The 56,590-nt window shown below is 64.1% G+C and carries 52 protein-coding genes, 1 tRNA gene and 1 other RNA gene (1 of these 54 cut by a window edge); 39 read left to right on the top strand and 15 right to left on the bottom strand.

The window, feature by feature from the left end; translation table 11 throughout:
• The 4 genes from B4F07_RS06460 to B4F07_RS06445 all read left to right on the top strand — a co-directional run.
• Nucleotides 1-465, top strand: partial view of a hypothetical protein gene (locus B4F07_RS06460; RefSeq protein WP_293704654.1) — the 3' end only. The gene continues 504 nt to the left of window position 1, outside the view; only the last 465 of its 969 coding nucleotides appear in the window; its start codon lies off the left edge, out of view; it ends in the stop codon at nucleotides 463-465.
• Nucleotides 466-538: 73 nt separating this feature from the next.
• A complete protein-coding gene (locus tag B4F07_RS06455; protein WP_293703294.1) occupies nucleotides 539-1,324 on the top strand; it encodes a polyphosphate kinase 2 family protein in 786 nt (261 codons plus the stop codon).
• A gap of 54 nt (nucleotides 1,325-1,378) precedes the next feature.
• Nucleotides 1,379-1,915 (top strand): J domain-containing protein, encoded by a 537-nt coding sequence (locus B4F07_RS06450; protein WP_293703296.1) that lies wholly within the window; start codon nucleotides 1,379-1,381, stop codon nucleotides 1,913-1,915.
• A gap of 109 nt (nucleotides 1,916-2,024) precedes the next feature.
• Nucleotides 2,025-2,441, top strand: a complete 417-nt coding sequence (locus B4F07_RS06445; RefSeq protein ID WP_293703298.1) for a hypothetical protein — start codon at nucleotides 2,025-2,027, stop codon at nucleotides 2,439-2,441.
• 6 nt (nucleotides 2,442-2,447) lie between these two features.
• Here the strand turns inward: B4F07_RS06445 and mtgA are convergent, their stop codons facing one another.
• The 3 genes from mtgA to B4F07_RS06430 all read right to left on the bottom strand — a co-directional run bounded on the left by mtgA (nucleotide 2,448) and on the right by B4F07_RS06430 (nucleotide 5,189).
• Nucleotides 2,448-3,161, bottom strand: a complete 714-nt coding sequence (gene mtgA, locus B4F07_RS06440) for a monofunctional biosynthetic peptidoglycan transglycosylase (protein ID WP_293703300.1) — start codon at nucleotides 3,159-3,161, stop codon at nucleotides 2,448-2,450.
• 88 nt (nucleotides 3,162-3,249) lie between these two features.
• Complete coding sequence (gene rpoH / locus B4F07_RS06435; protein WP_293703302.1) at nucleotides 3,250-4,149, bottom strand: RNA polymerase sigma factor RpoH; 900 nt, start codon at nucleotides 4,147-4,149, stop codon at nucleotides 3,250-3,252.
• An 83-nt stretch (nucleotides 4,150-4,232) separates the two neighbouring features.
• Nucleotides 4,233-5,189: an RluA family pseudouridine synthase gene (locus B4F07_RS06430; RefSeq protein WP_293703304.1), complete on the bottom strand. Its 957-nt coding sequence runs from the start codon at nucleotides 5,187-5,189 to the stop codon at nucleotides 4,233-4,235.
• Between the two features lie 226 nt (nucleotides 5,190-5,415).
• Between B4F07_RS06430 and B4F07_RS06425 the strand changes: the two genes are divergently transcribed.
• From B4F07_RS06425 to B4F07_RS06395, 7 genes are all read left to right on the top strand, one after another.
• Nucleotides 5,416-6,060, top strand: a complete 645-nt coding sequence (locus tag B4F07_RS06425; RefSeq protein WP_293703306.1) for a histidine phosphotransferase family protein — start codon at nucleotides 5,416-5,418, stop codon at nucleotides 6,058-6,060.
• A 24-nt stretch (nucleotides 6,061-6,084) separates the two neighbouring features.
• On the top strand, nucleotides 6,085-8,517 hold the full coding sequence (locus B4F07_RS06420; RefSeq protein ID WP_293703308.1) for a chemotaxis protein CheA: 2,433 nt from the start codon (nucleotides 6,085-6,087) through the stop codon (nucleotides 8,515-8,517).
• Nucleotides 8,514-8,951, top strand: coding sequence for a chemotaxis protein CheW (locus tag B4F07_RS06415; RefSeq protein WP_293703310.1), 438 nt, complete (start codon nucleotides 8,514-8,516; stop codon nucleotides 8,949-8,951). Before B4F07_RS06420 ends, B4F07_RS06415 begins: the two co-directional genes overlap by 4 nt.
• 64 nt (nucleotides 8,952-9,015) lie before the next feature.
• The gene (locus B4F07_RS06410; protein WP_120215862.1) at nucleotides 9,016-9,390 is read left to right on the top strand and encodes a response regulator; all 375 of its coding nucleotides are present in this window, start codon (nucleotides 9,016-9,018) and stop codon (nucleotides 9,388-9,390) included.
• Nucleotides 9,391-9,400: 10 nt separating this feature from the next.
• A complete protein-coding gene (gene cheB / locus B4F07_RS06405) occupies nucleotides 9,401-10,501 on the top strand; it encodes a chemotaxis-specific protein-glutamate methyltransferase CheB (protein WP_293703313.1) in 1,101 nt (366 codons plus the stop codon).
• On the top strand, nucleotides 10,498-11,355 hold the full coding sequence (locus tag B4F07_RS06400; RefSeq protein WP_293703315.1) for a CheR family methyltransferase: 858 nt from the start codon (nucleotides 10,498-10,500) through the stop codon (nucleotides 11,353-11,355). The genes cheB and B4F07_RS06400 overlap by 4 nt, the downstream gene beginning before the upstream one ends.
• 77 nt (nucleotides 11,356-11,432) lie before the next feature.
• Nucleotides 11,433-12,122 (top strand): N-acetylmuramoyl-L-alanine amidase, encoded by a 690-nt coding sequence (locus B4F07_RS06395; RefSeq protein WP_293703317.1) that lies wholly within the window; start codon nucleotides 11,433-11,435, stop codon nucleotides 12,120-12,122.
• A 60-nt stretch (nucleotides 12,123-12,182) separates the two neighbouring features.
• Here the strand turns inward: B4F07_RS06395 and B4F07_RS06390 are convergent, their stop codons facing one another.
• Complete coding sequence (locus B4F07_RS06390; protein WP_293703319.1) at nucleotides 12,183-12,602, bottom strand: DUF3703 domain-containing protein; 420 nt, start codon at nucleotides 12,600-12,602, stop codon at nucleotides 12,183-12,185.
• Nucleotides 12,603-12,968: 366 nt separating this feature from the next.
• Here B4F07_RS06390 and rnpB point away from each other — a divergent pair.
• Nucleotides 12,969-13,362, top strand: an RNA gene (rnpB, locus tag B4F07_RS06385) — RNase P RNA component class A.
• A gap of 80 nt (nucleotides 13,363-13,442) precedes the next feature.
• Nucleotides 13,443-13,598: a hypothetical protein gene (locus B4F07_RS06380; RefSeq protein WP_293703321.1), complete on the top strand. Its 156-nt coding sequence runs from the start codon at nucleotides 13,443-13,445 to the stop codon at nucleotides 13,596-13,598.
• 6 nt (nucleotides 13,599-13,604) lie between these two features.
• On the opposite strand, the gene B4F07_RS06375 is transcribed toward B4F07_RS06380, so the two are convergent.
• The 3 genes from B4F07_RS06375 to B4F07_RS06365 form a co-directional block, all read right to left on the bottom strand.
• Nucleotides 13,605-14,261 (bottom strand): hypothetical protein, encoded by a 657-nt coding sequence (locus B4F07_RS06375; RefSeq protein ID WP_293703323.1) that lies wholly within the window; start codon nucleotides 14,259-14,261, stop codon nucleotides 13,605-13,607.
• 87 nt (nucleotides 14,262-14,348) lie between these two features.
• Entirely contained in the window at nucleotides 14,349-14,831 is a 483-nt protein-coding gene (greB, locus tag B4F07_RS06370; protein WP_293703325.1) for a transcription elongation factor GreB, read from the bottom strand.
• 113 nt (nucleotides 14,832-14,944) lie between these two features.
• Nucleotides 14,945-16,972, bottom strand: coding sequence for a lytic transglycosylase domain-containing protein (locus tag B4F07_RS06365; protein WP_293703327.1), 2,028 nt, complete (start codon nucleotides 16,970-16,972; stop codon nucleotides 14,945-14,947).
• Between the two features lie 100 nt (nucleotides 16,973-17,072).
• Here B4F07_RS06365 and dapA point away from each other — a divergent pair, with 100 nt between their 5' ends.
• The 12 genes from dapA (at nucleotide 17,073) to B4F07_RS06305 (ending at nucleotide 31,134) form a co-directional block, all read left to right on the top strand.
• A complete protein-coding gene (dapA, locus tag B4F07_RS06360; RefSeq protein ID WP_293703329.1) occupies nucleotides 17,073-17,948 on the top strand; it encodes a 4-hydroxy-tetrahydrodipicolinate synthase in 876 nt (291 codons plus the stop codon).
• Between the two features lie 8 nt (nucleotides 17,949-17,956).
• Entirely contained in the window at nucleotides 17,957-18,442 is a 486-nt protein-coding gene (gene smpB / locus B4F07_RS06355; RefSeq protein WP_088442006.1) for an SsrA-binding protein SmpB, read from the top strand.
• A gap of 32 nt (nucleotides 18,443-18,474) precedes the next feature.
• On the top strand, nucleotides 18,475-19,053 hold the full coding sequence (locus tag B4F07_RS06350; RefSeq protein ID WP_414711731.1) for a DUF2062 domain-containing protein: 579 nt from the start codon (nucleotides 18,475-18,477) through the stop codon (nucleotides 19,051-19,053).
• Between the two features lie 96 nt (nucleotides 19,054-19,149).
• Nucleotides 19,150-21,210 (top strand): M13 family metallopeptidase, encoded by a 2,061-nt coding sequence (locus B4F07_RS06345; RefSeq protein WP_414711728.1) that lies wholly within the window; start codon nucleotides 19,150-19,152, stop codon nucleotides 21,208-21,210.
• 122 nt (nucleotides 21,211-21,332) lie between these two features.
• The gene (locus B4F07_RS06340) at nucleotides 21,333-23,681 is read left to right on the top strand and encodes a hybrid sensor histidine kinase/response regulator (RefSeq protein ID WP_293703408.1); all 2,349 of its coding nucleotides are present in this window, start codon (nucleotides 21,333-21,335) and stop codon (nucleotides 23,679-23,681) included.
• On the top strand, nucleotides 23,674-24,024 hold the full coding sequence (locus B4F07_RS06335; RefSeq protein WP_293703334.1) for a response regulator: 351 nt from the start codon (nucleotides 23,674-23,676) through the stop codon (nucleotides 24,022-24,024). The genes B4F07_RS06340 and B4F07_RS06335 overlap by 8 nt, the downstream gene beginning before the upstream one ends.
• Nucleotides 24,025-24,160: 136 nt before the next feature.
• Nucleotides 24,161-25,240 carry a recombinase RecA gene (gene recA / locus B4F07_RS06330; protein ID WP_293703335.1) on the top strand — a complete coding sequence of 360 codons (1,080 nt, stop codon included), beginning with the start codon at nucleotides 24,161-24,163 and terminating at the stop codon, nucleotides 25,238-25,240.
• 674 nt (nucleotides 25,241-25,914) lie between these two features.
• On the top strand, nucleotides 25,915-26,730 hold the full coding sequence (gene speB / locus B4F07_RS06325; protein WP_293703337.1) for an agmatinase: 816 nt from the start codon (nucleotides 25,915-25,917) through the stop codon (nucleotides 26,728-26,730).
• An 18-nt stretch (nucleotides 26,731-26,748) separates the two neighbouring features.
• Nucleotides 26,749-27,375 carry a glutathione S-transferase family protein gene (locus B4F07_RS06320; RefSeq protein WP_293703339.1) on the top strand — a complete coding sequence of 209 codons (627 nt, stop codon included), beginning with the start codon at nucleotides 26,749-26,751 and terminating at the stop codon, nucleotides 27,373-27,375.
• Nucleotides 27,365-27,952 (top strand): hypothetical protein, encoded by a 588-nt coding sequence (locus B4F07_RS06315; RefSeq protein ID WP_293703341.1) that lies wholly within the window; start codon nucleotides 27,365-27,367, stop codon nucleotides 27,950-27,952. Before B4F07_RS06320 ends, B4F07_RS06315 begins: the two co-directional genes overlap by 11 nt.
• 72 nt (nucleotides 27,953-28,024) lie before the next feature.
• Nucleotides 28,025-30,661: an alanine--tRNA ligase gene (alaS, locus tag B4F07_RS06310; protein WP_293703344.1), complete on the top strand. Its 2,637-nt coding sequence runs from the start codon at nucleotides 28,025-28,027 to the stop codon at nucleotides 30,659-30,661.
• Nucleotides 30,658-31,134 carry an SRPBCC family protein gene (locus B4F07_RS06305; protein ID WP_293703347.1) on the top strand — a complete coding sequence of 159 codons (477 nt, stop codon included), beginning with the start codon at nucleotides 30,658-30,660 and terminating at the stop codon, nucleotides 31,132-31,134. The genes alaS and B4F07_RS06305 overlap by 4 nt, the downstream gene beginning before the upstream one ends.
• Nucleotides 31,135-31,260: 126 nt before the next feature.
• Here the strand turns inward: B4F07_RS06305 and B4F07_RS06300 are convergent, their stop codons facing one another.
• Together B4F07_RS06300 and B4F07_RS06295 are read right to left on the bottom strand one after the other, a co-directional pair.
• Entirely contained in the window at nucleotides 31,261-31,674 is a 414-nt protein-coding gene (locus B4F07_RS06300) for a holin family protein (protein WP_215351542.1), read from the bottom strand.
• A gap of 61 nt (nucleotides 31,675-31,735) precedes the next feature.
• On the bottom strand, nucleotides 31,736-32,305 hold the full coding sequence (locus B4F07_RS06295) for a glycoside hydrolase family 108 protein (RefSeq protein WP_293703354.1): 570 nt from the start codon (nucleotides 32,303-32,305) through the stop codon (nucleotides 31,736-31,738).
• 71 nt (nucleotides 32,306-32,376) lie between these two features.
• Between B4F07_RS06295 and B4F07_RS06290 the strand changes: the two genes are divergently transcribed.
• Together B4F07_RS06290 and B4F07_RS06285 are read left to right on the top strand one after the other, a co-directional pair.
• Nucleotides 32,377-33,354 (top strand): NADPH:quinone oxidoreductase family protein, encoded by a 978-nt coding sequence (locus tag B4F07_RS06290; protein ID WP_293703356.1) that lies wholly within the window; start codon nucleotides 32,377-32,379, stop codon nucleotides 33,352-33,354.
• Nucleotides 33,355-33,469: 115 nt separating this feature from the next.
• Nucleotides 33,470-33,784: an EF-hand domain-containing protein gene (locus B4F07_RS06285; RefSeq protein WP_293703358.1), complete on the top strand. Its 315-nt coding sequence runs from the start codon at nucleotides 33,470-33,472 to the stop codon at nucleotides 33,782-33,784.
• A 301-nt stretch (nucleotides 33,785-34,085) separates the two neighbouring features.
• On the opposite strand, the gene B4F07_RS06280 is transcribed toward B4F07_RS06285, so the two are convergent.
• Entirely contained in the window at nucleotides 34,086-34,844 is a 759-nt protein-coding gene (locus B4F07_RS06280) for an AraC family transcriptional regulator (protein WP_293703361.1), read from the bottom strand.
• Nucleotides 34,845-35,020: 176 nt separating this feature from the next.
• Here B4F07_RS06280 and B4F07_RS06275 point away from each other — a divergent pair, with 176 nt between their 5' ends.
• From B4F07_RS06275 to B4F07_RS06265, 3 genes are read left to right on the top strand one after another with little or no spacing between them, the layout of a single operon-like run.
• A complete protein-coding gene (locus B4F07_RS06275) occupies nucleotides 35,021-35,989 on the top strand; it encodes an alpha/beta hydrolase (protein ID WP_293703364.1) in 969 nt (322 codons plus the stop codon).
• Complete coding sequence (locus tag B4F07_RS06270; RefSeq protein WP_293703367.1) at nucleotides 35,973-36,551, top strand: FMN-binding negative transcriptional regulator; 579 nt, start codon at nucleotides 35,973-35,975, stop codon at nucleotides 36,549-36,551. Before B4F07_RS06275 ends, B4F07_RS06270 begins: the two co-directional genes overlap by 17 nt.
• Nucleotides 36,548-37,552 carry a histone deacetylase family protein gene (locus B4F07_RS06265; RefSeq protein WP_293703370.1) on the top strand — a complete coding sequence of 335 codons (1,005 nt, stop codon included), beginning with the start codon at nucleotides 36,548-36,550 and terminating at the stop codon, nucleotides 37,550-37,552. The genes B4F07_RS06270 and B4F07_RS06265 overlap by 4 nt, the downstream gene beginning before the upstream one ends.
• 112 nt (nucleotides 37,553-37,664) lie before the next feature.
• Here the strand turns inward: B4F07_RS06265 and B4F07_RS06260 are convergent, their stop codons facing one another.
• Nucleotides 37,665-39,872 carry a TonB-dependent receptor gene (locus B4F07_RS06260; RefSeq protein WP_293704650.1) on the bottom strand — a complete coding sequence of 736 codons (2,208 nt, stop codon included), beginning with the start codon at nucleotides 39,870-39,872 and terminating at the stop codon, nucleotides 37,665-37,667.
• 235 nt (nucleotides 39,873-40,107) lie between these two features.
• On the opposite strand from B4F07_RS06260, the gene B4F07_RS06255 reads away from it, so the two are divergent.
• From B4F07_RS06255 to B4F07_RS06235, 5 genes are all read left to right on the top strand, one after another.
• Entirely contained in the window at nucleotides 40,108-42,279 is a 2,172-nt protein-coding gene (locus B4F07_RS06255; protein WP_293703376.1) for a S9 family peptidase, read from the top strand.
• Nucleotides 42,280-42,569: 290 nt separating this feature from the next.
• Entirely contained in the window at nucleotides 42,570-44,756 is a 2,187-nt protein-coding gene (locus B4F07_RS06250) for a TonB-dependent receptor (RefSeq protein WP_293703411.1), read from the top strand.
• A 209-nt stretch (nucleotides 44,757-44,965) separates the two neighbouring features.
• A complete protein-coding gene (locus tag B4F07_RS06245) occupies nucleotides 44,966-46,132 on the top strand; it encodes a PepSY-associated TM helix domain-containing protein (protein WP_293703379.1) in 1,167 nt (388 codons plus the stop codon).
• Nucleotides 46,129-46,308 carry a hypothetical protein gene (locus B4F07_RS06240; protein WP_293704649.1) on the top strand — a complete coding sequence of 60 codons (180 nt, stop codon included), beginning with the start codon at nucleotides 46,129-46,131 and terminating at the stop codon, nucleotides 46,306-46,308. Before B4F07_RS06245 ends, B4F07_RS06240 begins: the two co-directional genes overlap by 4 nt.
• Before the next feature lie 34 nt (nucleotides 46,309-46,342).
• A complete protein-coding gene (locus tag B4F07_RS06235) occupies nucleotides 46,343-48,517 on the top strand; it encodes a TonB-dependent receptor (RefSeq protein ID WP_293704647.1) in 2,175 nt (724 codons plus the stop codon).
• 235 nt (nucleotides 48,518-48,752) lie between these two features.
• Here the strand turns inward: B4F07_RS06235 and B4F07_RS06230 are convergent.
• Nucleotides 48,753-48,829, bottom strand: a tRNA-Pro gene (locus tag B4F07_RS06230).
• A gap of 275 nt (nucleotides 48,830-49,104) precedes the next feature.
• Between B4F07_RS06230 and yajC the strand changes: the two genes are divergently transcribed.
• From yajC to secF, 3 genes are read left to right on the top strand one after another with little or no spacing between them, the layout of a single operon-like run.
• Nucleotides 49,105-49,434, top strand: coding sequence for a preprotein translocase subunit YajC (gene yajC, locus B4F07_RS06225; RefSeq protein ID WP_293704645.1), 330 nt, complete (start codon nucleotides 49,105-49,107; stop codon nucleotides 49,432-49,434).
• Nucleotides 49,435-49,486: 52 nt separating this feature from the next.
• Complete coding sequence (gene secD / locus B4F07_RS06220) at nucleotides 49,487-51,100, top strand: protein translocase subunit SecD (RefSeq protein WP_293704644.1); 1,614 nt, start codon at nucleotides 49,487-49,489, stop codon at nucleotides 51,098-51,100.
• Nucleotides 51,101-51,112: 12 nt separating this feature from the next.
• A complete protein-coding gene (secF, locus tag B4F07_RS06215) occupies nucleotides 51,113-52,093 on the top strand; it encodes a protein translocase subunit SecF (protein WP_293703391.1) in 981 nt (326 codons plus the stop codon).
• On the opposite strand, the gene B4F07_RS06210 is transcribed toward secF, so the two are convergent.
• A complete protein-coding gene (locus B4F07_RS06210) occupies nucleotides 52,090-53,256 on the bottom strand; it encodes a glycosyltransferase (protein WP_293703394.1) in 1,167 nt (388 codons plus the stop codon). The genes secF and B4F07_RS06210 overlap by 4 nt on opposite strands.
• 106 nt (nucleotides 53,257-53,362) lie before the next feature.
• The gene (locus tag B4F07_RS06205; RefSeq protein ID WP_293704642.1) at nucleotides 53,363-53,923 is read right to left on the bottom strand and encodes a helix-turn-helix domain-containing protein; all 561 of its coding nucleotides are present in this window, start codon (nucleotides 53,921-53,923) and stop codon (nucleotides 53,363-53,365) included.
• Nucleotides 53,924-54,011: 88 nt separating this feature from the next.
• On the opposite strand from B4F07_RS06205, the gene B4F07_RS06200 reads away from it, so the two are divergent.
• Nucleotides 54,012-54,494, top strand: a complete 483-nt coding sequence (locus B4F07_RS06200) for a DUF6456 domain-containing protein (protein ID WP_293704640.1) — start codon at nucleotides 54,012-54,014, stop codon at nucleotides 54,492-54,494.
• A 739-nt stretch (nucleotides 54,495-55,233) separates the two neighbouring features.
• Here B4F07_RS06200 and B4F07_RS06195 read toward each other — a convergent pair.
• On the bottom strand, nucleotides 55,234-56,590 hold a 1,357-nt coding region (locus tag B4F07_RS06195; RefSeq protein WP_293704638.1), incomplete at its 5' end, for an ATP-binding cassette domain-containing protein.

The following is a 56,590-nucleotide window of genomic DNA, read 5'->3' as shown; positions in this document are numbered from 1 at the left end:
GATCAGCTTACCTATTGCCCTGACCGCAGCGCACCGCAATCGGTGGAGGATTATTTCCTCTCCACGATCCGCAGCCAAGCGCGCGCGGTTCGTCGCGACCTTGCCCCACGCGATTATGCGATTGACGTCCGGGTCGATGAAAGCACCAAAGGGCTGACGAAACCCGCGCAGGCCGCATTCAAGACCGCGGTTCGGCTGACCAAGACCGATCCAAATGGCGCTTGCCGCGCGTGGACCGCGCTGACCCGCGACGTCGAACCGACCGCGGCGCTGGCGTTCAATCTTGGCCTTTGCGATGAAATGGAGGGAGATCTCGACGCGGCCGCGGGATGGTATGGTGCAGCGCAGCGCCTTGGTTCGCGCGGCAGCGCTGTCCCCGAGGCGCTCGCCCGTGTCGATCGCAATCGCAGCGCCCTAGGCGCCTGGATCGCCCGAAAGGCTATCATGGGGGACGACCAGCGATGATCGCGGCTTGTGTCCCAGAAACTGACAACCTCGGCGCTTGGTAGGACGGCGCAGATTGCGCTAGAGAATGCGCATGAGCATCTCCCTTACCGATCACGAAGCCGGCGCCAAATATGACGGCAACTATGACGATGCCATGGAAGCGCTGCAGGAGCGGCTCGAACGTGTGCAGGCGGCGCACATCACCCATGGCCAGCGCAGCGTCATCATGTTCGAGGGCTGGGACGCGGCGGGCAAGGGCGGGATCATCAAACGGATGACCGCACTGCTCGACCCGCGTTATTTCGATGTCTGGCCGATCAGCGCCCCGACCGACGAGGAAAAGGCGCGTCATTTCCTCTGGCGCTTCTGGAAGCGGCTGCCCGGCAACCGCGAAATCGCGATCTTTGACCGCAGCTGGTACGGCCGCGTCCTGGTCGAACGCGTCGAGGGATTTGCGAGCGAGGCCGAATGGCGCAAGGGTTATGACGAGATCAACGAATTCGAGGCCCAGCTAACGGGAAACCGCACGAATCTGGTCAAGATCTTTGTCCATCTGACGCAGGAAGAACAGGACAAACGCTTCGCCGACCGCCTCGACGATCCGTGGAAACGCTGGAAAACCGGGGCCGAAGATTATCGCAACCGCGCCAAGCGCAAGGATTATCTGGCTGCGATGGACGAAATGTTCGCGCAAACGAACACGCGCTGGGCGCCGTGGAAGGTGATCGACGGCAACAACAAGAAAGCGGCGCGCATCGCGGCGCTGACCCATATTGCGGAGGCGCTGGAGGCGGTCGTGCCGATGACGCCACCCGATCTGGACCCCGCGGTAGTGAAGCTGGCGGGCAAGGCGTTCGGCTACAAGCCCAAAGCCTAGGTTTTTCCCGGCCTACGGGTAGCCATTGCGGCCCCCGCTCGCTACATGGGGGCGATGAGCCGCGTAAAAAGATCCGATGATTGGGGTTTTCCCCGCTGGCGCCCCTATGGCTCAGGAAACGAGGCGCAAAAGGTTCGGCTGTGCGATCGACATGGCTGTGCCAACCCGGGCAATTGCCCCGCGCCCAAGTCGCCGAACAGTCCCGAACGCTGGTATTTCTGCGAAACCCATGCGGCCGAATACAATCGCGGCTGGGACTATTTCGAAGGCTTGAGCGCCGAGGATGCGGCGGCGCGCGCCGCCGACGAAACGCGCGATGCCGGGGCTTATGCGAAGGCGCAGCATTATGCCTGGGGCGGGTCGGGCGACGGCAGTCGGAGCGCCGATGAAATGCGCGCGCTGGAGATCCTCGATCTGGAGCCCGACGCCGATTTCGAGGCGACGAAAAAGGCTTGGCGTGCGCTCGCGAAAGAAACGCATCCCGACGTCAAGCCCGGCGATGCCGCAGCCGCCAAGCGCTTTGCCGCGGGGCAGGCAGCGTTTGAGGTGCTGAAACAAGCCGAAGATCGGAAGAGCTGGAAACCGGCTTAAGCGGCTGCGAGATACTGCCGAGGTACCGGTTCGCGGGCGCCGTTGACGCGCCGCCGTCTCGCGCGCTTAGCACACGTCGGATCAATTGCGATCGGGCGAAGGGGCGGACATGCGGATACTCGGCGGAATACTTGGCAGTGCGGCGTTGACGACGGCGGCGGTCGCCGAGCCCATGGCCTATCAAAGCGGGATGATCCGCGTTGATGGCGTCGTCGGGGTCGGCCTCACGATTCCGATCGGCGGACAGCAAAAAAAGGCGCCGCCGCGCATCGAATTGCGCCTGACGCGCGATGTCGTCAATTTCGATGGCACCCGCCAATCGTCCAGCAGCAGCATCCGCCCGCACGAAACGCGTATCGGCTTTTCGCTGGAGCGCGAAAGACGGTTGTTGGTCAACGGCCAGCCGATCGACAGAGCGCAGCGGAACAATGTCTCGACCGTCGGCTGGATCGCGATCGGGGTTGGGGTGGTTGTTATCGGCGGCCTGGTACTGGCGGCCGATGCACTGCGCGATGCTAGCGAATAGCGCCGTCTAGTTATAGACGCACCCATCCAGCCCATCGCGCCGCACCTGGCCGATGCGCGCGCGGATCGAGTTGCCATAGCGGCGGGTAAAGCCCGACGGGCTCACCGCCTCGCGCTTCTTGGGCAGCGGCAGGATCGCGGCGATGCGTGCGGCCTCCGCCGGGGTCAGCTTGCCTGCACCATGCTTGAAATAGCGCTGTGCTCCCGCTTCCACGCCATAGGTGCCGATGCCGGTCTCGGCGACGTTCAGATAGACCTCCATGATCCGCCGCTTGCCCCAGATCGTCTCGATCAGGAAGGTGAACCACACTTCGGGTACCTTGCGGACATAGCGGGTCCAGCCCGAGCCTTGCCACAGAAAGACGTTCTTTGCGGTCTGTTGGCTGACCGTCGATCCGCCGCGCATCCGTTTGCCCTTGGCGTTGCGCTCGATCGCCTGTTCGATCGCTTCGGTGTCGAAGCCGTTATGGGTACAGAATTTGCCGTCCTCCGCCGCAATCACCGCGCGCACCATATTGCGGTCGATGGCGGACAGGCTCGTCCAATCCTTGGTGATCCCGTTGCTGTCGGCCAGCATTGTGAACGTCACCGGCGGCGGGAGGACCGCATAGATCAGCACCCACAGCACCGAAATCAGAGCAAACCATAGCAACCATTTGAACGGCCGCAGATACCAGGGTAGCTTGCGGCGCTTCACGCGTTTTTTGGCAGCAGTCGTCATGCCGTTTTATTAGCCGCTTGCCGTTCATCGGCAAGCGGCTGATTGACGTTACGCCGTTTCAAGGCCGCCGGCTGTCTGGAAAAAATCCTCAGGCGTTGATCAGGCGCCGATCACCGGCCAGTTTCAGCATCGCCTTTTGCAGCTTTTCAAACGCGCGCACCTCAATCTGGCGCACGCGTTCGCGGCTGACGTCATACACCTGGCTCAGGTCTTCCAGCGTCTTGGGATCGTCGGTCAGGCGGCGCTCGGTCAGGATGTGGCGTTCGCGCTCGTTGAGCGTTTCCAGCGCTTCGCTGAGCAGCGAATGGCGCACGTCACGTTCCTGCGCCTCGGCCACGCGCTCGTCCTGCAGTGGACCTTCGTCACCGAGCAGATCCTGCCACTGGCTGTCGCCATCCTCGCCCATCGGGACGTTCAGCGAGGTATCGCCGCCCATCGCCATGCGGCGGTTCATGCTGATCACTTCTTCCTCGGTGACACCCAGGTCGGTCGCGATCTTGGTCAGATGTTCGGGCGACAGGTCGCCATCCTCGAACGCCTCCAGATTATTCTTCATCCGGCGCAGGTTGAAGAACAGCTTCTTCTGTGCCGCGGTGGTGCCCATTTTGACCAGGCTCCACGAACGCAGGATGAATTCCTGGATCGAGGCGCGGATCCACCACATCGCGTAGGTCGCGAGGCGGAAGCCGCGTTCGGGATCGAATTTCTTCACCCCCTGCATCAGGCCGATATTGCCCTCGCTGATCAGCTCGCTGACCGGCAGGCCATAGCCGCGATAGCCCATCGCGATCTTCGCCACGAGGCGCAGGTGCGAGGTGACGAGTTGCGCCGCGGCTTCATTGTCGCCATGCTCCTGAAACCGCTTTGCGAGCATATATTCCTGCTCGGGGGTCAGCAGGGGGAATTTGCGGATTTCCGACAAATAGCGGTTCAGGCTGGCTTCGCCGCCCAGCGCTGGCACGGTGGCCGGAACATTGCTTTTAGCCATTGGAGAGCGTATTCCCTTTGGTATCTGGAGTCAGAATATGCCGCCGTTGCTCCGGGCGGTCGAGATAGATTTTCATTCGAAACCTAAACGCGCAGTTCCTCGATCAGTTCCCGCATGTCCGGGGGGATTTCGCTGTCGAGCGCGATGTTGTTACCGGTCACCGGATGAATAAAGCCCAAATGGGCTGCATGCAATGCCTGCCGCACGAAATTGCGAGCCTTCAGCACCTCGGACAGCGGCTTTCGGGCGCGTCCATAGACCGGGTCGCCGGCCAGAGGATGGCCGATATGGGCCATATGGACTCGCACCTGGTGCGTGCGTCCGGTCTCCAGCCGGCATTCGATCAGGCTGGCGTGGCGCAACGGTTCGATGGTGCGATAATGGGTGATCGCGTGTTTGCCGCGGTCGGCGGCGACCACCGCCATCTTCTTGCGATTGGTGTTCGACCGACCGAGCGCCGCGTCGACGGTGCCGCTGGCGGGCATCGGGCGCCCGGTGGCGAGGGCCAGATAGCGGCGATCGATGCTGTGCGCGGCGAACTGCCTGGCCAGCCCTTCGTGGGCGCGGTCATGCTTCGCGGCGACGATCAGCCCGCTGGTGTCCTTGTCGATGCGGTGGACGATGCCCGGGCGGGCAACGCCGCCAATGCCGGAGAGTTGGCCCGCACAGTGGTGGAGCAGCGCGTTGACCATGGTGCCGTCAAAATTACCCGCGGCGGGGTGGACCACCATGCCCGCTGGCTTATCGACGACGATCAGATGCTCGTCCTCATAAGCAATGATCAGACCCAGATCCTGAGCGATATTGTCGGTCGGCGTAGCGGCAGGAACGCGAACCTCCAGCGTCGCGGGGAGCGCGGCCTTTGCCGAAGGATCGCGCAAGATCGTACCGCGAACATCGCTGACCCGGCCACCCTTGATCAGGCTCTTGACCCGCTCACGCGACAAGTCGGGCAGCGCTTCGGCCAATGCGCGGTCCAGCCGCAGTCCGGCCGCGCTTTCATCCAGCGCCACGGTCAAAATATCGTCATCCCCCTGCATCGATAGCGATGTGGAAATTGACGGCGGAATTTCAAGGTGCGCTCCCTCGGTTCCGTTCGTGTCGAGCGAAGTCGAGACACCCCCCGACGGCGCGCGCGAACGATGGGCATCTCGACTTCGCTCGATGCGAACGAGGTTAGGGATGCTACTTGCCTCTGGGTTGGTGCCTGTCCTAGGAGGCATCCGCGAACCGGAAATGTCTGGCTTGCGGGGAGTTAACCAATCCATGTCCGACGACCGCGTCGATTTCGCCTCCATGCTGGCCTCGCGCCTGTGCCACGATCTGCTCAGCCCGGTGGGCGCGTTCGCCAATGGGCTCGAACTGCTTGCCGACGAAAAAGACCCGGCGATGCGCGAACGCTGTTTCGAACTGCTCGAACAAAGCGCGCGGACGTCGGCGAACAAGTTGAAATTCTTTCGTTTAGCGTTCGGGTCGGCCGGTGGCTTTGGCGAGCTGGTCCCGGCGGATGAGGCAAAATCAGCGATCCAAGGGATCATCGGTGATCGTGCAATCGACCTCAATTGGATGATCGGCAGCGATCCATTGCCCAAGCCGGCGGTGAAGATCATCCTCAACCTGTCGCTGCTGCTCGTCGATGCGCTGGTGCGCGGCGGACGGCTCGACATAGGTTGCGAAAAGCAGGGCGACGCCACTGAAATCGCGCTGCATGTCGAGGCCGAACGCATCTTTCTCGACGCCGATGTTGAAACCATCCTCCGCGATGGCGAAGGCGCCACCGCGATGACCTCGCGAACTGCGCCCGCGGTGCTGGTGCAGGCGGTCGCGGCGCAGAACGGCGGTACGGTGATGCTCGCGCGCGAAACGCCAACGTCGCTGCTGGTCGGCGCTGTCCTGCGCGGGCGCGGGTAAAGCCTCCCTTAACCATTCTCGGCCATGGTGCAGCCTCAGTTTCTGGGGCGCACCGGTACCGTGATAGACGATCTGCTGAACGACTTTTTGGCCGAAACGGCGGAAATCCTCGCCGATGCGGGTGGGGCGCTGGTGGCGTGGGAGGCCGATCCTGCCGATCGTGCCCAGCTCGATGCGATTTTTCGCCTTGTCCATACGATCAAGGGTAGCTCGGGCTTCCTCGCTCTGCCGCGCGTCACCGCGCTATCGCATGCGGCGGAGGACGCACTGGACCAGGTGCGTCGTGGCAACCGCCCTGCCAATGCTTCGCTCGTCACGGGGGTGCTTGGCATCATCGACCGGCTGAACATTGTCTGCGCCGCATTGGGTAAAAATGGCGTCGAACCGGCGGGTGACGACAGTGACGTGATCGCGGTGCTGGCCGAACAGGATTTGCAGTCCGAGAGCGGATATGAGGTCGCCGGGGTGCCGCTCCGCCGCGACGATGATTTTCAGTCCGAACTGCAGAGCTGGCGCTCGATCCGCGTTCCGCTGCCCCTGCTCGACAGCGTGATGACCGGGGTCACCGACATCGTCCTCGCGCGCAATGAATTTGCCCGGATGCTCCGCGATTCGGGCGCCAGCCCGACGGTAATCGCATCGTTCGATCGTCTGTCGGACTCGATTGCCGGGATGCGCCAGTCGGTCAGCCAGATGCGGATGCAGCGGATCGACAAGCTGTTCGCCCCGCTGCCGCGCATCGTCCGCGATCTGGCGCAGGACATGGGCAAGAAGATCGCGTTCCAGACTAGCGGTGGTGAGGTCGAGCTCGACCGCGAAATGATGGAAAATATCCGTGACCCGCTGATCCACATTGTCCGCAACGCGATCGACCATGGCATCGAAGCGCTCGAAGAGCGGGTTGCGGCGGGCAAGGATATCACCGCGACCATTTCGGTGTCGGCGCGCCAGTCGGGCAACCAGATCGAAATCGAAGTACGCGACGACGGCCGCGGCCTGTCGCCCGATATGCTGGTTGCCAAGGCGATTGCTTCGCGCGCGATCACCGCCGCCGAAGCGCGCACATTGTCGCCCAAGGAAAAACTTGCGCTTGTCTTCCGCCCCGGTTTTTCGACCGCGGCGAAGGTTACCGAGGTGTCGGGGCGCGGCGTCGGCATGGACATCGTCAAAGCCAATGTCGAAAAGATCGGCGGCGTGGTCGAACTGCGTAATGATGAGGGCCGCGGGCTGACAATCCTGCTCCGGGTGCCGATGACGCTGACGATCATTTCGGGGCTGATGGTGCGTGCGGCGGGGCAGTATTTCGCCGTCCCGCGCGGCGCGGTGCGCGAAATCCTGCTGGAAAATGGCGATGCGGTGCGGATCGATCGCGTCGGTGGCGGCGAACTGGCGACGGTTCGCGGCGAACAATATCCGTTGCTGCGTCTCGAATCGGTGCTCGGACGCGAAGCGAGCGACGACGACGATGTTGATGACCGTGCGCTGGTGATCGTGCGGCCGGGGCAGGGACAAAGCTATGCGCTGAGCGTCGCGGCGATCCACGATCATGAGGAGCTGGTGATCAAGCCGGCGGCGCCGATGATCATGGCGACGGGGCTTTATGCCGGCACGACGCTACCCGACAATGGCCGCCCGGTCCTGCTGCTCGACGTGCAGGGGCTGGTGTCCGCCGCGGCGATCGACGCGACCGAAACGGGCCGCAACCATGATCAGATGGCCGCCGCCGAAGCGCAGGCAAACGCCGCGCGCAACGCCGCGCAGCTGCTGCTGTTCCGCGATACCAATGGCCGGGTCCGCGGGGTGCGGCTGTCGGTCATCGAGCGGGTCGAAGAAGTCCCCGCATCGGCGCTGTTCGAAAGCGCAGGCCGCATTCAGGCGCAGATCGGCGACGAGATTTTCCCCGTCCATACCGCGAACCTGCCCGAAGCCGAGGGGTCGCTGAAACTGCTGCGGCTGTTCGACGGTCAATCAGTGCTCTGCTATCCGATCGCCGAAGTCATCGACATCGTCCGCTTGCCCGATGCGGTACAGCCGTCGGCCGCGCCGGGGCTGATCGCGGGCGTCGTGCTGGTCAGCGGTGAACCCGTCGAACTGATCGATCCCTTTTGGCTGATGGCGCAATATGCGATACGGGATGGCGAGGCCGCGCCGAACCAGCCGCTTTGCCGTCTCGCCGACGACCATGATGGCTGGGGCGGCAATTTTCTCGCACCGATCCTGCGCAGCGCCGGTTACCGCGTGGTGTCGGACGAGGATGCGGTAGATGAGTCGCCCGATGTCTTGCTCTGCCTGACCGAAGATGGCGCGTCCTGCGCGCATATCGGCGACGAAATTCCGGTCATCCGCCTGCGCAGCGCGATTGCCGCGGCGGGGCCGGACGACGAAACTGTCTATCGTTACGATCGTCAGGCGCTGCTCGATGCGTTGGCGCGCCGCGTCGGAGGAGGCCGCGCATGATGGAAAAACTCTATCTGATCGCGCGCATCGCCGACACCCGCGTCGCGCTGCGCAGCCGTGCGATCAATTCGGTCGTGACCGTCGGCATTCCGGTCGAAGTCCCCGGCGCGCCGCCGCATGTCGCGGGGCTGTTCGCGCTGCGCAGCCGGGTGTTCACGCTGATCGATCCGCATGTTGTCATCGGCCTGCCGCCGGTGCCGGTGGCGGCGGGGCAGCGGGTGATCGTCGTTGATGTCGCCGACCATGGCTATTCGCTGCTCGCCGACGCGATTGAGGATGTCTGTTTTATCGAAGCGCCCGAAACGCGGGTTGCCGGAAAATTGCTGCCCGGCTGGGCGCGGGTTGCCGATGGCATGATCGAACATCAGGGCGCGTCGCTGCTGGTGGTCGATCCGTCGCATTTCGTCACCTTGCCGGTGATGAAAGCCGCCTGAGTTAACGGGCTAGACACTCCTTGAAACTAGCATGACGTGAAATCTGGGTGTTGCGGAGGAATGAATGTCGAAATCTTGTCTGGTCGTCGATGACAGCAAAGTCATTCGTAAGGTCGCGCGCCATATTCTTGAAAGCATGGCCTTTGCCGTCGAAGAGGCGGCTGACGGGCAGGAGGCGCTGACCTTTTGCCGCGCCAATCGCCCCGACGTCATCCTGCTCGACTGGAACATGCCGGTGATGAGCGGGATGGAGTTTCTGGGCGCCTTCAATGACCTGGATTATGGGCATGAGGAACGGCCGCGCGTTGTATTCTGCACCACCGAAAACAGCATCGACCATATCCGTGCCGCGATTGAGGCCGGCGCCGACGAATATGTCATGAAGCCGTTCGACCGTGAAACGCTGGAAGGAAAATTGCAGCTCGTCGGCGTCGCATAAGGCGATGGCGATGGCGCGTCCATTACCCTTGACTTCCGATCCCGAACCGTCGGCGCGGACGGTGCGGGTCATGCTGGTCGACGACAGTCTGGTCGTCCGCAGCATCCTGGAGCGCATCGTCGATCAACGCCCCGGACTTGAAATCTGCGCTTCCGTCGCTTCGGCGCATGACGCGCTGGCCTTTCTGGCCCGCGAACCGGTCGATGTCGTGGTGCTCGACATTGAAATGCCGGGGATGAGCGGCATCGATGCACTGCCGCATATCCTGACGCGCGCCGCCAAGGCGCGGGTGCTGATCCTCTCGTCCAACTGCGTCGAGGGCGGTCCGGCGGCGATCGAAGCGCTCGCGCTCGGCGCCAGCGATACGCTCGCCAAGCCCGGCCGCGGCAGTTTTTCGGGCCGCTTTGCCGAGGTGCTCACCGACCGCATCCTGACGCTGGGCAACCAGCAGGATTTCCCGGCCCCGGTCCCCGTCGCCGAACGCCGCGTTGCTGCGCCGGTCGCGCTGGTTATCGACAGCAATCAGCCGATCGAATGTATTGCCGTTGCCGCATCGACCGGCGGGATACCGGCGTTCACCAATTTCCTCGCCAATCTTGATCCGCGCATCACCGCGCCGATCCTGCTGACCCAGCATCTGCCGGATGCCTTCATGGAATTTTACGCCAAGCAGATCGCAACGATGACCGACCGCCGTGTCAGCGTTGCACAGGCGGGAATGACGATCGAACGCGGCCATATCTATCTCGCGCCAGGCGACGCCCATCTGATCGTCGTCAAGAACGGGCGCCGCCATGAAATCGCGCTCGACCGCCGCATGGTAGACAATGGCTGCTGCCCCTCGGCCGATCCGATGCTCGATTCGGTCGCCGACGTTTACGGCAAAAGCGGCGTCGCAGTGATCCTGAGCGGTATGGGCCGCGACGGCGTCATCGGCGCCGCGCGCCTGAAAGAGGCGGGCGGGACGATTTTTGCGCAGGCGCCCGAAAGCTGCGTCATTTGGGGGATGCCTGGCGCCGTCGCCAAAGCAGGGATTGCTGCCGCGACGCTCAATCCCGACGCGATCGCGCTGATGCTCGGCAGCTTCCTGCCGGGCCGCCACAAGCCATGATGGGCGGCAGCGCCAGCGAATCGGCCTATCGTGTCCTGATGGGGGTGCTCGAATCGCGAACCGGGCAGACGCTATCGCCCAGCCGCATCTGGCGCATCGAAATGTCTCTGAAACCGGTGATGCAGCGCCACAATATCGCGGATCTTGACGCGCTGGTCGCGGCGCTCGTCACCTCGAACAGCCGTCAATTGCTTGACGATACCGTCGACGCGATGCTCAACAATGAAACTTATTTCTATCGCGAATACAGCCTGTTCGATGACATAGCTGCAACGGTGCTTGATAAGCTTCGCGAGATCAACAAGCTGCGACGCCGACTGACGATCTGGCATTGCGGCGTCTCGACCGGGCAAGAGGCTTACTCGCTGGCGATGCTGATCGCCGAACAGGGCGAAAAATGGGCGGGGTGGCAGGTTGATATCGTTGGCACCGATGTCAGCTATCATGCGATCAGCCGCGCCCGGGTTGGTCTCTACAGCCAGTTCGAGATTCAGCGCGGGCTGCCGGTCCAGCGGATGGTGCGCTGGTTCGATCAGACCGAGGGCGGCTGGCTGGTCAAGGCCGATATCCGCCGCCGGATCGATTTTTCGGTGCAGAACATGCTCACCGACCGGCCACCGCTCGCCAGCCCAGCGGACCTGATCTTCTGCCGCAACCTGCTGCTCTATTTCTCGGCGCCGATGCGGCAAAAGGCGTTCGCAAAACTGCGGACAATGGCGGCGCCCCAAAGCTTCCTCGTTCTTGGGGCGGGCGAGACTGTGCTTGGGCAAACCGACCAGTTCGTTGCGAGTCCGCGGCTGCGGGGCTTGTACGAACCCGCCGACCAGCAAGTGCGCCGCGCGGCGGCCGCCTGACCTTGCAATTTGCGCCGCGCTGGCGCAGGTGGATCAGCATCCCGCACCGGGATGAACCAACATGGGCCGCGAACCGCATGAGCGATTTTATCGAACGCTGGTCTCCCAATTTCGACGAGCGCGCGCTACCCATCTCGATGATCGTGCTGCATTACACTGGTATGACGAGCGGCGCGGCGGCCATCGACTGGCTCGCAAATCCGGAAGCCAAAGTGTCGGCACATTATGTCGTCAGCGAGGACGGCCAGATCACTCACATGGTGCCCGAAGAAAAGCGCGCCTGGCACGCCGGCAAATCGCACTGGCGCGGCGTCAGCGACATTAATTCGGCGAGCATCGGGATCGAGATCGTCAATCCGGGCCATGAATTCGGCTACGTCCCGTTTCCCGATCCGCAGGTCGCTTCGGTTGTCCGCCTCGTCCATCTGATCAAGGATCGCTACGCGATCACCCGCGGCAATGTCGTCGGCCATTCGGACATCGCGCCGACGCGCAAGCAGGATCCAGGCGAATTGTTCCCGTGGGAAGAACTGGCCCGCCGCCGTCTCGCACTGCCGCGCCCGCGCAAGAAGCTGACGGATCCGCTATGGACTGATGCGGGGTTCCTCCTGGCGCTCGAACGCTTTGGCTATGACGTGACCGACGGTTTTGCCGCGACGGTTGCCTTCCAACGCCGTTTCCGCCCCGAACTGATCGATGGCACGATCGACGGCGAGTGCCGGGCGATCCTTCTTGGGCTACTGCTGCCGCAGCCCGAGGGGAACTGAGGACCGGTATCGCCCACGCGTTCGCGCCGACAGGAGGCACGCCGTCTTGTCGGTATCGGTTTAGCGCACAACCAGCAGATAGCCGGCGATGACCGCGGCGACCAGAACAGCGCGCAGGATCAATCCGTTACGCAGCGAATGACCTTCAAGATGGGATTGCAGGTCCGATGGGATTGGCATCGGCTGCGTTGCCGAAACGTCCGCGCCGCCCGTGTTGCCGACCGGAACCCAGCCCGCCATGTGGAAGGGACCGGCACCGATCAGCCGGACCAACTGGCCGCGCGCTTCGCTGCGATCCCCTTGCTTGCGCGCGAGCAGCAACATCCGGAAATGCGTCTGGACATGCGTCCAGTAGCGACGCTGGCCCAAGATATGCGCGCGTTCCAAATGATGTTTGGCGAGCGCCATATCGCTCGTCGCCTCGGCGGCGCGCGCTGCCGCCATTTCGTTCGCGAACGCGGATTTCAGGGCGGACTTCATAAAGGGCGTCTCCGGGATTTAGGGACGAAAATATCATAGATGTTGCGGCCCGAACGAGCGCCGAAGGGAACTAGTATATTGTTTGTGAGCGGCAGGTTGCGACCAGTTGCGGACATATGCCCATACTTCCTCTATCCCCTTGAGGGAGAGATACGGAGGCTTGGCAGCTTGCTGCCTAGCCGCAGTTGAGAGGGGTTTTCGCCCGCTGGCGGCTCACCCCCTCACCAAGCTTCGCTAGCTCCTGACGGAGCAAGCTGCGCTATCCTCTCCCTCAAGGGGAGAGGATATTTTGGCAGCTAGCCACCCCAAACCACCCCACCCCGCAATCGCTCGCCATGCGCTGCCATTCGCGCTATACTCGAACCGCCAGAGGGTTGGGCGATCGCCGCCGGTGGGGTATCCTATCGGGGGAGGAAAGTCCGGGCTCCACGGAAATCGCGGTGCCGGATAACGTCCGGCGGGCTGGCCCTCGGGCCGGTTCAGGGAAAGTGCCACAGAGAACAAACCGCCATGGCTTCGGCCCGGCGAAAGGTGAAAGGGTGCGGTAAGAGCGCACCGCGCGGCTGGTAACAGGCGCGGCACGGCAAACCCCACCGGGAGCAAGGTCGAATAGGGATGGTACGGAGCAATCCAGGGCTGATTCCGGCCCAGCCGTCCGGGTTGACTGCTTGAGCGTTCGGGTAACCGTTCGCCTAGAGGAATGATCGCCCATCCCCGGCAACGGGGTGGACAGAACCCGGCTTATAGACCCTCTGGCAACATTCTCTCCCCAACACCGCGCGGGAACGCCCGTGCGCTGCCCGCGTTCTATGCCGGACCAGTTGAAAAGGGATACGCATCATGAAAGTCGTCGATGAGCATGTCGAAGTGACGGAGACCGAAGCCAGCGGCGGGGTCAAGGGTCACAATGTCCGCTATGTGCTGGCCTTTTCGCTGATCGCGGTGGTAATCGTGATGTCGGCGATCTGGATCATCCCGGCGCTGCTCCAGCCCTGATTGCGATCATTCAGCCTTGGCAACGCGGACGAGTTCTGCTTCCGGATCGGGTGTTCCCTCCATGTAGATGGTGCGTGCCGGTTCGCTGAACCGGCACGTATGGAGCCTTTCATAGCCACGGTCGCCCGTGGTCGGGACGGTGAGCTTGGTGGTGTTGATATCGCCGGTCGCGACATTCCAGCTCATTTCGCGGCCTTCATGCGCAAAGGTGCGGCTGTACATCGTGGCATCCAGGCCGATCAGCCGCATCCGGGGCCGCTCCGCCGTGCGGACAGCGCGATACCGGTAGGTAGCCGATAAGGCCGTGCTGCCGCCGGTCAAATCGCGGATCGTCAGGACGCCTTTTGCGATTTTCAGTTCCGCGGGACCGATCGGAAGCGGTTCGAGCTTCAATTCGCCGCCAATCTCGTGCCCGATATCGACGTCGCTGCGATAGCTGAGCATGACGCGCAGCGTTCGCGCGTCAGGGCTCGTGACGATATAAACGGTGTCGGTATCGCCGTCGCTGTTAAGGTCGCCGTCGGCGCGCGTCTCGATTTCTTCGCCCTGTTCGAGCCACCCGTTCAGCATTTCGTCGGTCACAGGCGGCGTCGCAGTGCGATCTTCGGTGGCGTGCGCCGTACCGGTCAGCAAGAGCGCCGCCATGAAGATCGCGTTTCGCATCGCCCCAAAACCCTCCATCTGGTCGAGATTATCGTCTGTTAGCTGTCGGTCCAGCCCGCGTCAGTGATGGGGCGCACCATGAAGCGCCTAGCGATACTCGATTGCGATGACTTCCCATTCCTTCGGCCCCGACGGCAGTTGGACCACCCGCACATCGCCGACCGCGGCGCCGCGCAGCGCGCGGGCGAGCGGGCTGTTCCAGCCGATCCGGCCGAAGCCCGCTTCGGCTTCATCATCCCCGACGAGCGTGACGGTGCGCCGTGCATCGTCGTCGTCGGCGAGCTCGGCGGTGGCGCCGAACCAGATGCGGCTTTTGTCAGGCTGCTCCGCTGGATCGACCACGCGGGCTGCCTTCATCCGGCGCGCCAGGAACGACAAGCGCCGATCGATCTCACGCAGCCGTTTGCGGCCATAGATATAGTCGCCATTCTCGCTGCGGTCGCCATTGCCCGCGGCCCAACTGATCACCTCGACGAGCTTCGGCCGCTCATCCCCGAGCAGCGAATCATATTCGGTGCGCAGCGCGGCAAAGCCTGCGGGGCTGATGATATTGGCTTTGTCCGGCGTCACGGATTTAGGCTCTATCTCGTCATCCCGGCGCAGGCCGGGATCTCGCCGTTACGATCCGACGCGAGGTTGAGATCCCGGCCTTCGCCGGGATGACGATGGTAGCACATGCGGCCTTACCCCGGCGTACGTTTGCCGAGGTAGAAGCTGAGCGGCGCCTGCGGCAACGTCTTGCCCGGTTGCAGCGTGTCGTAAACCACCGCATTTTCGAGCACGCGCTGGACATAATTCTTCGTCTCGAAGATCGGGATCGCCTCGATCCAGTCGAGGATGTCGATCGACCCGGTGCGCGGATCGCCATTGGCGCGCAGCCACTTGTTCACATTGCCCGGCCCGGCGTTGTAAGCCGCCGTCGCCAGCGGATAGCTGCCGCCATAATAGCGCAGCATCTGCTGAAAATAGGTCGATCCCAGCATCATGTTATAGTTGGTGTCGCTGGTCAGCAGGTCGCGATTATACGACAGCCCGAGTTTGCCCGCGACCTCGTTCGCTGTGCCGGGCATCAGCTGCATCATGCCGCGCGCCCCGGCATGACTGATCGCTTGCCGGTCGAACTGGCTTTCCTGGCGGGTGATCGCGTGGATGAAGGTCCAGTTGCCTTCATGTCCCGCAGGCACGCGCACGGTAGGGAAACCGGCGACCTCGACCGCGTCGAGGCTGTTCGCCTGCGCGCTGCGGCCGATCATGACGCCCAGGTCGGGGCGGCCGATCTGCGATGCCAATTGTCCTGCGAGGATATGGTCGGCGGGCGACGTCGCCTTTTGCGACAGCGCGCGCAGGAACAGGGTCTGCTCACGCCACGCGCCGATTTCGCCGAGGGCGCGCGCCGCGCGGACGAGCCGGTCGTCGTTGAAGTTGCGCTTCTCTTCATCGCTGACCCGGATTGTCGGGTTGGGGGTCGGCTTGGGCTGCGGACGGCCCAGCCGTTCGAGCGCAAGCTGGCCATAGAATTGGTCATAATGCTGGGCGGCGTCGGCGAAATGCGCATTGGCGGTGCCGCGGTCGCCCGCCGCCAGCGCCGCGCGTCCGGCCCAATAAAAGCCCTTGGTACGCGTCTGCGCCGATCGCGCCGCCTCGCCATAAGCGCGGTACAGACGCACCGCCTCGGCAGGGCGGCGCAGATCCTTGTAAGCCAGCTGGCCCGCGAGCCACGCGAGCGACGTGTAATCGTCTCGGATGCTGAGCGGGGTTTCGCGGATCACCGTTCCCGGCGGGAACGCATCGTCGATCTGCCGCGCGATATTATAGGCGGTCAGCTTGTCGCCGCCGCTGTCGGCCTGCCGCGCGTTGGTCAGCAGCGTTTCGATCCATTCCTCGGGATCGGTCGGCGCCTTGGCGAGCGAGCGTGGCGCCGCCAGCAACGCGCGCGCTTCGCCGACGCGTCCTGTCTGGCGCAGCCAGGTCGCCTTGTCGGTGATATAGCCGGCATCGCTGCGGATCAGCGACGGATTGGCGCTTTCGACCGCCGAGGCCTGAAACGCGGCGTCGACTGCGCTGCTGCGCATCGCGAGGCGCGCGGCAAAGACGCTGCGCCGTTCGGGTGAGGTATAGGCAAGCTGGCGGCTCGCTGCGCCGGTCGCGCCCGACCACAGCAGCCGGTCCATCCGGGCGTCGTGATCGGCGGGCGTGATCGCGCCCGGGAACAGGCCAAGCACGCGGCTGGTCTCGGCATCGTCCAACGGCCCGCTGACCCACGCGCGGCGCACCGCGGCATTGGCCTCGTCCCGGCGGCCCGATGCGTTGAGCGCCAGCGCGTGGCGCAAATGGCCGCTGGCGGTCTGCGGCGGATAGGCCTGAAAATAGGCGAGGGTGCGCGGCGGATCGAAGCTGTCGATCGCGATCGCCTTTTCGGCGCGCGTGCGCATCTTGTCGGCGTCGGGCCAGCCCTTGTTGGTCATCAGGAAGCGCGACAGCTGATCGAACGAGGCGCCGGTGTTGGCGGTCAGGCGGCGCCATTCCATCACCGCATCGCCGACCGAATTGGTAGAGGGCGGTGGTCCCGAAGTCGAAGCCAGCCCCATCTGGGCGCGATACCACGCCATCTGCTCAGGGGTGAGTTCGCTGGCGGTGGCCGCCGTCGGAATGAGGAGGGCCATGGCGAGCGCCAGGCGCGAAATACGGGGCAGCGTGTTCATGCCGTGCATGTTAGTGCCAAACTCCTTGCGGGGCGCTGAATAGGCGTCCATTAGCGGCGCGCCGTCGGGACTCTACCGGCTGGGCCGTGTTTTTGTAAAGGAGCGGGGCATGTTTTCGGGGTCTATTCCCGCTTTGGTGACGCCATTTCGTGATGGGGCGTTCGACGCGCCCGCCTTCGCGCGCCTTATTGATTGGCAGATCAAAGAAGGGACCAGCGCGCTGGTCCCGTGCGGTACGACCGGCGAAAGCCCGACGCTGGGGTTCGACGAACATTACCAGGTGATCGACAGCTGCATCCAGGCCGCAGCGGGCCGGGTGCCGGTGATCGCCGGGTGCGGGTCGAACGACACCGCCACGGCGGTTCGCCATATGAGCTATGCGCAAGCGGCGGGCGCAGCAGCGGCGCTGATCGTTGCCCCCTATTACAATCGTCCGAGCCAAGCCGGGATGATCGCGCATTTCAAGGCGCTCGCCGACGCCAGCGACCTGCCGATCGTTGTTTATAACGTCCCTGGCCGGACGGTTGCCGACATCAGCGCCGAAACGCTGTGCAAGCTCGCCGAAATCCCCTCGGTCGTCGCGATCAAGGATGCGAGCGGCGATCTGGCGCGGGTGACGGTCCATCGCGCGGGTGCCGGAACCGATTTCTGCCAGCTGAGCGGCAACGACGATCTGTGGCTGCCGCATGCGGTGATGGGCGGCGTCGGCTGCATTTCGGTGACCGCCAATGTCGCGCCGCGGCTCTGCGCCGATTTTGCTGCGGCCTGTGCTGCGGCCGACTGGGCGCGGGCGCTGGTGTTGCACGACCGCCTGTTCGATCTGCATCAGGCGATGTTCTCCGACACCTCGCCCGGGCCGGTCAAATATGCGCTGTCGCGCGTCCACGACTGGTTTTCGCCCGAAGTGCGCCTACCTATTATCCCGGCGGACGCAGCCTCGCGCGCCACCGTCGATGCCGCGCTGTCCGCGGCAGGAGTGATTTAGGTTTCATTATGGCCCGTCCGCAGTCCGCCGCCGAATTCGACAAGAAAAAGGTCGTCGCCGAAAACCGGCGCGCGCGGTTCGACTTTGCCATCGAACAGGTGTTCGAGGCAGGCATCGCGCTCCAGGGCACCGAGGTCAAATCGCTGCGTTTTGGCGAAGGCACAATCGCCGAGAGTTATGCCGAGGTGAAGGGCAATGAGGTGTGGCTGATCAACAGCAACATCCCCGAATTCAGTCACGGCAACCGCCACAATCACGAACCCAAGCGCCCCCGCAAGCTGCTTTTGAGCGGCCGCGAGATCAACAAGATGTACGCCGGCGTCGCGCGGCAGGGCATGACGCTTGTCCCGCTGTCGGTTTATTTCAACAGCCGCGGCCGCGCGAAGGTCGAGCTTGCGCTCGCCAAGGGCAAGAAGGCGCATGACAAGCGGGAGTCGATCAAGGAACGCGACTGGAAGCGCGACAAGCAGCGACTGATGAAAGAGCGCGGGTGAGCGGCGGCAAGCCCAAGGACAAGGCGGCGGTGATGAACTGGATCCGCCGCAATTCGCCGACGCGCGACGAACTGCTCGCGAGCCGTTTCGTCAAGCCGTTTGCCCATAGGGTCGCGCACAGCCATTTGTGGCGCTTCACCCGCACCTCGGTGCCGCGCGGGACCGCGCTGGGCCTGTTCGTCGGCATTTTTTTTCTGATCCCGGGTATCCAGATTTTGGGGGTCGCGCTGCTCGCGCTGCCGGTGCGCGCCAATATCCCGATCGGCGCCGCGATGACGTTCCTGTCGAACCCGGTGACCACGCCGTTCATCATTCTGGCGTCGGTGTGGCTGGGCGATTGGCTGTTCGGGCTGCAAGCCAATAGCGCAACCTTTGCGGCGATGATCGAACATGGCGCGTCGGCGGGCGAGTGGGCGCGCTGGGTGTTTTCGGACGCGGCGCCTGCGATGATGGCGGGGCTACTGGTCATTTCGGTCGTATCGGCAGCGGTCGGCTATGTGGTTGCCTCGATTATCTGGGACAATTGGATTCGCCTGCGCTGGCGGCGCAAATTGCAGCGGGCGCGCGACCAACGACATGAGGCATCGACGAGCGACACCCCCGCCGGTTGAACCGCCCGCGCGCCGCCGTATAGCTATCCCATCGCAATATCGGGCGGCGCCAACGCGCTGCGCGTGGTTGCTTCGTTTTGAGAACTGGGGCCTATCATGAATCTTTTGCATGTTTCTTCGCGCCTGCTGGCGACCGCCGCGCTGGGCGCCGTATTGATGACCGCCGCTTCGGCTGTTGCCAAGGAAAAGGCGGCGCCCGCGCCTGCTGCGGAACCGGCGGCCAAGCCCGAGCTTGGGACCTTCGGCTTCGACACCGCGGGCATGGATACAAGCGTTGCGCCGGGCGACGATTTCTATGCCTATGCTAATGGCACCTGGGCCAAGAACACCCCGATCCCCGACGACAAGTCGAACTATGGCATGTTCACCGCGCTTGGCGACCTGTCGCAGCAGCGCACCCGCGAAATCCTGGACGCCGCGAAGACCGATCCGAACAGTATGATCGGCCGCAATTATGCCGCCTATCTGGATGTTACCGCCGTTGAAGCCAAGGGACTCGCACCGATCCAGCCGTGGCTCGCGAAGATCCGGGCGGTCGATAAGCCCGGCCTCGCCGCGCTGCTCGCCGAAGCTGACCGCAACGGCGTCCAGCATTTCTTCGGCGGCTACGTCGGCCAGGACGACAAGAACCCCGAAACCTATATCTACACGATTTTTCAGGGCGGCATCGGTATGCCCGACCGTGATTTCTACCTGAAGGACAATGAGCGGAACGGCAAGTTGCAGGCCGCTTATCTGAAGCATCTGGAGAATGTCCTGACGCTGGCGGGCGAAACCAACGCTGCGGCGCGCGCCAAGGCGATCTATGATTTCGAAAAGCAGATCGCGACCGTTCATTGGGACAAGAACGACAGCAGCGACGCGACCAAAGTCTATAACAAGATGACGATCGCCGAGCTGGCGGCCGCAGCGCCCGGGTTCGACTGGGCGACCTTCATCCGCGGTCTGGGCGTCAACGAAGATTCGCTGCTGGTGTCGCAGCCGAGCGCGTTTACCGGCGAAGCCAAGCTGCTCGCCGACGCGCCGATCGCGGTGATCCGCGACGCGCTGCTGGTGCGCAGTCTCAACGGCTTTTCGGGCGTGCTGCCCGAGAAGTTCGCGCAGGAAAGCTTCTCTTTCTATGGTACCGCCCTGTCGGGCACGCCGCAGATGCAGGAACGCTGGAAGCGCGCGGTCGATTTCACCACCGGCAATCTGGGCGAAGCCGTCGGTCAGGACTATGTCGCGAAATATTTCCCGCCCGAAACCAAGGCGGCGATGGACGAACTGGTCCAGAACGTCCTTGCCGCGATGGGCCGCCGTATCGACGGGCTGGCCTGGATGCAGCCTGCGACGAAGGTCAAGGCGAAGCAGAAGCTCGCCAATTTCACCACCAAGATCGGCTATCCCGACCGGTGGAAGGATTATAGCAAGCTGGAGATCAAGGCCGACGACCTGTTCGGCAACGCGCTGCGGTCGAACCAGTTCGTACATGACGACAATATCAGCCGCCTCGGCGGGCCGATCCGCCGCTGGGAATGGGGTATGACCCCGATGACGGTCAACGCCTATGCCAATTTCGGCATGAACGAGATCGTCTTTCCCGCCGCGATCCTGCAGCCGCCCTTTTTCGATCCGCACGCCGACCCGGCGATCAACTATGGCGGTATCGGCGCGGTGATCGGTCACGAGATCAGCCATCATTTCGACGACCAGGGCGCCAAATATGACGAAACCGGCAAGCTCGCCGACTGGTGGACCCCCGCCGACGTCGCCGCGTTCGAGGCCGCAGGCAAGGCGCTGATCGCGCAATATGACGCCTATGAAGTGCTGCCGGGCGAAAAGCTCGACGGTACCTTTACGCTGGGCGAAAATATCGGCGATCTGGCGGGGCTGACCGTTGCCTATGACGCGTACAAGGCGTCGCTGGGCGGCAAGGAAGCCCCGGTGCTGGGCGGGCTGACCGGCGACCAGCGCTTCTTCCTGGGCTGGGCGCAGGTGTGGCGCCGCAACTACCGCGACCAGAATCTGTCGCAGCGGATCACCACCGATCCGCATTCGCCGTCGATCCAGCGGACTTGGGTCTCGCGCAACCTTGACCCGTGGTATAAGGCGTACCAGATCAAGGAAGGCCAGAAGCTGTATCTGGCGCCCAAGGACCGTGTTCGCATCTGGTGATGCTCCGATAAGAAAGTCTGTCATTGACCGCGACGAGCCTGCCTTCCGCTGATTCCGATATCGGCAGGGGGGCGGGTGACGTCGGCCCGCTCGCGGTACCGAACGGGCTGTCGCGTGTCGACATGGGCCTTCTCGGCGGGCTGGCGCTCCTTTCGGTGGCGCTGCTGTTCTGGGCCACACGCGACACGGTGCTCGCCGCCGGTTTCGCCGCCGGACTTGCGCTGGCGGTCGGTGGGGTGGTGCTGGCGCGCCGCTTGTTCCCCGCCGCCGTCGCGAGCGATGCAGCGGCGCCTGATTGGACAATGCTGCGCCAAGCGGTCAATCACGATGACGTTGCGATTGCGGTCACCGACCGCGCTGGCCGGATGGTGTGCGCGAATGATTTGTTCGGCACCTGGATGGGTGGTTTCGTTACCCCGCCCGGTCTGCCGCTTGAGGCACGCGGTGCCGATGTGCTGAAGAATGCCGGGCGCATGGCGTGGCGCGATGGTGAGGGGCGTGCCGACGGGCTCGCGATCGGGCCGCTGCAATTGCGCGCCCATGTGACGCGCACCGGGCAGGCCGAAGACTATCTTGTCTGGCGTTTTTCTGCGGTCGAGAGGCTGGATCTGGCGTCGGAAATTACCCGACACCTCGATGGCCCCGCGGGGCGTACCCTCAGCCATGCCGGGGTGATGGCGGCGCTGGTCAATGCCGAGGGGCGGCTGCGCGTCGCCAATCAGGCGTTCCTGCTCCGCGCGCTGGGCGAGGATGATGCCGGCCATTACGCTGGCCGCGATGTTGCGCCGATGCTGCGGATCGACGACGGCGGCGCGCTCTATTTCGCGCGCGAGGGCGATCGCGCCACCCCGGTGCGGATGCTGCAAATCCCGCTCGCTCCGGCCGACACCAATGGCCCCGTGCTGCTCGCGCTGCTCGACGAGGAAATGGGTCCGGCCGACCGTGGCACCGCACAGACCTATGTCGAAACCTTGCTGTCGCTTTTGCCCTTCGGCTTGGCGATGGTCGATCGCGACGGGCGCTTTCTCTATATGAACCGCGCCTTTGTGCGCGCAGCGAACCTGGGCGAGGGCAAAATGCCCCGCTATCCCGGCGACATTGTGGTCGGCGAGGATAAGGGACCGCTCGCCGACATGATCCGCCGCCACAGCAGCGGCCAGCAGGTCGGCGGCGACCTGTCGATCCGGCTGGCGGGGCAGAGCGGCGATCCGGTGTCGATGCGCGTCGTCGGGGTCCGTGGACTGGGCGAGGCGGCGGTGCTGCTCAGCCTCAAGGATTCGAGCGAGGAATCGCGGCTGAAACGCCAAGTCGCGCAGGCGTCGAAAATGCAGGCCGTGGGCCAGCTGGCCGGCGGGGTCGCGCATGATTTCAACAATATCCTGACCGCTGTTCTGGGCGCCTGCGACCTGATGCTGATGCGTCACACGCCGGGCGACAGCGACTATGACGATATCCAGCAGATCCGCAGCAACGCCAACCGCGCCGCCAGCCTGACGCGGCAACTGCTCGCCTTTTCGCGGCAACAGACGCTGCGGCCGCAGATCCTGCAACTGCCCGACGTGATTTCAGAGGTGTCGCACCTGCTCAAGCGGCTGATCGGCGAGACGGTCCAGCTGGCGGTCCATCATGGCCGCGGGCTGGGCGCGGTGCGCGCCGATCCGGGGCAGCTGGAGCAGGTGATCATCAACCTGGCGGTCAACGCGCGCGACGCAATGCCGGGCGGCGGGACGCTGACGATCGAAACCTATCCGGTATCGGCGGCGGATGTGCGCCAGATGGGCAATGAATTCATGCCGCCCGCCGATTATTGCGCGCTGAAGGTCAGCGATACCGGCACCGGCATTTCCGCCGATGTGCTGCCCAAGATTTTCGAGCCTTTCTTTACCACCAAGGATGTGGGCAAGGGGACCGGGCTGGGGCTGTCGACCGTTTACGGCATCATCAAGCAATCGGCGGGTTATATCTTTGCCGACAGCCAGCCGGGGCAGGGGACCAGCTTTTTCATCTATCTCCCCGTTCATCGCGCGGGCACCGACACGCCGGTGGTCGCGCCGCCGCCCGTCAAGCCCAAGAAAAGCCAATGGGGCACCGGCACCATCCTGCTCGTCGAGGACGAGGATATGGTGCGTGCGGTGGCCGAACGCGCGCTGACCCGCGCGGGCTATACCGTTGTCACCGCGTCACAGGGTGAGGAGGGGCTCGAACGATTTGCCCAGATGGCGGAAGTCGACCTGATCATCAGCGACGTGGTGATGCCGACGATGGACGGCCCCGCGATGGTCCGCGCGCTGCGCGCCAAGCGCCCCGACCTGCCGGTGCTGTTCATGTCGGGTTACGCCGAGGAGCAGCTCCGCCAGTCGATCAACATTGAAGATGTGGCGTTCCTGCCCAAACCTTTCTCGGTCGCGCAATTGGCCGAGGCAACTTCTGCAGCGCTGGACGAAGCCGCACATCGGGTGAAGAATGGCTGATAATTTGCGTATCCTGCTCGTCGAGGACGATGTGTTGATCGGCATGATGCTTGTCGACATGTTCGACGCGCTCGGCTTGCCAGAACCAGCGCAGGCGGCGAGCAGGGACGAGGCGCTGGCGATCATCGCGAGCGAATCATTGGGCGGCGCACTCGTCGATATCAACCTGGGCGACGAAAAGGGCTGGCCGGTTGCGGACGCGCTGGCCGAACGGGGAATTCCCTTTGCCTTCACCTCGGGCGGCGGGGACATTCTGCCGCCTGCGCACGCGCACCGCCGGCTGGTCGCCAAACCCTTTCGGATCAGCGATATCGAGGCCGCACTGGCTGAGTTTGGAGGCTGAACTTTGTCGTCACCCCTGCCGCGGCGACCGGGAAGAAATCTTTTTGTTCCACTCTTGTTCTATAAGAACAAATGCCGTACATAGGTTCAGCGTTGCGATGCTACTGTCGTCGCTCTAGAGCTGGAAGGGTACGGTAATGGCCGGACAATTGTCACTCGTCGAATCGGGGAAATCAGTGAACAACACGGACAGGCAGAAGGCGCTCGACGCCGCGCTCGCGCAGATCGATCGCGCCTTTGGCAAGGGCTCGGTGATGAAATTGGGCTCGAAGGAAGCGATGCAGGTCGAAGCGATTTCGACCGGTTCGCTCGGCCTCGACATCGCGCTCGGCGTCGGCGGCCTGCCGCGCGGCCGCGTCATCGAAATCTATGGCCCCGAAAGCTCGGGCAAGACCACGCTCGCGCTGCACTGCCTGGCCGAAGCGCAAAAGGGCGGCGGCACCGTCGCTTTCGTCGATGCCGAACATGCGCTCGACCCGGTCTATGCCCGCAAGCTCGGCGTCAATATCGACGAACTGATCGTGTCGCAGCCCGACACCGGCGAGCAGGCGCTGGAAATCGTCGATACGCTGGTGCGCTCGAATGCCATTGACGTGCTTGTCGTCGACTCGGTCGCGGCGCTCGTGCCGCGCGCCGAAATCGAAGGCGAGATGGGCGACAGCCATGTCGGCCTGCAAGCGCGTTTGATGTCGCAGTCGCTGCGCAAGCTGACCGGTTCGATCAGCCGCTCGCGCTGCATGGTGATCTTCATTAACCAGCTGCGCATGAAAATCGGCGTGATGTACGGCAACCCCGAAACCACGACCGGCGGCAATGCGCTGAAATTCTACGCGTCGGTCCGCCTCGACATCCGCCGCACTGGCCAGATCAAGAATGGCGACGAAATTGTCGGCAACACGACCAAGGTCAAGGTGGTGAAGAACAAGGTCGCACCGCCGTTCAAACAGGTCGAATTCGACATCATGTACGGGCAGGGTATTTCGAAGATCGGCGAGATCCTCGACATCGGCGTCAAGGCCGGCTTGGTCGAAAAATCGGGCGCCTGGTTCAGCTATGATTCGATCCGCATCGGCCAGGGCCGCGAAAATGCGAAGAATTTCCTCAAGGAAAATCCCGAGCTGATGGAACGGCTCGAGGCCGCGATCCGCAGCCGCACCGACGCGGTGGCCGAAGAAATGATGGTCGGTTCCGACGACGACGGCGACGACATCAACTGATCCCGATCCGATCGGTTCGCATTGGCGGGCCGATCGGGAAACGGCGGCGGGTCTTCGCCCCTTGCGCCTGCACTCCCCTCTCCCCGCAGGTGGACCCGCCGGCCGTTGACCTTTTCAGGCGTGGTTGCCTTTGGCGGTATTGCCGAAGATGTCTGCTTTGAGTGTGGTTAGCTGTCGTTCCGTCGTAGCAATCTCACCAAAAGCCACACAGCTAAGCTCACCCCCACTCCAGCCAAAATAGATGGCAAGAAAGCGTTGATCAGAATGGAGGGTCGCTGGCCGTCTCCGTAATTCCCGAGCGTGTTAATGAGCAAGAGTAAGAGGAATAGAGCAGTGCCGACCAAGCCTCCGGCGATACAGGCCCACATCCCTTCGGGCGTCGGTCCGCCTCTGTAGCTATTGTCGGGCATGCCTGAAGAATGTCAGCAAAAACGAATGACCGCAATCGGTCGTTAGCTGACGCCTTTCCATCTCCGTTCTTGTCGAGCGAAGTCGAGACACCTATCGGCCATGTTCGACGCCGAGGGGCATCTCGACTTCGCTCGATGCGAACGGGGATAGTCGGGGTGGCCGTCGACCGCACCTCATTCACGTCGGCGCCGTTATCCTGTCTCACCATCGCGATCCCTTTCGCGGTGCCTTGCGTGACCCTCGCCAACAGCTACAAGCGAGCCATGCCTGCGATCCGCCTCTTTGGCCTGCCCACCGATATCAACAGCAGCTTCGAGCGCGGCGCGGCTGCCGGGCCTGCGGCGATCCGCGCAGCGCTGTTCAGTGATCGTGGCAATATGGCGAGCGAGCTTGGCCCGGAGATCGGAGCCGACGTCGCATTCACCGATGACGGCGACCTGCCGCTGACTGAAAACACCGCGCACGACGATGCCGCGATCCGGCGGCATGTCGTGATGCTGCAAGAGGATGGCGAGGTGCCGCTGGCGCTGGGGGGCGACCATGCGGTGACCTTTCCGCTCGTCGCGGCCGCGGCGACCTGCTTCGGGCCGGTGAATATCCTCCATTTCGACGCGCACCCCGATCTCTACGATGATTTTGCGGGCAACCCGCGCAGTCATGCCTCGCCCTTCGCGCGCATCTGCGAGGCGGGTCACGCGGCACGGTTGGTGCAGGTCGGCATCCGGACGCTCAACGGTCATTGCCGCGAACAGGCGGCGCGCTTCGGGGTCGAGGTCATTCCGATGGCCAATTTCACCCCCGATCGCGTCCCCGTCCTCGACGGCCCACTCTATATCTCGATCGACCTCGACGGCATCGATCCGGCGGCGGCGCCCGGCGTCGCGCATCCCGAGCCGGGGGGGCTGACGGTGCGCGAAGTGCTGGCGGTGCTGCACAAACAGACCGCGCCAATCGTCGGCGCCGACATTGTCGAACATCACCCCGGCCGCGACGTCGGCGACGTCACCGCGATCCTCGGCGCCAAGCTGGTCCGCGAGCTGGCCGCGCTGATCGACCGAAACGGCATTTACAAGACCTGACCCCCTGAGGAGAGCATCATGACCCTGATCGTCCACCATCTGAACAACAGCCGCTCGCAGCGCATCCTGTGGCTGCTCGAGGAAATTGGCGCGCCTTATGAGATCAAATTTTACGATCGCGACGCGACAACCAATCTGGCGCCGCCTGAACTGATCGCGGTCCATCCGCTCGGCAAGTCGCCGGTGATTTCTGATGGCGAGCGGGTGATCATCGAATCGGGTGCGATCACCGAATATCTGTGCGAGCGGCATGGCGGCGGCCATCTGGTGCCCGAGCGCGGCACCGACGATCATGTCAGCCACCTCGAATGGCTGCATTTTGCCGAAGGATCGGCGATGACCCCGATCCTGCTGCGCATCTATACGTCGCGGCTGGGCGAGGTCGCGGCGCCGCTCGAACCGCGGATCAACCAGCAGCTCGACGCCCATTTCGCCTATATGGAGAGCCGCGTCGGCGACAACGGTCACTTCATTGGTGACAGCCTGTCGGCGGCGGACATCATGCTGAGCTTCCCCGCCGAGATCGCGATCATGCAGGGCATGGCGCCGCGCTACCCCAAGCTCGCCGCCTTTGTGAACGCCTGCCACGCGCGCCCCGCCTGGCAGCGCGCGCGCGAAAAGGGCGGCGCCTATTATGGCTATTGATCGAAGGCGCTGGCTGCCGTTCGCTGCGCTGGGGCTGATCGCCAGTTCGGCGGCGGCGCAGGTGCCGCCGCTCGGTCCCGAGGTCGAGCGGATTGCGACGGGCGCCGACGGTGCGGCCTTTACCGTCGCGGCGGCCGATGAAAGCGCCGCGATGGGCCGCTTCGCCGCCTACACGATGGCGCTCGCGAAGCGTGATTATGCCAGCGCCTATACGATGCTGCGGTTGTCGTTTCAGGCGGCAAACCCGCGGCTGGAATGGGAAATGAACCTGCGCAAGCGGCCGACCTTGTGGGCTGATGGCACGCTTCGCGTGCTGCGTGTCAGCTGGTACGCTGACCCTGCAGGGCAGCCGCCGGGGCTTTACGCCGCGTTTGATTTCCGCGGTGATCGCCAGGATGGCACGATGGATTGCGGCTATGTCGCGGTCCACCGCACCGCGCCCGGAGCCGACTGGACCGTCGTGCGCACCGACACCTCCGAAGTGCCTGCCGCGCTGATCGAGGAGGGGGTGCCGAAGGCCGATGTGCTGCGCCAATTGCCCTGCTATCTGGGCAAGGGGATCGCGACCGCTTTCTGATCGATTGCGGCGTTGATCGTCATCGACACGAAGCGGCTTGTCGCATGACGGCAAAGTCCCTAATTCGCGCGCATGACATCGACCAACGACATTCGCCGCTCGTTCCTCGACTATTTCGGGGGCGCCGGGCACCATATCGAGCCGTCGGCGCCGCTGGTGCCGTACAACGACCCGACGTTGATGTTCGTCAACGCCGGGATGGTGCCGTTCAAGAATGTCTTCACCGGGCTGGAAAAGCGACCGTACAGCACCGCGGTGTCGGCGCAGAAATGCGTCCGTGCGGGCGGCAAGCATAACGACCTCGACAATGTCGGCTTCACCGCGCGCCACCATACCTTCTTTGAAATGCTGGGCAATTTCTCGTTCGGCGATTATTTCAAGGAACAGGCGATCCACCATGCGTGGACGCTGATCACCAAGACCTGGGGGCTGGCGCCCGAGCGGTTGACGGTCACCGTCTATCACACCGATGACGAGGCGTTCGACCTGTGGAAGAAAATCGCCGGGCTGCCCGAAGAGCGGATCATCCGCATCGCGACCAACGACAATTTCTGGTCGATGGGCGACACCGGCCCGTGCGGGCCGTGCAGCGAAATCTTTTACGACCATGGTGACCATATCTGGGGCGGCCCGCCGGGTTCGCCCGAGGAAGACGGCGACCGCTTCGTCGAAATCTGGAACCTGGTGTTCATGCAGTATGACCAGCGGGCGCCGGGCGACCGCGTCGACCTGCCGCGGCCGAGCATCGATACCGGCATGGGGCTGGAGCGCGTTGCGGCGGTGTTGCAGGGCGTCCACGACAATTATGACACCGACACGTTCAAGGCGCTGATCGCGGCATCGGTCGACCTGACCGGCTTTCCGGCCGAGGGCGCGACGCAGGCCAGCCACCGGGTGATCGCGGACCATTTGCGCGCCTCGAGCTTCCTGGTTGCCGACGGCGTGCTGCCGTCGAACGAGGGCCGCGGTTATGTGCTGCGCCGGATCATGCGGCGCGCGATGCGCCATGCGCATCTGCTCGGCGCCAAGGATCCGCTGATGTACCGGCTGCTGCCGTCGCTGACCGCCGAGATGGGCGCCGCCTACCCCGAGCTGATCCGCGCCCAGCCGCTGATCGCCGAGACGCTGGAGCGCGAAGAAACCAAGTTCCGCCAGACGCTCGACAAGGGGCTGCGGCTGCTCGACGAGGCGACGGTCGGGATGGGCGCGGGGGCGACCTTGCCTGGCGAGGTGGCGTTCAAGCTCTACGACACCTATGGCTTCCCCTATGACCTGACCGAAGATGCGCTGCGCACGCAGGACATTGCGGTCGATCGTGCGGGTTTCGATGCGGCGATGGCGCAGCAGAAGGCGGCGGCGCGCGCGGCGTGGAAGGGTAGCGGGCAAAAGGCGTCGGAGGAAATCTGGTTCGACCTGGCCGAAACCAATGGGAGCACCGAGTTCACGGGATATGGCGCGACGGTGGGCGAGGGTCAGGTGATCGCGCTGGTCAAGGATGGCGTTCAGGTCGATGTCGCGCAGGCGGGCGACGAGCTGGTCGTGCTGACCAACCAGACGCCCTTTTACGGCGAAAGCGGCGGCCAGATGGGTGACAGCGGCACGATCGCGACGCTGGGCGGTGCAAAGGCGTCGGTCAGCGACACCGGCAAGCCGCTGGGGCGGCTGCACGCGCATCAGGCGAAGCTGGAGGCGGGGACGCTGAAGGTCGGCGATACGGTGCAACTGACCGTCGATGCCGAACGCCGCGACCGCATCCGCGCCAATCACAGCGCGACGCATCTGCTGCATGCGGCGCTCCGCAATCGGCTGGGCGGGCATGTGACGCAGAAGGGCAGCCTGGTCGCCGAGGATCGCTTCCGCTTCGACTTCTCGCATCCCAAGGCGCTGACGCCCGAAGAGATTGCCGATGTCGAGGCGGATGTGAATGCGCAGATCCGCGGTAACGAGGCGGTGACGACACGGCTGATGACCCCCGACGATGCCGTCGCGGCGGGCGCGCTGGCGCTGTTCGGCGAGAAATATGGCGACGAAGTGCGCGTGCTGAGCATGGGCAAGGCGACCGACAATCATTATTCGGTCGAGCTGTGCGGCGGGACGCATGTGCGGGCGCTGGGCGACATTGCGTTGCTCAAGATCATCAGCGAGTCGGCGGTGTCGTCGGGTGTGCGGCGTATCGAAGCGCTGACCGGCGAAGCCGCGCGAACATGGTTGAACGGGCGCGACGAGGCACTGAAGGCGGCGGCGGCGGCGCTCAAGACCTCGCCCGACGAGGTTCCTGCGCGGGTTGCGCAGCTGGCCGAGGCGCTGAAGAAGGCCGAGCGCGAGCTCGCTGATGCAAAGAAGGCGCTCGCGATCCGCGGCGGTGGCGGCGCGACTGGGCCTGCTGTTGAAAAGATTGGCGACACGGCGTTCATCGCGCAGGTCGTCGACGGGCTCGATCCCAAGGAATTGCGCGGCACCGTCGACGGGCTGAAGAAGCAGGTCGGCCGCGGCGTCGCGATGCTCGTTGCGGTCAACGACGGACGCGCTTCGGTCGCGGTCGGGGTGACCGAGGGTGTGGCCCATAATGCCGTCGATCTCGTCAAGCTCGCGGTTGCGGCGCTCGGCGGACAGGGCGGCGGCGGGCGGCCGGACATGGCGCAAGGCGGCGGTCCCGACGGCGGCGCGGCGGATGCGGCGGTGGCCGCGGTCAAAGCCGCGCTCGCTTGAAACCGACCAAGAAGACGCGGCGCACCGATCATGCCGAACGGCTGATCACGGCGCCGCTGGTCGATGTCTTTTCGGCCTTCACCAGCGAGGCCAAGCTCGCGCAATGGTTGCCGCCAGAAGGGGCGACGGGCGAATTTGAGCATGTCGACCTGCGGCCAGGCGGCGGCTTTCTGATGCGGCTGACCTTCGACGATGCCGATGTCGAGACCAAGAGCGACGATGATGGCGATATCGTCGAGGTCTATATTCCGACGCTCGACGACGGTCGCCTGATCGTGTGGGAGGTCGAGTTCGTGTCCGACGACCCGCGCTTTTCCGGGACGATGGCGATGCACTGGTATTTGTCGCGGCAGGGCGGCGGGACGCTGGTGACGATCGACGCGCATCATGTGCCGCCGGGGATTTCGGCGAAGGACCATGTGGCGGGGTTGAATTCATCGCTGGCGAATTTGGCTGCCGTGGTGGAAAGCTAGCGCCGTCCTTCAAGGCGTGTGTCCCCGCGAAGGCGGGGACCCATCTCCTGCCGGTTCAAAATAGCGCCGACCGGAGATGGGCCCCTGCCTTCGCAGGGGCACGGCGGCTTTTTGCGCGGTGCTTGTTCAACTCTCCACCCCCTTCGCTTTCCCCCATGCCCGCGCCGCCGTGTACCCCAGATACCCCGTGCCAAAGAGCGCGTAGAGCGGCTCTGGAATGCCCGCGAGATAGGCGTTCATCCCTTCTGCGATGCCCTTCGCCATGTCGGGCCGCGCCGCGGCGATCAGGCCCATCGGGATGGCCCACAGCAGCAGCGCATACATGACATAGAGGAAGCTCGGCCGCGCGCGGCTGGTCCACGGGTCGGCGCTGTTCGCCTCGGCGACGATCGCGGTCATGCGGGTGCGGATCGCTTCCATTTCCTGGCTGCCTTCCAGCTTGAGCAGTTCCAGCTTGGCGCGGTCGCGTGCTTCGGGGTCAGGAATAATCTTGTCAATCAGCTTGGCGATCGGGCCGATCAGGCCTTCGATAATGCTCATTTCGATGCTCCTATATGTTCAAAGTTCAGGGAAGTTCAGCCCAACGGCGCGTTGCGCAGCATCAGTGCGGGCCGATCCGGTTCGCCAGCCAGCCGTAGAGAAAGGCTTCCTGGCTGGGGCGGCGTTCGGCGAGCGCGATGTAGCGCTCGCCCTGCAGCGCCTCCATCGCGCGCAGCAGCACGGTCTCGCCGCCGGCGCCGCGGGCGCGCAAAAAGGCGTCGAGCGCCGACAAGGTGCGCGGCCCGATCTCGCGATCGACCGCGATGTCGGGATAGTCGCGCGCGGCGCGGTTGAGCGCATTGAGCGCGCGCTGAAGGAAGCCGATTGCGACGGCGGTGCCCATGTTGACGCCGGTGTCGAACAATTCGGCGGCGATCTGGGGCGCGCGGAGTGCCACCCGGTCGAAGCCGGGACGCAGCCAATAGATGCGGCGATAGATGGCCGCAGCGGTTGCGCGTGGCAAGTCGCGCATCGCGCCGTCATACCCCTGCGCGCGCGCCACCGCCTCGGTAATGCCCCAGCAGGTCGGGCCGCCGCGGTCGGCGGGATGGTTTACATATCGCCCTTCGCGGTCGATGACGGCATCGATCAACGCGTCGGGGTCGAGAGGCCGGGGGTCGGATTTTGGCATGATTCGCTCCTGTGGTTTGATATGCTGACAGAACGAACCATATTGGAACATTGTAGGAAAGGCTTTTCTTCATGCGGGCATTGCAGGTGCGCGAATTGCTGTCCGATCATGCCGGGGCCGGGGTGTCGGATATTCCGGTGCCGCAGCCGGGACCGGGCGAGGTGCGGGTGCGGGTCCGCGCGGCGGCGGTGAATTTCCCTGACCTGTTGATGACGCGCGGTGCATATCAGTTGAAACCCGACCTGCCGTTCGTGTCGGGGCTGGAGTTTGCGGGCGAAGTCGATGCGCTGGGCGAGGGGGTCGGCGATTGGCAGCTTGGCGACGCGGTGGTCGGCGGCAACCGGTTTGGGGCGATGGCCGAGCAGTGCGTGGTGCCCGCGGCGGCGCTGCGCGTGAAACCCGAGCAGCTGACGTGGGAGGAAGCCGCGGCCTATCCGGTCGCGTATCTGACCGCTTATGTCGCGCTGGTCCGCTGCGCGCGGATTGAGGCGGGCGAGTGGCTGCTGGTGCATGGCGCGGCGGGGGGCGTCGGGCTGGCGGCGGTTGATCTGGGCAAAGCGATGGGCGCGCGGGTAATCGCGGCGGCGAGCAGCGCCGCCAAGCGGGAGACGATCGTCCGGCTTTATGCGCCCGACGCGGTGATCGATGGCGGGCCGGGGTTTCGCGAGCGGGTGAAGGCGTTGACCGGCGGGGCGGGGGCAGATGTGATCTTCGATCCGGTTGGCGGCGATATATTCGACGAATCGACGCGCTGCATCGCATTTGGCGGGCGCTTGCTGGTGATCGGCTTTGCGTCGGGGCGCATTCCGGAAGTCTCGGTGAACATGCCGTTGATCAAGGGATTTTCGGTCGTGGGGGTGCGCGCGGGCGAATATGGCCGCCGCTTTCCGGATCGCGGGGCGGAAAATGTCGCGGCGATCGACGCGCTGGCCGCGGCGGGGACGATCCGCCCGCACGTCCATGCCGCGCTGGACCTCGCCGACTGGCGCACCGCCTTTGCGATGCTGGAGCGGCGCGAGGTGGTCGGCAAGGTTGTGCTGAAACCGTGACGAACCGAAACGGCTTGCCATAGTTTTGCGACGTCCAAGCTGTCATGTCGGCGCCGGGGCATTCCGGCGACGTTGCCGACCATGACCAAAAGGATTGAATATGCAGAAATTGACGATGACGGCCGCGGCGATCGCCCTGGCCATCCCGGCGCTGGCCACCGCGCAGCCCAGGCCCGACGACGGCCGCCTGTTCGCGATGCTCGACACCAATGGCGACGGGAAGCTCGACAAGGCTGAGATCACCAAAATGGCCGAAATGCGTGCGCAGCGTCAGGGCGATCCGACGATGGCCTCGCCGGAAAAAGTCGATGCCTTTATCAAGCATGTCGATGCCAACGGCGACGGCGTGATCGACAAGGCGGAAATCGCCGCGATGCGCGACGCCCGCGCGTCGGCGCCGCCGGCGGAGGCGCCTGCGGGCGCGGATTGAGCGTGCGTGCGGGCGGCGGCTGGGGCCGCTGCCCGCTGGGAACGGCCTGCGGTTTATGCGGCGCTGCCCGGAAGAAGCTTTCATTGCGAGCAACCGATCAGGGCTGCGCCATTTGGCGATGCCTGACAGCAGCCGTTCGGTCGGGGCATATTGCAACCGCTTTGCGCCTTCGACTCCCCGTTCACGCGAAGACGCAACGGCCCATGAAAGTCGCGCTGCTGGAGGTTCCGGCCAAACGGATCGCGTGTAGCGATAATTGGTAGTCTAGATTCAGACCATGGCGCGAATACCCCGCCGAGGGTTATGGTTTCAGATACTGGCTGGGTGGAACGCCGAAGGCGCGCCGAAACATCGCCGCGAAGCCGCTGGGGCTGTCGTAACCGACCTCATAAGTGACCTGAGTGATCGACGCTCCGGTGGCAAGGAGCGAGAGCGCCTCCATCAACCGCACTTGCTGGCGCCACACTGCGAGCCCCATGCCGGTTTCCTGCTTGAAGCTGCGTGTGAAGGTGCGTCGCCCCATCGCGGCCAGGTTGGCCCAGTCGTCGATATCGCGCGGGTCCGACGGGTCGCCGAGGATAGCGTTGCAGACGCGCAGCAAGCGCGGGTCGGACGGCATCGACACCTGGTAGGGCGCATTGGGCATCCGTTCGATCTCGTCGAGCAACAGTCCGATCAGGCGCCCTTCGCGGCCTGCGATGTCGTAAAGTGGCGGAAAATCGACGACTTCGAGGATCAGCGATTTTAGGAGGTTCGATACTTCAAATACGCGGCATATCCGCGCTTCCTCCCCCGGCGCGCTTGGCAGGTACAGGGTGCGGAGCGACACCGGGCCGCGGCATGCGACTTCGTGGCGCATACCCGCGGGCAGCCAGACCGCGCGTTGCGGCGGGATGACAAAGCTGGTTTCGGGGGTGCGCACCGACATGACTCCGGCCGAGGCGTAGAGAATCTGGACATGGTCGTGGCTGTGCATCGGATCGACGAAGCCGGCGGGATATTCATCCTGCAGCGCGATGACCGGGCGATCGAACGAAAGAACGTCGACGCTGTGTTTCATGGCCCATTCTCCACAAATATCAGCTGAACCGATCCTATAGGCCGCATCGGCGACTGGCCAGCGGCAATCGGGCTAATGGCCTGCGTCATGTGGTGTTTGGCCCGAACGGTCGATAGGAAAACGGCGTCAAAAGCTATCAGGATGGAAAGAAGCGCTCCGGGGAAGGAATATCGAGGATGTCGAACGGCTTGAATGCCATGCAGGACGACTTGGTCGACCCCGATATCCGGCGTTTCGTCGTGGCGATCAACGCCGCCTACGTCACCCACGCCGCGCCGCCCGGATCGGAGATGTCAACGCGTCGCGCGGTCGCCGAGCGGGTCCGAAAGCCGTGGCGCGAGGGCGGCCCGATGATGGCCGAAAGCGTCGATATGGACATGAACGGCATCCGCCTGCGGCTGCACCGCCCGGTGGCGGACGCGGTGCTGCCGGTGATGCTGTATATTCACGGTGGCGGCTGGACCCTGTTCAGCATCGACACCCATGACCGGATAATGCGTGAATATGCGGCACGCGCGGGCATCGCGGTGGTCGGCATCGATTACAGCCTGTCACCCGAGCACAAGTTTCCGGTGGCGCTGAACGAATGTTCGGCGGCGCTCGACTGGATCGCGGCGAACGCGGCGCGGCTGGGTCTCGACGCCGAGCGAGTGTTGATCGGCGGCGATTCGGCGGGCGCCAACCTGTCGGTCGCGACCTGTTTGCTGCGCCGTGACGCGGGCCGGTCGCTGCCCGCCGCGATGATCCTCAACTACGGCGCCTTTGCGCCCGAACATACGCCGAGCTATGCCCGTTTCGGACAGGGCGACTATTCGCTTGAGGCGGATGAGATGGATATATTCTGGGACAATTATGTTGCCGACCCGGCGCAGCTTGCCAATCCGCTCGTTGCGCCGCTGCGCGCTGATCTCACCGCCCTCCCGCCCGCCTTCCTCGCAATCGCCGAGTGCGACATCCTGGCCGATTGCAACCACAGCTTCGCCGCGCGGCTGACCGAGGCGGGCGTTGCTGTGAAAAGCCAGGTCTATGCGGGGGCGACGCACAGTTTTCTCGAAGCCATGTCGATTGCGCCGCTCGCGTCGCGCGCGCTCGACGATCAGGCGGCGTGGATCGGCAGGACGATCGGGCATGTCGCACCCGTTTGATCCGCGCGATCCCGCCGACAGCGCGCGGCTGATCGCCGATCATCCGCTCGGCTGGCTGGTATCACACCAGTTTAACGCCAGCCCGTTGCCGCTGCTCGCGGAGACCGGCGAAGATGGCAGCGTCGCCGCGCTGTTCGGTCACTGCGCGCGCGGTAACCCGCTGGTCGCCGATTTTCGCGCCGATCCGCTCGGCTTGATCCTCTTCAACGGTCCCGCGGCCTATGTTTCACCGTCGCTGGTCTCAAAGCCCGACTGGGCGCCGACCTGGAATTATGCGGTGCTGCGCTACCGGGTCGAGGTCGAATTTGTCGGCGACGAAACCAAAGACGCAATCGAACACCTCGTTTCGGCGATGGAAGGCAGTAGCTGGTCGACCGATCGCCTCGGGGCGCGCTATGCGCCGATGCTGAAACAGATCATCGCCTTTCGCGCCCATGTCCGCAGCGCCGAACCCGTTTTCAAGCTCGGCCAGGATGAAAGCGCGCAGGGCTTCGCCGAAATCGTCGCGCGCCACCCCGACCCGGCGCTCGCGGCATGGATGGAAGGACAGGCAAAAAAGTGAAGCTATTCTTCGACGACCGCCAAGCGAAGCATGCCCCCGAACGCGAGCTCCACAATGGCGAGTTCGTCCCATACGCCGAAAATATCGAGCGGCCGCGTGCCATCGTCGCGGCTTTGCCCGACTGGCAGCCGGTGCGAGATTTCGGCATGGCGCCGCTGCTCGCGGTGCATGACGCCGACTATCTGGCCTTCCTCGAACGCGCGTGGGACGGCTGGCAAGCGGCCGGGCGCAAGGGCGATGCGATCGGCTACAGCTTTCCGGTGGTGCGGCGACGGCCGCTGAAATTCGGCCGGATCGACGCCGACATCGGCGCCTACAGTTTCGATGCCTCGACGCCGATTGCCGCCGGAACCTGGGAATCCGCCTATTGGTCGGCACAGTGCGCGCTGACCGCGCTCGATCAGTTGAAGGCAGGCGACCGCCACGCGTTTGCATTGTGCCGCCCGCCCGGCCACCATGCGGGCCGCGATTATATGGGCGGCTATTGCTACCTCAACAACGCCGCGATCGCTGCGCGCCGGGCGGATGCGCTGGGGCTTGGGCCGGTCGCGATCCTCGATGTCGATTATCACCATGGCAACGGCACGCAGGACATTTTCTACGAGGACGGCGGTGTCTTCTTCGCTTCGATCCACGCCGACCCGGTGACCGATTATCCCTTTTACTGGGGCCATGCCGACGAGCGCGGCGAAGGGCCGGGCGAAGGAACGACGCTCAATCTGCCGCTGCCGCGCGGCACAAACGGCGCTGCCTATCGTCCGGCGCTTGACACGGCGCTTGGCGCGATTGCCGATTGGGGCGCTAGATGCCTGATCGTTTCATTCGGGGCCGATACCCACAGCAACGACCCGATTTCCAGCTTCAAACTGGAACGCCCCGATTATGTCGAGATGGCGGCAGCGATCGCGGCGCTCGATCTGCCGACATTGGTCGTGATGGAGGGCGGCTATGCCGTCGGCGACTTAGGGCTGAACGTCGCGGCGTTTCTATCGGGGTTCTGAGTATATCCTCCCTGTGGCGAAGCCATGGGGAGGGGGACNNGCGCCAAAGCCCCTCCGTCAGCCCGTTGGGCTGCCACCTCCCCATCGCTTCGCGACAGGGAGGAAATCAACTTCAATCGAGGCTTAATCTCAAGCTCGCCCCGATCGTGCGCGGGCGGGTGACCGATCCTGCGAACGAGAAGGGGGCGTTGAGGATGCCGTACTGGTTGAACAGATTCTTGGCGAACAATCCCAGTTCGATCCGATCCGCAACGGTGAAGGCTGCGTTGAGATCGACGATGTGAAAATCGCCTTTCTCAAGCGTCGCGCCAAAGGCCACCGGTGCCGCCGAAAGATAGCGGTGCGCGATGCCGACGCGCGGCTTCATCGGTGAATCGGGGAAATTGAGGTCGATGCTGTTGGCCAGGATCCAGTCCGACGCCCCCGGCAACCGCGTCCCCTTCGCATAGCCGCCGCCGGGCGCAAAGCTGTCGGGAAGCAGCTGCGACAAGCGCGCGTCGTTATACGAGATATTCGACGCAAAGCTCAGATTGCGCGTCGGGCGAAGCGTCAGGCTGATCTCGACCCCATCGACGTCGGCGCCGCCGCCATTGACGGTATAGGCGTTGAAATCGCCGGGGGTGAAAAGGCGCGCCTGCACATTGTCCCAATCGATATGATAGGCGGTGACATCGACGGTTAGGGTCTTGTCGATCAGGTCGAAGCGCGTCCCGATTTCGAAATTCTTCGTCGTGTCGCTTTCGAAGCGGAGCGGCAGGCCCGGCGTCGCCGCGGAATAGACGTTGATGCCGCCGATACGGAAACCTTCGGAATAGAGGCCATAGACCATGACATCGTCATTGGGCTTCCAGGTCAGCGACACCTTGGGAATGAAATCCGAATCCTTGCTCGCCGCAGGCGCATAATCAAAGGGCGCGATCAGGTTCGCATTGGGCAGATATTGCAGCCGCGGGCGCGAACGATATTCGAACAGACGGCCGCCGAGCGTCAGCGTCAGCGTATCGACGATGTCGAACGACGCCTCGCCAAAGACCGCTTTTTCGGTGACGCGGTTGCTGCTGACGGTGCGTGTGGCCAGATCGCCCGGCGCCAGCGTGTCGCCCGACTGGCCGCCGAACATTCCGGGATTGGCATCGATATAATCGCCGATTCCCTCGATGAAGGTGCCGTCGGTGTTGCTGGAGCGCAGCCGCGTATAGTTGGCGCCAAGCAGCCAGCGAAACCGGCCGCCATCGGGCGAGGCCAGCCGCAGTTCGGCATAGTCGGTTTTCGACTTGCCCCGGCTGCTCGCGAGTTCGGGCGTATTGGTGCGCGGATCGTTGCCGCCAAAGATCGAATTGTCGAAGGCCAGATTGGCGTTCTTTTCGGTATAGCTGCCGACCGCAGTGAGGGTGGCAAAGCCCAGATCCTGTTCAAGCCGCAGGCTGTGCAGCATGAAATCGGTGTCCTGAAACTCGGCGACGTTAGTTGCGCGGTCAAAGGTTTTGGGCGGGCCGAACAATACATAGGTCTGATCGTCGAGATCATATTCCTGGTACATGCTGAGCGCCGAGAGGCGCGTGCTGTCGGTCGGGGTGAAGACGATCGAACCGCGCAGACCGCGGACGCGTAAATCATTGCTGCCGTTTTCGCCGAGCAATGTGTTGTCGAGATAGCCGGCATCGACGCGCTGGAGCGCGACGAGGCGAACCGCCAGCTTGTCGGTCACGATCGGCAGGTTGACCATCGCCTTGGCGGCATAGCTGACCTCACCGGCACCCTTGGTCGTGGCCAGCTGGCCTTCGGCGCCGATATCGAAGCCGCCGGGGTCGGCCTCGTTGACGACATAGTTGATCGCGCCGCCCAGCGACGACGAACCGAACAAGGTGCCCTGCGGCCCGCGCAGCACCTCGACGCGGCTGACGTCAAAGCTGTCGACGTCGGGGATGACAAGCGGGAAGCCCGGCTCGATCAGTGGGATTTCGTTGAGATAATAACCGGTCGTCGCCTGGTTGGCCTCGTGATAGGTGGTCGACGCGATGCCGCGGATGACGACTTCGGACACGCCCGGCTGGTAATCATTGAACACGACGCCGGGGACGCGGGTGATGTAGTCGGAAAGGCTCTGAGCGTTGAGTTTCTGCAACGTCGCTTCGCTGACCGCCGCGACCGAACCCGCTACGTCGCGGACCGACTGTTCGCGCTTGGCCGCGGTGACGACGATTTCGCTGTCATCGGTCGCCGCTGTTGCCGCGCCCTGCGCCATGGCGCCTGAGCCCTGCGTGAGAGCCAGCACCGAAATGCTGCAGATTACGACGCGCTTTATGGCTGCTATGGACATGCTTGCCTCCCTGATCGCGATTGCGATGCAATTCCGAAGGTCAAACTATCAGGTTCCAATCGCGTGTCGGCGAGGGTCGGGCCAGAATCGCACCGTATCGGGCCACTGATCGGCAGCACCCGTGCGCGGTGCCGTCGGCGATTTGCCCGATCGCTGGATTGGCGGGCCTGATCGGCGCAGTACGCCATTTGGCGCGGCATAGACTGGTGCCAACATATTGGACAGGAGGACCGCGATGAACGCGCTGGGCAGCAAAGCACGACGACAGTTTCTGGGCGGTGCGGCCGCGGCGACGCTGCTGATTGCCGGTCGGCCGGGGTGGGCGAGGGCCGGCCAAGCCAGGCCGCGCTGGTCTGCGGCTGCGCCGCCGCAGTCGCCGCGGATTTCCCACGTCATCGAGCAACTCGGCCGCAAGCGTGACGATGTCTATTCGTGGATGAAATTCATCCCCGCTGACGGCGAACGCCATCGCGGCAACCTGCCCGAACCGGTCGCGAAGATGCTGGCCCAGGAAAATGCCTATGCCGAAACGATGCTGAAACCGGTGCGCGCCGCACAGGATGCGCTGGTGGAGGCGATGCTCGCGCGGTCGGCGGGTTCGGTACAAGCTCCCGCGCTGGAGCGTGACGGCTGGGCCTATTCCTCCGCGATACCCGCAGGGTCCGTGCATCCGATATACAGCCGCAGCAAGGGCGGTAGCGCAGTCGAAACGCTCGTCGACGAAAGCGCCCGCGCCGCAGGGCAGCCCTATTTCCGCAGTACCGGCCATCAGCCGAGCCCCGACCACCGCTATTTCGCCTGGGCGGAGGATGTCATCGGCAACGACCGCCACCGCATCGTCATCCGCGACAATGACAGCGGCGACGTGCGCACGCTCGTCGACAAGGATGCCTATGGCTACGGCGGGCTCGTCTTTGCCCCTTCGTCGCAATGGCTGTTCTGGATATGGCGCGACGCGCGCAACCGGCCGACGCGGCTCTATCGGACGTCGATCGACGGCAAGACCACCGCGCTCGTCTATGAGGAAAAAGACCCCGCAATTTTCATGGGGGTCAAGCGCACCGCCGCCGACGGTTTTGTCGCGCTGACGCTGTCCGGCCCCGAAACCGCCGAAGTGCGCCTGATCCCCGCCGCAGATGAAATGGGCGAGCCAAGGGTAGTGTGGCCGCGCAAGAGCGGCGTGCGCTACGAAATCGACGAGTGGGACGGCGCGCTGGTGGCGACGACCGATGCCGATGATGCGTTCGACATGCAGCTGCTGCGGCTTGATCCGGACGATTTCCGCACCCTTGCCACGCTCGTGCCGCACCGCGCCGGAACGCCGATCTTGCAAGTGCAGCCGTTCAAGGCCGCACTGGTGCGACTGGAGCGCGCCGACGGTTTGCACCGGCTGGTCATCCAGCGCGCCGACGGCAACGAACAAAGCATAGCTTTCGACGATCCGGCCTATGCAATCGAACTGCCCGGTGAGCAGGCTTATGCCGCCCGATCGGTGATGATCGTCCATGAATCGCCTAAATCACCGCGACGCTGGATCGCGGTCGATCTGGCGAGCGGTGAGCAGACCGTCGTCCAGCAGCAGCGGGTCGCCAACTTCGATCCCGACGATTATGAGGTCGAGCGGTTGATGGCCCCCGCGCCCGACGGCGAAATGGTACCGATCACCCTGTTGTCACGGCGCGGCACGGCGAAGGACGGCACGGCGCCCCTGCTGCAATATGGTTACGGCGCCTATGGCGTGAACAGCGACCCGCTATTCTCGATCCCGGCGCTCGCGCTGGTCGATCAGGGCTGGCGCTATGCGATTGCGCATGTTCGCGGCGGGTCGGAAAAAGGGCGGCGCTGGTTCCTTGGCGGGCGCAAGTTCTCCAAGCGCAACAGTTTCACCGATTTCATCGCCTGTGCCGAGCATCTGTGCCGCGAAGGCTATTCGGCAAAAGGCAAGGTCGTCGCCTACGGCCTGTCGGCGGGTGGGCTGCTCGTCGGCGCGAGCATGAACATTGCTCCGACTTTGTGGGGCGGGGTGATCGCGAAGGTTCCGTTCGTCGACATGCTCAACACGATGAGCGACGCGAGCCACCCACTGGTGCCGCTGTTCCGTCCCGACTGGGGCGATCCGTTGGCCGAACCACGCGCCTACGACTATATCGCGTCGATCTCGCCTTATGAGAATGTCCGCGCAGCGTCCTATCCGCCGCTGCTGTGTACCGCTGGGCTCAAGGACGACCGCGTCGCTTATTGGGAACCCGCGAAACTGGTTGCCGAGGTGCGGCACCGCTCGACCAGCGGCAATCCCGCGATGCTGCTGACCGATATGGACAGCGGGCATCAGGGCAGCGCCGACTTGAAAAGCGAATATGGCGAATATGCGCTGTTCTGGGCCTTTGCTATGCGCTGCGTCGGCTGAGTTCGCCCGCCGCTGTTCGCTGCCTGAGCGGCTCCCGTGCAACGATACGCGGCCGGTGAGGTGGCGATAATGCGTCGCAATTCGGCCCATTGGATGCAATCTGCGGCCCAAAGGCGCGCGAGTGCGCATCGCCGAGGTGCCAAAATCACGCGCAACATGGGTCGTCGCAAACGGCGTTTGTCGACAGCTACAACGGAATGGAGTTCCCCCATCCATCTCCGCACCGGCGATCATCGCCGCTGGACGACGATCCTGACGTGTTTTGGTCGTTTAACCATTGGGGGATTATCATGCTGCCTCGTTTTCGTCGTTCCGTTTCGGGCGTTGCCCTGTCTGCCGCCGTGCTGGCCTGCGCCTCCGTCCAGCCCGCGCTGGCGCAGACGAGCGAGCCGGTTGGCGAAGCTGACGACAGCATCATCGTCACCGCGCAGCGCGCCAACCAGACGCAGGTTGCGCGCGGCGGCAACGTCGGCGTGCTCGGCAATAAAGCCGCCGAGGATGTGCCGTTTGTCGTCAAAAGCTTCAACAGCGCGCTCATCTTGAACCAGCAGCCGCAAAGCCTGGGGCAGGTGCTGGAAAATGATCCGTCGATCCGGACGTCGAACGCCTTTGGCACCGCGGCCGAGGTCTTCGTCATGCGCGGCTTTGTCCTGTTCTCCGACGATGTCGGCTTCAACGGCCTGTACGGGCTGACCCCGCGCCAGCTGGTCGCGCCCGAGCTTTACGAAACAGTGCAGGTACTCAACGGCGCCAACGCCTTCCTGAACGGCGCGGCGCCGGGCGGGTCGGGGGTCGGCGGCAGCGTCAATGTCATCCCGAAGCGGGCGGGCGACCGCGACCTCAACCGCGTGACGCTGAACTATACCGGCGACGAACATTTTGGCGGCAGTTTCGATTTTGCCCGCCGCAGCGCCGACGGCGCGCTGGGTGTGCGCGTCAATGGCGCCGCGCGGAGTGGCGAGCTGAGTGTCGATGGCGAATTCCGCAGCGCTTATGTGCTCGGCACCAGCCTCGACTGGCAGGGCGAGCGGGCGCGGCTGTTCCTCGACCTGGCGTTCCAGCGCATGCATGTGCGCGGTTTGCGCCACAAGGTTGGGGTATCGACGGTGATCCCGCGCGTTCCCGGCGCCAAGACCAACTATGCCCAGCAATGGCAATATGGCACCCAGCGCGACCTGTTCGGGACGATCCGCGGCGAATTCGACCTGGCCGACAATGTCATGCTCTACGCCAGTTTCGGCGCGCGCGACGGAACGGAAAAAAGTGTCGCGATCAATGCGGTCGATGTGACGAACGCGGTTACCGGCGCCGCGACTGGTTCCAATGCCCAGTTCACCCCGCGCACCGACAACAATGAAGCGGGGGATATCGGCCTGCGCGGCAAGTTCGAATTTGCCGGGATGAGCCATGAAATCAACGTCGGCGGATCGAAGGTCTGGCAGGTCAGCCGCAATGCGTATCAGCGCTATTTTCCGTTCGCGACCAACATCTATGATCCCGTCCCGGTGCCGCAGCCGGGGCCTAACACGGTGGTCGGCGGCGATCTGAACGATCCGTTCCCGGTGCTGCGCAACCGCTTCACCAGCTTTTTCGTCTCGGACACGATCGGCCTGCTCGACGACCGCATCCTGTTCACCGCGGGCCTGCGGCGCCAGACGATCAAGGTCACGCGCTATTCCTATTTCGTCGAGGGACAGGTCACCGCAGCCTATGACAAGTCGGCGACGACCCCGGTGTTTGGGCTGGTCGTAAAGCCGGTCGCCGGCCTGTCGCTCTATGCCAACCGCATCGAAGGGCTGTTGCAGGGTCCGGCAGCGCCCAATCTGGGCAACGTCATCAACGCCAACGAAATTTTCCCGCCGGCAAAATCGGTGCAATATGAGCTGGGCGCCAAGCTCGGACTCGGACGGTTCAACGCCTCGCTGGCGCTCTATCAGATCGAACAGCCGAGCGCGTTCGTGCGCCCGATCACCCCGACCCCAACGAGCGGCCCGACCGACATCTTCGCGCTCGACGGCGAACAGCGCAATCGCGGGCTGGAAATCGCCATTGACGGCGAACCGGTGAAGGGATTGCGGATCATCGCCGGTTTGTCGGTGAACGACGCCATTCTTGCCAACACCGCGGGCGGGGTCAACGAAGGTAATAAAGCACCGGGCGTGCCCGATTACACGATCAACGCCAATGTCGAATGGGATCTGCCCTTTGCGCCCGCGCTGACGCTGACCGGGCGCGTCGTGCACACCGGGCGCCAGATGGTCAACGCGACCAACACGCTCGAACTGCCCACATGGACGCGCTTCGACCTGGGCGCACGTTATGTGCTGCAAGTCGGCGACAATCCCGTCACCCTGCGCGCCAACGTCGATAACGTTGCCAACAAGCGCTATTGGGCCTCGGGCTTCAACAGCTTTGGGACCGCGTTGTTGCAGGGGCTGCCGCGGACATTCAAACTGTCGGCAACGATCGATTTCTGAAGCTGGCGCCGCACTGATTTTGGGCTGATCGGCAGGGCGTAAACACAGCATGCGGTGACATACGTCGCGCTGTGTTTCCGCGTTGCCCCAAGGCCGTTCGGAATCAGCCTTGTCCTATTCCCGGGCTTTGACTTGTCGTTTGCTATTGCGAGGCGACCGCCCTATGGGCGTGGTGATAATACTTCGCATTAACATTCGAGTCATCCGGCATGCAGCGATCGACGATCAAGACCTGGTTCCTGATCCACAAATGGACGAGCATCGTCTGCACGGCCTTCCTGTTGATGCTGTGCGTCACCGGCCTACCGCTAATCTTTCACCACGAGATTGATGAGCTGACCGAGGACGCGCCGCAGTTCGGCCTTCCGGGGGTCGGTTCGTCGAGCGAAGCGCCGGGGCTGAGGCCGCTCGACGAAATGCTCGCCAAGGCGCTTGCTGCGCGTCCAGGCGAAGTGCCGGTGTTTATGGCGTTCGACAACGACCAGCCGTCGATGACGATCACCACCGCGCCGCGCCCGGACTCGCCCGCCGAGGATATGACGATCCAGCTGTTCGACCGCTCGACCGGCGCCAAGACCGGCGCCGTCGACGAGAGCGGGGTGATGCACTTCATTCTTCAGCTCCACACCGACATGTTTCTCGGCCTGCCGGGCATGTTGTTCCTTGGGCTGATGGGACTGTTCTTTGTTATCGCGATCGTCTCGGGCGTCGTTTTGTACGCGCCTTTCATGCGCAAGTTGGATTTCGGAACCGTGCGCACCGCGCGCAGCCGCCGCGTCAAATGGCTCGACTATCATAATCTGTTGGGCATTGTTGCGCTCGCGTGGATGACGGTCGTCGGCGCGACGGGGGTGATCAACGCGCTCGCCACTCCGATCTTCCAATATTGGCAGCGCACCGAGCTTGCCGACATGACGCAGACTTATGCGGGGAAGGGCGCGGTGCCGCCCGCGCGCTACGGTTCGATCGACAAGGCGATGGCCGCCGCCCGGGCCGAAATCCCCGGCAACAACCCGCAATTCATTGCCTTCCCCGGCGGCGCGTTCAGCAGCAAGCACCATTATGCCGTATTCTTTCAGGGCGACACGCCGCTGACCGAACGGCTGCTGACTTCGGCGCTGATCGATGCCGAAACCGGAGCGTTCACCGACGCGCGGCCGATGCCCTGGTATGTGAAGGCGCTGGCGCTGTCGCAGCCGCTGCACTTTGGCGATTATGGCGGGCTGCCGCTCAAAATCCTGTGGGCGATCCTGACCCTCTTCACGATCATCGTGCTGGGTTCGGGCCTCTACCTCTGGCTCGGCAAGCGCCGCGCCGGAACCGATGCGCTGGTGCGCGAGGTCGAAAGCGGCGGCCGGATCGTTCCTGCCGAATGAACCAGCGCCGCGGCCTTCGCGCGATTTTCGCTATTCCGCTGCTGCTCGCGCTCGCCAGCATCGCCGGGCTCGTCATCGCACTGACGGGTGACGGACTGCGCGATGCCGCATCATGGGCCGCGCTCGCCATTCCGGTTTTTGCTGTCGGCTGGGCAATGCGCGCCCGCCGCAGCTGATATATTCAACCAATTGATTCCAAAGGACCCGCTCGTGACCCAGTTTTCGATCCGCAGCCTGCTCGGGCTGACCAGCGCAGCAACCATTTTCGCCGTCGCCGCCCCGGCAATGGCGCAGGATGGCAACGCCAGCGACATCGTCGTCACTGCCCAGCGGATGAACCAGACCGAGGTGACCCGCGGCGGCAGTGGCGGGGTGCTGGGCAACAAGCCCGCTGCCGACCTGCCATTCACGATCAAAAGTTATAATGAGGCGCTGATCCTGAACCAGCAGCCGCAGACGCTTGGCCAGCTGCTCGAAAACGACCCGTCGGTGCGCACTGGCTTTGCGTTCGGCAATGCGGCCGAATTGTTCGTGATCCGCGGTTTCGCGCTGGCGGGCGACGATGTCGGGCTCGACGGGCTCTACGGCATCGCGCCGCGCCAGCTGATTGCCCCTGAACTCTATGATTCGGTGCAGGTGATTAACGGGTCGAGCGCCTTCATCAACGGCGCGGCGCCGGGCGGCTCGGGCCTTGGCGGCAGCGTCAACCTGCTCCCCAAGCGTGCCCGTGCCGACCTGACGCGCGCGACGGTCAACTACACCTCCGACGAACATATCGGTGGCAGTTTCGACGTGGCTCGGCGCTTTGGCGGTGGCGACCAATGGGGCGTGCGTGTCAACGGCGTTGCGCGCACCGGCGATGTGTCGATCGATGGCGAGTTCCGCAGCGCCTACACGTTGGGCGGCGCGCTCGACTACAATAATGGTCCGCTGCGCCTGTCGCTCGATCTCGCTTATCAGCGCGTCAAGGTGCGCGGCTTGCGGCACAAGGTCGCGCTCGGTTTCGGCGTCAACGCCATCCCTGCGGTGCCGGACGCCGATGCCAATTATGCCCAGCCCTGGACCTATACCGAAATGCGCGACGTCTTTGGCCTTGTGAAGGCCGAATATGACGTCGCCGACAATGCGATGATCTATGCCAGCTTTGGCGCGCGCGACGGCATGGAGGACGGCATCTATGGCGGCATCACCGTCAACAACCCGGTCACCGGCGCGGCGACCGGCAACGCGCTGTACGTCCCGCGCACCGACAATAATGAAGCCGCGCAGGCGGGCTTGCGCGTCAAGCTCGGCACCGCGATCACGCACGAGATCAACTTCGGCGGTTCGATGAACTGGCAGGTCAACCGCAACGCTTATGACTTCCTCTATGGTCCCGGCTTTGCGGGCTATGCGACGAACCTGTATAACGCCGTCGAAGTGCCGATCCCGGCTTCGGCGCTGGTCGGCGGCGACCTCGACGATCCGCTCCCGGTCAGCCGCACCCGACTGCTCAGCGCCTTTACATCCGACACGATTGGCCTCTGGAACGACCGCATTCTCCTCACCGTTGGCCTGCGCGTCCAGTCGATCCGCCAGAAAAGCTACAGCTATTTCGGCGGCGCGCTTACCGATACCTATGACGAGGACGCGATCACCCCGGTCCTCGGCCTCGTCGTCAAGCCCGCCGATGGCCTCGCTTTCTATGCCAACCGCATGGAAGGTTTCGAAAAGCCGGACGCTGCTCCGGCAACCGTCGGCGCCTTTCCGGTCACCAATGCGGGCGACGTGTTCGCGCCGGTAAAGACCAAACAATATGAATTCGGCGCCAAATACAGCTTCGGCCGTTTCAACGCGTCGTTGGCGGCGTTCCAGATCGACCGGCCGCGCCCGGGCGTGGCCGTCGATCCCGCCAATCCGGGGCAAGTGGTCTATGGCCTGAACGGCGAACAGCGGAACAAGGGGATCGAACTCAGCTTCGACGGCGAACTCGCGCCGGGGCTGCGGCTGATCGCGGGGGGATCGATCATCGATGCCAAGCTGCGCCGGACCCTCGACGGGGTCAACGACGGCAATGATGCGCCGGGTGTCCCCGAATATCTCGTCAACGCCAATGTCGAATGGGACCTGCCCTTCGTGCCCGCCCTCACCTTGACCGGACGCGTCGTTCACACGGGCGAACAAGCGGCGAACCAGGCGAACACGCTGACCCTGCCGTCATGGACGCGCTTCGATCTTGGCGCCCGCTATGTCGCGGTCGTCGGCGACAAGCCGCTGACGCTTCGTTTCGGTGTCGATAATGTGGCGAACAAGCGATACTGGGCATCGGCGTTCGAGATTTTCAGCCCCGACCTGCTGCAGGGCGCCCCGCGAACCTATAAGGCGTCGGCGTCGATCGAGTTCTAGGGTTCAGAACCCTCGTCCGTGAAGAGCGAGAACCTCACGCTACGCAACGTCCGGTGCAGATTGGTTTCGTTCAAGGGCCGCCCAGCCGTAACGGGCCAACTACGGTCGTCGAGCCGCTATATTCTCTTATCGTTCAACACCGATCACCATAGCGGGCGTGATTGCTATGTGATTGCTGCGAGCCCGCAATCTGTTGCTGATTGGCTCGATATCGCATCTAAGCGATTGATTTAATTGGTCGGGACGAGAGGATTCGAACCTCCGACCCCCACACCCCCAGTGTGATGCGCTACCAGGCTGCGCTACGTCCCGACCGGCCCGAATGGGCAGGCGTGGCCCCTAGCGCGGGTCGGCGGAGGATGCAAGGCTCTCCTGCGCGAAGCGGTGGTGCGGGGCAGAGGACGGGATTGCGGCCCCGGCGCCCTTGACCTTGCCGCCATCCTCCCCATTTCGGCGGCGCCTGAAAAAGGGGGGCGGCGCAGCGACCGGTTGCGCGTCGGCCCCCTGCATGATAGGCGCCGCGCCATTATATGCGCGCCGGTTCCGCTGCGGAACGGGCTGCGTTTTCAAACGGAAAGTTTTCATCGATGTCGACGCAATTGCTTCTGACCCAGGCGGCCGGATCGGGCAGCGGGGCTGCCGGTTTCCTGATGCTGGTCCCGTATCTGCTGATCTTTGTCGTGTTCTGGTTCTTCCTGATCCGCCCGCAGCAGGTGCGCGCCAAGGAGCATCGCGCCAAGATCGCCGCGGTCAAGCCGCGCGATCAGGTGGTGACGGGCGGCGGCATCGTCGGCAAGGTCACGCGCGTCGACGATGATTTTGCTGATGTCGAAATCGCGCAGGGCGTCAAGATCAAGGTCGTCAAGGCGACCCTGGCCGACGTGATGCAGCCCGGCGCCAAGCCCGCCAACGACTGACGCGGCGGGGGCGCTGATTGCGTCGCTGCTCTTGCTATCGGACCATTAGACCATGCTCGATTTCCCGCGCTGGAAAACCATCAGCATCAGCATCATCCTGCTGCTGGGCATCCTCTTTTCCATCCCCAGCTTCCTGCCCGAAAAGACGCGCGACAGCCTGCCGGCGTTTATGCAGGCCAAGGTCAATCTGGGGCTCGACCTGGCGGGCGGCAGCCATTTGCTGCTCGAGGCTGACATCGACGATCTGCGCAAGACGCAGCTCGCGAATATGGAAAAGACCGTCCGCGCCGCGATGAACGGCGAGCGTGGTCCCGACGATGACATCGCGATCGGCGAACTGACGACCGAGGGCGGCAAGATCAGCTTTCTGATCCGCGACCAGGCGCAGCTCGACGATGCGCGCGACCGGTTGTTCAGCCAGACCCAGGGCGCGGCGATGACCGGCCAGCGCGACTGGAATATCGACATCGTCGATACCACGCGCATCGTGATGACCCCGACCACCGCCGGCCAGACACAGGCGGTCGCCGACGCGATGGATTCGGCGCGCGACATCATCGACAAACGCGTCAACGATCTGGGTACGCGCGAACCGACGATCATCCGCGAAGGCAACGACCGTGTCGTCGTGCAGGTACCGGGGTTGCAGGATCCCGCGGCGCTTAAGGAACTGATCGGCAAGACCGCGCGGCTGGAATTCCGCATGGTCGACCCCAACGCCGACCCCGCCGAAGCCGCCGCGGGCCGCGTCCCGGTGGGCAGCGAGATCGTTCCCTATGCCGAGGGCGAGGGCAGCGGCGCGACGTTCGAAGTGCTGCGCCGCCAAGTGATGATCAGCGGCGAGCAGCTGATCAACGCCAAGCAAAGTTTCGATCCGCAGTCGAACGAACCGGTCGTGTCGATCAGTTTCGATTCGGGCGGATCGAGCACCTTTGCCAAGGTGACCGCGCAGAATGTCGGCAAACGCTTTGCGATGGTGCTGGACGGCAAGGTGCTGTCGGCGCCGTCGATCAACGAACCGATCCTGGGGGGAAGCGCGCAGATTTCGGGCAGCTTTTCGGTGGCAAGCGCCAACGCGCTGGCGATCTCGCTGCGCTCGGGCGCCTTGCCGGTGAAGATGGCGGTGGTCGAAGAACGCACGGTGACCCCCGAACTGGGCGCCGATTCGATCCGCAAGGGCGTGATCGCGGGGATCATCGCCACCGTCGCGGTGCTGGTACTGATGATGGTGGTCTATGGCCGCTTCGGCATCTATGCGAATATCGCGTTGTTCTTTAACGTGTTCCTGATCATCGCGATCATGGCCGCGTTCAACGCGACGCTGACCTTGCCGGGGATTGCGGGCTTCGTGCTGACGATCGGCGCGGCGGTCGACGCCAACGTGCTGATCAACGAGCGAATACGCGAGGAATTGAAACGCGGGCGCAAGGTATATCAGGCGATCGACCTTGGCTATTCCGAAGCCAGTCGCGCGATTTTCGACGCCAACGTCACCAACGTCATCGCCGCGGTGCTGATGTTCTGGTTCGGCTCGGGCCCGATCAAGGGCTTTGCGGTGGTGCTGACCATCGGCATCGTCACGAGCGTTTTCACCGCCGTCACCGTCACCCGCATGTTCGTGGCCCATTGGCTGCGCACGGCGCGTCCGACGTCGATCAACATTTAAGGGAGCGAAGAGATGCGCTTGCTCAAACTCGTCCCCGACGACACCAACATCGACTTTCTGCGGTGGCGGAAAGTCGCGTCCTTCATGAGCTTTTTCCTGGTGGCTGTGTCGATCGCGCTGGTCGCGGTCAAGGGACTGAACCTGGGTGTGGATTTCGTCGGCGGCCAGTCGGTTCGCGTGGAATTCACGCAGGAAATGCCGCCGATCGACGATATTCGCGAAAAGGTCGGCCAGATCGGACTGGGCGAAGCGACGATCCAGCAGTTCGGATCGGACAAGGCGGTGTCGATCCGTACCGCGTTGCCCGAAGGTGACAAGGCCGCGGCCGAGCGCGCCGGGCAACAGCTGGTGGCAGGGATCGAAAAGGCGTTTCCCACCGCCAAGACCGGCTCGGTCGAAACCGTGTCGGGCAAGGTGTCGGGCGAATTGATCCGCACCGGCGCGATCAGCCTGGGCCTCGCGATCATCGGCATTTCGATCTATATCTGGATCCGGTTCGAATGGCAGTTCGGGGTCGGGGCGCTGGGACGTCTGTTCCACGAGGTGTCGCTGACGTTCGGGCTGTTCGCAGTCACGCAGATGCAATTCGACCTGAACAGCGTCGCGGCGTTGCTGACGATTGTCGGCTATTCGCTGAACGACACGATCGTGGTGTATGACCGCATCCGCGAAAACCTGAAAAAATACCGCAAGATGGATATCGTTCCGCTGCTGAATCTCAGCATCAACGAAACGCTGTCGCGCACCGTCATGACCACCGTGGCGATGGTCCTCGCGCTGGGCGTGCTGTTGCTTTTCGGCCCCGACGTGATTTTCGGCTTTACTGCGGCCATGCTGTTCGGCGTGTTCATTGGCGGATATTCGTCGGTGCTGATGTCAACGCCGGTGCTGGTGTGGCTGAAAGTAGGCCCCCACAGCTTTGTGCCGCGCACCAGCGCGGGCATGGACGGCGGCGAGCGGGTTGAGCGCAAGGACGACGGCGCGGTCGTTTAACGACCGGCGCAGCGGCGGAGATGATCGGCCAGTTCGCGGCCGTTGCGGTCCCAGTCGAAGCGGCCGCCTAGGCTGGCGGCGACGTCTGACGGGGCAGGCGGGTTGGTCAGGATGGCCTGTACTGCGGCAGCAATGGCGTCGGGCGTGCGTTCGACAATGCACCCCGCGATGGGCGCGGTCACCAGTTCGGCAGCGCCGCCCGCGTCGCTGATGACGATCGGGGTGCCGCACGCGAGCGCCTCGACCCACGCATTGGCGAGGCCTTCGCTGACCGAGGGCATGACGACGACATCGGCAGCACGATAGTGCATCGGCAGGTCGGCATTGGCGACCGGACCCATGACATGGACGCGTTCGGCAACGCCGAGCCGCTGGGCCAGAGCGCGGTAGCGGCCTTCGGCCTCGCCCGTACCCGCCAGCCGGTAATGGACGCCGGGCAGCGCGGGGAGCGCCTCGATCACGAGCGCCTGACCCTTGCGCGGGATGAGCGCGCCGACGGTCAGGATCATCGGGGCGTCGCCTATGCCGAGCGCGGCGCGGGCGGCATTGCGATCGCCGGGCGAAAAGCGGGCGGTGTCGATACCGGTGTAGTGGGTGGTGACCTTGGCGGGATCGATGCCGATCGCAGCCATGTCGCGGCGCATCGCGTCCGACACCGCGAGCAGGCCTGCGGCCTTGTCGGCTGCCTCGATCAGCTGCGCTGCGGTTGCAGGGTCATGGCCGAAATGACTGATGTCGGCGCCGCGCGCCTTGGCGGCGAAGGGCAGGCCGAGCGCGGCGGCGACACGCATCGCTGCGGGGCCGTCGGGATAGAAAAATTGCGCGTCGACGACGTCGAAGGTCTGGCTGCGCACCGCCGACAGGACGGCGCGCGCGACCATCGCGGGGTTGAAGCGCGCGCCGACGCGGGGAATCAGCGGGAAGCGCGGGCGGTGGACAGTGAGGCCGTTCCAGCGCTCAGTTCGCGGCAGGGCGCGGAGCTTGCGATAGCGGGGGTGGAGCGAGAGCGGAAAGGGCGGCAGGCCGACGGGCGCGACGATGGTGAGTTCGATCTCCGGCTGCGCCGCGAGCGCGCGGAGGCTGCGTTCCACGAATAGGCCGAAGTTGGGACGGGCGGCGTCGGGGAACAGCGTGGCGATGCTGAGGACGCGGAGGGGGGTCATGCCTGCCCTCTCATTCGTTTGTGCTGAGCTTGTCGAAGCACCGCTTTTCCTCGACGTCGGTGAAAGAAAGGACGGCCCTTCGACAAGCTCAGGGCGAACGGCAGGGCTAGAGCGTACGAATCAGCCGCACTGCGACCGCAGCCCATGGCGGATTGCTGACGACCTGTTGCCGGGCGCCGCTGCCGAGCGGTAGCAGGTGCAGTTTTTCACCATCGACGTTGAGCAGCCGCGCGAAGAAGAAGCGGCCGGCGGGGCGCGGGACGAGCAGGTCGCGGTTGAGCGCGCTGGTCCAGTCGCCCTCGATCCGGCGGCACCAGATTTCGTCGCCGGCGCGATAATCGCCGATCGACGAGGTCACGCGGACCGCGATCATATCCTCGCTCGGCCGTGCGGTGAGCGCCTGTTCGACCCGCGTCGGCGCGTGCGCGCCATCGGCGCCCAGATGCGCGGTGATCGTCAGCTGGGTATCCTGCGGCAGTTGCACCAGCTCGGCGGCATCGACCCCGAGCGCCGCTGCGATACGGTTCATCCAGCCGAGCGACAGGTTGCGCGTGCCCGTTTCGAGGCGGCCGATCGTCTGTGCGGTGGTCGGCGGATCGCAGCGCGCGCCGACTTCTTCAAGCGTCAGTCCCTTTGCGCGGCGCACCGCGCGGATGCTGTTGATCATCGCAAAACCTTCAAATAACCAAATCGGTTTCTTCTTTCCTACAAAATAATCCAGTGTCAAGAGCTGTCTTCGAATCGAGGAGATTGCCATGACCGCACGCCAGCTTGCCACCCGCCCGCATCCCGACGACCGGATCGATCCGGCCAAACGTGGCCCGCAGACAATGCGGCAGGTGACGGTGAATATCGCCGAGAGCCCGATCGCGTGGCTGGCCGCGCGCGGCCATTTGACGTCGGCGCAACTGGACGCGGGCGAACGGCTGCGCGCCGATTATGAGCGCGCCGGGTTGGCGGCGCGGGTGACGATGCGCTGGGACGCAGCGCCGCCCGCGAAGAGCCGCGGCGGCGCGCGGGCGGCGGATGCGTCGCTGGCGCGGATCGACGCGCACCGGCGCTTTCATGCAGCGCTCGATGCGGCGGGGCCGGGGCTGGCCGACATCTGCTGGCGGGTGATTTGTGCGGGGGAGGGGATTGCCGGGGCGGAGAAGGGGCTGGGGTGGCCGGCGCGGTCGGGCAAGCTGGTGCTGGGGCTGGCACTGGACCGGCTGGCGCGGTTTTATGGGGTGGGGTAGCTAGGGTTGGACGGCCAGCGTCGACCGGACGCTGGCGTCAGGCTATGATGAGATTCGCGCAGAGGCGCAGAGAACGCGGAGATTTTTACAGTTTCTCTCTGCGTTCTCTGCGCCTCTGCGCGAAAAATTTGGAAGGCGACATCCGACCAGTTGCAGACATTGGGCATCTGTTCGACAAACCGAACTATCCGATGTCACTTGGGCACGATTGAGATGAGGGAACCATGGAGCTATTCGGGACGCCTGACACGAGCGGACGCTTTCGTGCCGACGACGGCGTGGGTCGTCTCTCCGAAGCGACGCTATACCTCAGTGTGTCCGAGATGCTGAAGCTGTCCGAATTTCTAGCGAAGTGCGCTCGGGAGACGCAGGAGTTCGACCTCTGGGATCATGAGCATTTTGCCGACTTTATAAGCGGCAGTGACCCGTCATTCGATGGTCCTGATATAATCGTGCACTTAGCCGAGAGGGAATGAACTTCCCGAAACGACCCGCTGCGGAGCTAAGCGATCCTCCCCCAACGGGGGAGGGGAACCACCCGAAGGTGGTGGAGGGGCACGGACGGTTTACGCAGCGCTAGCTGGAAAGGCTGTACTTCTGGCGATGTCGCCGTGAAGGGACAACCTCACCGGCAAGGCAACACGCCGGTGCCCCTCCACCAGCTTCGCTGGTCCCCCTCCCCGTTCCGGGGAGGATCGGCTTCGTCCACCTCCCACCCCAAAGCGGACGCGCGGCGGGGTTAGCCCAGCGCCTCGACCTCTTCGGCGAGTTCCAGCCAGCGATCTTCCGCCGCCATCTTCTCGGCGCGCAGCGCTTCGAGCTTCGCGGTCAGGGCGGTGAATCGCGCATGGTCACGGGTGAACAGGGTGCCGTCCGACAATTCGGTTTCCGCCGCGGCCATCTCCGCCTCGATCGCCTCGATCCGCCCTGGCAGCAGGTCATAGTCGCGCTGGTCCTTGTAGCTGAGCTTCTTGCGCGCGGTCGTCGGGAGCGGGGCGGTGGCGGTTGATGCTTTGGTTTTGACGCTGTTGGGCTTGACCCGCTTTGCTTCCCAATCGGCATAGCCGCCGGCGACGATGTCGACCTTGCCGGTGCCGTCGAGGCCGAGCGTCACGGTGACGGTGCGGTCGAGGAAGTCGCGGTCATGGCTGACCAGCAGCACGGTCCCGGCGTAATCGGCGATGACTTCCTGTAAGAGGTCGAGCGTTTCGAGGTCGAGGTCGTTGGTCGGCTCGTCGAGCACGAGCAAATTCGATTCGCGAGCGAATTCGCGTGCGAGCAGCAGGCGCGAGCGTTCGCCGCCCGAGAGCGCGCCGACGCTGGCCTCCATCACGCCGGGATCGAACAGGAATTCCTTGAGATAGCCTTGGATATGCTTCTTGACCCCGCGCACCTCGACCCAGTCGCCGCCGTCGGCAAGGATGTCGCGGACGGTCTTGTCGGGCGACATCAGGCTGCGCTGCTGGTCGATGATGATGCCGTCGAGGGTCGGGGCAAGGGTGATTTTGCCCTGATCGGGTTGGATTTCGCCGGTCAGCAGTTTGAGCAGGGTGGATTTGCCCGCACCATTGGCGCCGACGATGCCGATGCGGTCGCCGCGCTGGACGCGGAAATCAAAGTTTTTGATGATCGGCCGGAGTTGCCCCCTGTCTCCATTCGCATCGAGCGAAGTCGAGATGCCTTGAGGTAGTGCACTGCCGCTGGGTGTCTCGACTTCGCTCGACACGAACGGGGTGGTGGGGAAGCTGATGGAAACATTTTCGGCGACGATCACCGATTTCGAGCGGACGTCGTCGTTGGCGAGGCCGAGCTTGGCGACGCCAGGGCCGCCGATCATCGCGGCGCGGGTGGCGCGCATTTCCTTGAGCTTTTCGAGGCGGCCCTGATTGCGCTTGCGTCGCGCGGTGACGCCGCGTTCCAGCCAGTGCGCCTCGAGCCGTAGCTTCGAATCGAGCCGCTGCGCCGCGCGCGATTCCTCGGCGGCGACGGCGTCGCTCCATTCCTCGAAGCCGCCGAAGCCGATCTCCTTGCGGCGGATGCTGCCGCGGTCGAGCCATAAGGTCTGGCGGGGCAGGCGGGGGAGGAAAGTGCGGTCG

Source organism: Sphingopyxis sp. UBA6723, from assembly GCF_002454115.1.
GTDB lineage: Bacteria > Pseudomonadota > Alphaproteobacteria > Sphingomonadales > Sphingomonadaceae > Sphingopyxis.
Note: the sequence above shows the minus strand (reverse complement) of the source record. Positions and strands in the feature narration are given on the sequence as shown.

Excerpts from the sequence above, each read along its gene's own strand:
- alaS (WP_293703344.1), top strand. The coding sequence starts at position 28,025 with ATGACATCGACCAACGACATTCGCCGCTCGTTCCTCGACTATTTCGGG.
- B4F07_RS06290 (WP_293703356.1), top strand. The coding sequence starts at position 32,377 with ATGCGGGCATTGCAGGTGCGCGAATTGCTGTCCGATCATGCCGGGGCC.
- B4F07_RS06450 (WP_293703296.1), top strand. The coding sequence starts at position 1,379 with ATGAGCCGCGTAAAAAGATCCGATGATTGGGGTTTTCCCCGCTGGCGC.
- B4F07_RS06430 (WP_293703304.1), bottom strand. The coding sequence starts at position 5,189 with ATGCAGGGGGATGACGATATTTTGACCGTGGCGCTGGATGAAAGCGCG.
- B4F07_RS06260 (WP_293704650.1), bottom strand. The coding sequence starts at position 39,872 with ATGTCCATAGCAGCCATAAAGCGCGTCGTAATCTGCAGCATTTCGGTG.
- B4F07_RS06445 (WP_293703298.1), top strand. The coding sequence starts at position 2,025 with ATGCGGATACTCGGCGGAATACTTGGCAGTGCGGCGTTGACGACGGCG.
- recA (WP_293703335.1), top strand. The coding sequence starts at position 24,161 with ATGGCCGGACAATTGTCACTCGTCGAATCGGGGAAATCAGTGAACAAC.
- B4F07_RS06295 (WP_293703354.1), bottom strand. The coding sequence starts at position 32,305 with ATGCCAAAATCCGACCCCCGGCCTCTCGACCCCGACGCGTTGATCGAT.
- B4F07_RS06205 (WP_293704642.1), bottom strand. The coding sequence starts at position 53,923 with ATGATCAACAGCATCCGCGCGGTGCGCCGCGCAAAGGGACTGACGCTT.
- B4F07_RS06200 (WP_293704640.1), top strand. The coding sequence starts at position 54,012 with ATGACCGCACGCCAGCTTGCCACCCGCCCGCATCCCGACGACCGGATC.
- B4F07_RS06280 (WP_293703361.1), bottom strand. The coding sequence starts at position 34,844 with ATGAAACACAGCGTCGACGTTCTTTCGTTCGATCGCCCGGTCATCGCG.
- B4F07_RS06365 (WP_293703327.1), bottom strand. The coding sequence starts at position 16,972 with ATGCACGGCATGAACACGCTGCCCCGTATTTCGCGCCTGGCGCTCGCC.
- B4F07_RS06410 (WP_120215862.1), top strand. The coding sequence starts at position 9,016 with ATGTCGAAATCTTGTCTGGTCGTCGATGACAGCAAAGTCATTCGTAAG.
- B4F07_RS06300 (WP_215351542.1), bottom strand. The coding sequence starts at position 31,674 with ATGAGCATTATCGAAGGCCTGATCGGCCCGATCGCCAAGCTGATTGAC.
- B4F07_RS06350 (WP_414711731.1), top strand. The coding sequence starts at position 18,475 with ATGAACTGGATCCGCCGCAATTCGCCGACGCGCGACGAACTGCTCGCG.
- dapA (WP_293703329.1), top strand. The coding sequence starts at position 17,073 with ATGTTTTCGGGGTCTATTCCCGCTTTGGTGACGCCATTTCGTGATGGG.
- yajC (WP_293704645.1), top strand. The coding sequence starts at position 49,105 with ATGTCGACGCAATTGCTTCTGACCCAGGCGGCCGGATCGGGCAGCGGG.
- B4F07_RS06345 (WP_414711728.1), top strand. The coding sequence starts at position 19,150 with ATGAATCTTTTGCATGTTTCTTCGCGCCTGCTGGCGACCGCCGCGCTG.
- B4F07_RS06240 (WP_293704649.1), top strand. The coding sequence starts at position 46,129 with ATGAACCAGCGCCGCGGCCTTCGCGCGATTTTCGCTATTCCGCTGCTG.
- cheB (WP_293703313.1), top strand. The coding sequence starts at position 9,401 with ATGGCGCGTCCATTACCCTTGACTTCCGATCCCGAACCGTCGGCGCGG.
- smpB (WP_088442006.1), top strand. The coding sequence starts at position 17,957 with ATGGCCCGTCCGCAGTCCGCCGCCGAATTCGACAAGAAAAAGGTCGTC.
- mtgA (WP_293703300.1), bottom strand. The coding sequence starts at position 3,161 with ATGACGACTGCTGCCAAAAAACGCGTGAAGCGCCGCAAGCTACCCTGG.
- B4F07_RS06340 (WP_293703408.1), top strand. The coding sequence starts at position 21,333 with ATGGGCCTTCTCGGCGGGCTGGCGCTCCTTTCGGTGGCGCTGCTGTTC.
- B4F07_RS06335 (WP_293703334.1), top strand. The coding sequence starts at position 23,674 with ATGGCTGATAATTTGCGTATCCTGCTCGTCGAGGACGATGTGTTGATC.
- B4F07_RS06425 (WP_293703306.1), top strand. The coding sequence starts at position 5,416 with ATGTCCGACGACCGCGTCGATTTCGCCTCCATGCTGGCCTCGCGCCTG.
- speB (WP_293703337.1), top strand. The coding sequence starts at position 25,915 with ATGCCTGCGATCCGCCTCTTTGGCCTGCCCACCGATATCAACAGCAGC.
- B4F07_RS06210 (WP_293703394.1), bottom strand. The coding sequence starts at position 53,256 with ATGACCCCCCTCCGCGTCCTCAGCATCGCCACGCTGTTCCCCGACGCC.
- B4F07_RS06415 (WP_293703310.1), top strand. The coding sequence starts at position 8,514 with ATGATGGAAAAACTCTATCTGATCGCGCGCATCGCCGACACCCGCGTC.
- B4F07_RS06275 (WP_293703364.1), top strand. The coding sequence starts at position 35,021 with ATGTCGAACGGCTTGAATGCCATGCAGGACGACTTGGTCGACCCCGAT.
- B4F07_RS06420 (WP_293703308.1), top strand. The coding sequence starts at position 6,085 with ATGGTGCAGCCTCAGTTTCTGGGGCGCACCGGTACCGTGATAGACGAT.
- B4F07_RS06245 (WP_293703379.1), top strand. The coding sequence starts at position 44,966 with ATGCAGCGATCGACGATCAAGACCTGGTTCCTGATCCACAAATGGACG.
- B4F07_RS06285 (WP_293703358.1), top strand. The coding sequence starts at position 33,470 with ATGACGGCCGCGGCGATCGCCCTGGCCATCCCGGCGCTGGCCACCGCG.
- secF (WP_293703391.1), top strand. The coding sequence starts at position 51,113 with ATGCGCTTGCTCAAACTCGTCCCCGACGACACCAACATCGACTTTCTG.
- B4F07_RS06395 (WP_293703317.1), top strand. The coding sequence starts at position 11,433 with ATGAGCGATTTTATCGAACGCTGGTCTCCCAATTTCGACGAGCGCGCG.
- B4F07_RS06315 (WP_293703341.1), top strand. The coding sequence starts at position 27,365 with ATGGCTATTGATCGAAGGCGCTGGCTGCCGTTCGCTGCGCTGGGGCTG.
- B4F07_RS06320 (WP_293703339.1), top strand. The coding sequence starts at position 26,749 with ATGACCCTGATCGTCCACCATCTGAACAACAGCCGCTCGCAGCGCATC.
- B4F07_RS06455 (WP_293703294.1), top strand. The coding sequence starts at position 539 with ATGAGCATCTCCCTTACCGATCACGAAGCCGGCGCCAAATATGACGGC.
- B4F07_RS06390 (WP_293703319.1), bottom strand. The coding sequence starts at position 12,602 with ATGAAGTCCGCCCTGAAATCCGCGTTCGCGAACGAAATGGCGGCAGCG.
- B4F07_RS06380 (WP_293703321.1), top strand. The coding sequence starts at position 13,443 with ATGAAAGTCGTCGATGAGCATGTCGAAGTGACGGAGACCGAAGCCAGC.
- B4F07_RS06255 (WP_293703376.1), top strand. The coding sequence starts at position 40,108 with ATGAACGCGCTGGGCAGCAAAGCACGACGACAGTTTCTGGGCGGTGCG.
- secD (WP_293704644.1), top strand. The coding sequence starts at position 49,487 with ATGCTCGATTTCCCGCGCTGGAAAACCATCAGCATCAGCATCATCCTG.
- B4F07_RS06375 (WP_293703323.1), bottom strand. The coding sequence starts at position 14,261 with ATGCGAAACGCGATCTTCATGGCGGCGCTCTTGCTGACCGGTACGGCG.
- B4F07_RS06270 (WP_293703367.1), top strand. The coding sequence starts at position 35,973 with ATGTCGCACCCGTTTGATCCGCGCGATCCCGCCGACAGCGCGCGGCTG.
- B4F07_RS06250 (WP_293703411.1), top strand. The coding sequence starts at position 42,570 with ATGCTGCCTCGTTTTCGTCGTTCCGTTTCGGGCGTTGCCCTGTCTGCC.
- B4F07_RS06400 (WP_293703315.1), top strand. The coding sequence starts at position 10,498 with ATGATGGGCGGCAGCGCCAGCGAATCGGCCTATCGTGTCCTGATGGGG.
- rpoH (WP_293703302.1), bottom strand. The coding sequence starts at position 4,149 with ATGGCTAAAAGCAATGTTCCGGCCACCGTGCCAGCGCTGGGCGGCGAA.